At 70.7% G+C, this 56,316-nt stretch carries 48 protein-coding genes, 2 tRNA genes, 1 pseudogene and 1 riboswitch (1 of these 52 only partly in view); of the genes and pseudogenes, 29 read left to right on the top strand and 22 right to left on the bottom strand.

Features of this window, described 5'->3' with window-relative positions:
• Positions 1-914, bottom strand: the 5' portion of a protein-coding gene (locus tag J3P31_RS19300; RefSeq protein WP_210530158.1) for an extracellular solute-binding protein. 502 nt of this gene lie to the left of the window's left edge; 914 of the gene's 1,416 nt are visible here — the first part of the coding sequence; the start codon lies at positions 912-914; its stop codon lies beyond the left edge, outside the window.
• A gap of 230 nt (positions 915-1,144) precedes the next feature.
• Here J3P31_RS19300 and J3P31_RS19295 point away from each other — a divergent pair, with 230 nt between their 5' ends.
• Positions 1,145-2,110 (top strand): sugar-binding transcriptional regulator, encoded by a 966-nt coding sequence (locus J3P31_RS19295; RefSeq protein WP_210530157.1) that lies wholly within the window; start codon positions 1,145-1,147, stop codon positions 2,108-2,110.
• Entirely contained in the window at positions 2,107-2,838 is a 732-nt protein-coding gene (locus J3P31_RS19290) for an HAD family hydrolase (RefSeq protein WP_210530156.1), read from the top strand. Before J3P31_RS19295 ends, J3P31_RS19290 begins: the two co-directional genes overlap by 4 nt.
• A gap of 150 nt (positions 2,839-2,988) precedes the next feature.
• Here J3P31_RS19290 and J3P31_RS19285 read toward each other — a convergent pair whose 3' ends face one another.
• Genes J3P31_RS19285 through J3P31_RS19275 form a run of 3 tightly spaced genes read right to left on the bottom strand, consistent with a single transcriptional unit; the run spans position 2,989 to position 7,582 of the window.
• Positions 2,989-5,265, bottom strand: coding sequence for an FdhF/YdeP family oxidoreductase (locus J3P31_RS19285; RefSeq protein ID WP_210530155.1), 2,277 nt, complete (start codon positions 5,263-5,265; stop codon positions 2,989-2,991).
• A gap of 5 nt (positions 5,266-5,270) precedes the next feature.
• On the bottom strand, positions 5,271-6,479 hold the full coding sequence (locus tag J3P31_RS19280) for a PQQ-dependent sugar dehydrogenase (RefSeq protein ID WP_210530154.1): 1,209 nt from the start codon (positions 6,477-6,479) through the stop codon (positions 5,271-5,273).
• A 14-nt stretch (positions 6,480-6,493) separates the two neighbouring features.
• Positions 6,494-7,582 (bottom strand): catalase family protein, encoded by a 1,089-nt coding sequence (locus J3P31_RS19275; RefSeq protein ID WP_210530153.1) that lies wholly within the window; start codon positions 7,580-7,582, stop codon positions 6,494-6,496.
• A gap of 301 nt (positions 7,583-7,883) precedes the next feature.
• Here J3P31_RS19275 and J3P31_RS19270 point away from each other — a divergent pair, with 301 nt between their 5' ends.
• The 10 genes from J3P31_RS19270 (at position 7,884) to J3P31_RS19225 (ending at position 21,087) form a co-directional block, all read left to right on the top strand.
• Positions 7,884-8,945 carry a transporter substrate-binding protein gene (locus J3P31_RS19270; protein ID WP_210530152.1) on the top strand — a complete coding sequence of 354 codons (1,062 nt, stop codon included), beginning with the start codon at positions 7,884-7,886 and terminating at the stop codon, positions 8,943-8,945.
• Positions 8,942-9,535 (top strand): ANTAR domain-containing response regulator, encoded by a 594-nt coding sequence (locus tag J3P31_RS19265; protein ID WP_210530151.1) that lies wholly within the window; start codon positions 8,942-8,944, stop codon positions 9,533-9,535. The genes J3P31_RS19270 and J3P31_RS19265 overlap by 4 nt, the downstream gene beginning before the upstream one ends.
• Positions 9,513-10,394, top strand: a complete 882-nt coding sequence (locus J3P31_RS19260; protein WP_368373118.1) for an ABC transporter permease — start codon at positions 9,513-9,515, stop codon at positions 10,392-10,394. The genes J3P31_RS19265 and J3P31_RS19260 overlap by 23 nt, the downstream gene beginning before the upstream one ends.
• Positions 10,394-11,314, top strand: coding sequence for an ABC transporter permease (locus J3P31_RS19255; protein WP_210530149.1), 921 nt, complete (start codon positions 10,394-10,396; stop codon positions 11,312-11,314). Before J3P31_RS19260 ends, J3P31_RS19255 begins: the two co-directional genes overlap by 1 nt.
• Positions 11,315-11,335: 21 nt before the next feature.
• Entirely contained in the window at positions 11,336-12,967 is a 1,632-nt protein-coding gene (locus J3P31_RS19250; protein ID WP_210530148.1) for an ABC transporter substrate-binding protein, read from the top strand.
• Positions 12,968-12,972: 5 nt separating this feature from the next.
• Positions 12,973-13,917, top strand: coding sequence for an acetamidase/formamidase family protein (locus J3P31_RS19245; protein ID WP_210530147.1), 945 nt, complete (start codon positions 12,973-12,975; stop codon positions 13,915-13,917).
• Entirely contained in the window at positions 13,914-15,689 is a 1,776-nt protein-coding gene (locus J3P31_RS19240; RefSeq protein WP_210530146.1) for an ABC transporter ATP-binding protein, read from the top strand. The genes J3P31_RS19245 and J3P31_RS19240 overlap by 4 nt, the downstream gene beginning before the upstream one ends.
• A gap of 171 nt (positions 15,690-15,860) precedes the next feature.
• Positions 15,861-16,838 carry an NAD-dependent epimerase/dehydratase family protein gene (locus tag J3P31_RS19235; protein WP_210530145.1) on the top strand — a complete coding sequence of 326 codons (978 nt, stop codon included), beginning with the start codon at positions 15,861-15,863 and terminating at the stop codon, positions 16,836-16,838.
• A 116-nt stretch (positions 16,839-16,954) separates the two neighbouring features.
• Positions 16,955-19,396 (top strand): GcvT family protein, encoded by a 2,442-nt coding sequence (locus tag J3P31_RS19230; RefSeq protein WP_210530144.1) that lies wholly within the window; start codon positions 16,955-16,957, stop codon positions 19,394-19,396.
• A 128-nt stretch (positions 19,397-19,524) separates the two neighbouring features.
• On the top strand, positions 19,525-21,087 hold the full coding sequence (locus J3P31_RS19225; protein WP_210530143.1) for a trimethylamine methyltransferase family protein: 1,563 nt from the start codon (positions 19,525-19,527) through the stop codon (positions 21,085-21,087).
• A gap of 3 nt (positions 21,088-21,090) precedes the next feature.
• On the opposite strand, the gene J3P31_RS19220 is transcribed toward J3P31_RS19225, so the two are convergent.
• The 5 genes from J3P31_RS19220 to J3P31_RS19200 are packed head-to-tail and all read right to left on the bottom strand — an operon-like array spanning position 21,091 to position 27,462.
• The gene (locus J3P31_RS19220) at positions 21,091-21,876 is read right to left on the bottom strand and encodes a carnitinyl-CoA dehydratase (RefSeq protein ID WP_210530142.1); all 786 of its coding nucleotides are present in this window, start codon (positions 21,874-21,876) and stop codon (positions 21,091-21,093) included.
• A complete protein-coding gene (locus tag J3P31_RS19215) occupies positions 21,873-23,927 on the bottom strand; it encodes an acetate--CoA ligase family protein (RefSeq protein ID WP_210530141.1) in 2,055 nt (684 codons plus the stop codon). Before J3P31_RS19215 ends, J3P31_RS19220 begins: the two co-directional genes overlap by 4 nt.
• A gap of 1 nt (position 23,928) precedes the next feature.
• Positions 23,929-25,092 carry an acyl-CoA dehydrogenase family protein gene (locus J3P31_RS19210; protein WP_210530140.1) on the bottom strand — a complete coding sequence of 388 codons (1,164 nt, stop codon included), beginning with the start codon at positions 25,090-25,092 and terminating at the stop codon, positions 23,929-23,931.
• 4 nt (positions 25,093-25,096) lie between these two features.
• Complete coding sequence (locus J3P31_RS19205) at positions 25,097-26,554, bottom strand: carnitine 3-dehydrogenase (protein ID WP_210530139.1); 1,458 nt, start codon at positions 26,552-26,554, stop codon at positions 25,097-25,099.
• Complete coding sequence (locus tag J3P31_RS19200) at positions 26,554-27,462, bottom strand: beta-keto acid cleavage family enzyme (protein WP_210530138.1); 909 nt, start codon at positions 27,460-27,462, stop codon at positions 26,554-26,556. The genes J3P31_RS19205 and J3P31_RS19200 overlap by 1 nt, the downstream gene beginning before the upstream one ends.
• Before the next feature lie 85 nt (positions 27,463-27,547).
• Here J3P31_RS19200 and J3P31_RS19195 point away from each other — a divergent pair, with 85 nt between their 5' ends.
• Positions 27,548-28,567 carry a GlxA family transcriptional regulator gene (locus J3P31_RS19195; protein WP_210530137.1) on the top strand — a complete coding sequence of 340 codons (1,020 nt, stop codon included), beginning with the start codon at positions 27,548-27,550 and terminating at the stop codon, positions 28,565-28,567.
• On the opposite strand, the gene J3P31_RS19190 is transcribed toward J3P31_RS19195, so the two are convergent.
• Positions 28,536-29,450 carry an NAD-dependent epimerase/dehydratase family protein gene (locus J3P31_RS19190; RefSeq protein ID WP_210530136.1) on the bottom strand — a complete coding sequence of 305 codons (915 nt, stop codon included), beginning with the start codon at positions 29,448-29,450 and terminating at the stop codon, positions 28,536-28,538. The genes J3P31_RS19195 and J3P31_RS19190 overlap by 32 nt on opposite strands.
• Positions 29,451-29,682: 232 nt before the next feature.
• Here J3P31_RS19190 and J3P31_RS19185 point away from each other — a divergent pair, with 232 nt between their 5' ends.
• From J3P31_RS19185 to J3P31_RS19155, 7 genes are all read left to right on the top strand, one after another.
• The gene (locus tag J3P31_RS19185) at positions 29,683-32,571 is read left to right on the top strand and encodes a hybrid sensor histidine kinase/response regulator (protein ID WP_210530135.1); all 2,889 of its coding nucleotides are present in this window, start codon (positions 29,683-29,685) and stop codon (positions 32,569-32,571) included.
• A 130-nt stretch (positions 32,572-32,701) separates the two neighbouring features.
• The gene (locus tag J3P31_RS19180; RefSeq protein ID WP_210530134.1) at positions 32,702-33,967 is read left to right on the top strand and encodes an ABC transporter substrate-binding protein; all 1,266 of its coding nucleotides are present in this window, start codon (positions 32,702-32,704) and stop codon (positions 33,965-33,967) included.
• Between the two features lie 31 nt (positions 33,968-33,998).
• Complete coding sequence (locus tag J3P31_RS19175; RefSeq protein ID WP_210530133.1) at positions 33,999-34,889, top strand: carbohydrate ABC transporter permease; 891 nt, start codon at positions 33,999-34,001, stop codon at positions 34,887-34,889.
• Position 34,890: 1 nt separating this feature from the next.
• Positions 34,891-35,853, top strand: a complete 963-nt coding sequence (locus tag J3P31_RS19170) for a carbohydrate ABC transporter permease (protein ID WP_210530132.1) — start codon at positions 34,891-34,893, stop codon at positions 35,851-35,853.
• 2 nt (positions 35,854-35,855) lie between these two features.
• Positions 35,856-36,206, top strand: a complete 351-nt coding sequence (locus J3P31_RS19165) for a hypothetical protein (protein ID WP_210530131.1) — start codon at positions 35,856-35,858, stop codon at positions 36,204-36,206.
• Entirely contained in the window at positions 36,206-36,913 is a 708-nt protein-coding gene (locus J3P31_RS19160) for a polysaccharide deacetylase family protein (RefSeq protein WP_210530130.1), read from the top strand. The genes J3P31_RS19165 and J3P31_RS19160 overlap by 1 nt, the downstream gene beginning before the upstream one ends.
• Positions 36,913-37,611: a polysaccharide deacetylase family protein gene (locus J3P31_RS19155; protein ID WP_246849686.1), complete on the top strand. Its 699-nt coding sequence runs from the start codon at positions 36,913-36,915 to the stop codon at positions 37,609-37,611. The genes J3P31_RS19160 and J3P31_RS19155 overlap by 1 nt, the downstream gene beginning before the upstream one ends.
• Here J3P31_RS19155 and J3P31_RS19150 read toward each other — a convergent pair.
• The 6 genes from J3P31_RS19150 to J3P31_RS19125 all read right to left on the bottom strand — a co-directional run bounded on the left by J3P31_RS19150 (position 37,595) and on the right by J3P31_RS19125 (position 43,421).
• Positions 37,595-38,242, bottom strand: a complete 648-nt coding sequence (locus J3P31_RS19150; protein ID WP_210530128.1) for a 5-deoxy-glucuronate isomerase — start codon at positions 38,240-38,242, stop codon at positions 37,595-37,597. The two genes, J3P31_RS19155 and J3P31_RS19150, sit on opposite strands and share 17 nt — an antisense overlap.
• An 11-nt stretch (positions 38,243-38,253) precedes the next feature.
• Positions 38,254-39,630, bottom strand: coding sequence for a family 4 glycosyl hydrolase (locus tag J3P31_RS19145; protein WP_210530127.1), 1,377 nt, complete (start codon positions 39,628-39,630; stop codon positions 38,254-38,256).
• A gap of 55 nt (positions 39,631-39,685) precedes the next feature.
• Positions 39,686-40,678 (bottom strand): 2-hydroxyacid dehydrogenase, encoded by a 993-nt coding sequence (locus J3P31_RS19140; RefSeq protein ID WP_210530126.1) that lies wholly within the window; start codon positions 40,676-40,678, stop codon positions 39,686-39,688.
• 3 nt (positions 40,679-40,681) lie between these two features.
• Positions 40,682-41,743, bottom strand: a complete 1,062-nt coding sequence (locus J3P31_RS19135; RefSeq protein ID WP_210530125.1) for an ABC transporter ATP-binding protein — start codon at positions 41,741-41,743, stop codon at positions 40,682-40,684.
• Between the two features lie 93 nt (positions 41,744-41,836).
• Positions 41,837-42,430 carry an NAD(P)H-dependent oxidoreductase gene (locus tag J3P31_RS19130; protein WP_210530124.1) on the bottom strand — a complete coding sequence of 198 codons (594 nt, stop codon included), beginning with the start codon at positions 42,428-42,430 and terminating at the stop codon, positions 41,837-41,839.
• Position 42,431: 1 nt separating this feature from the next.
• On the bottom strand, positions 42,432-43,421 hold the full coding sequence (locus J3P31_RS19125; RefSeq protein ID WP_210530123.1) for a potassium channel beta subunit family protein: 990 nt from the start codon (positions 43,419-43,421) through the stop codon (positions 42,432-42,434).
• A gap of 94 nt (positions 43,422-43,515) precedes the next feature.
• A riboswitch (TPP riboswitch) is annotated at positions 43,516-43,619 on the top strand.
• Positions 43,620-43,651: 32 nt separating this feature from the next.
• Here J3P31_RS19125 and thiB point away from each other — a divergent pair.
• Genes thiB through J3P31_RS19110 form a run of 3 tightly spaced genes read left to right on the top strand, consistent with a single transcriptional unit; the run spans position 43,652 to position 46,863 of the window.
• Positions 43,652-44,635: a thiamine ABC transporter substrate binding subunit gene (thiB, locus tag J3P31_RS19120; protein ID WP_210530122.1), complete on the top strand. Its 984-nt coding sequence runs from the start codon at positions 43,652-43,654 to the stop codon at positions 44,633-44,635.
• 4 nt (positions 44,636-44,639) lie between these two features.
• Positions 44,640-46,169, top strand: a complete 1,530-nt coding sequence (locus tag J3P31_RS19115) for an ABC transporter permease family protein (RefSeq protein WP_210530121.1) — start codon at positions 44,640-44,642, stop codon at positions 46,167-46,169.
• Positions 46,156-46,863 carry a thiamine ABC transporter ATP-binding protein gene (locus J3P31_RS19110; RefSeq protein WP_210530120.1) on the top strand — a complete coding sequence of 236 codons (708 nt, stop codon included), beginning with the start codon at positions 46,156-46,158 and terminating at the stop codon, positions 46,861-46,863. Before J3P31_RS19115 ends, J3P31_RS19110 begins: the two co-directional genes overlap by 14 nt.
• Before the next feature lie 108 nt (positions 46,864-46,971).
• Here the strand turns inward: J3P31_RS19110 and J3P31_RS19105 are convergent, their stop codons facing one another.
• From J3P31_RS19105 to petA, 3 genes are read right to left on the bottom strand one after another with little or no spacing between them, the layout of a single operon-like run.
• Positions 46,972-47,844 (bottom strand): cytochrome c1, encoded by an 873-nt coding sequence (locus tag J3P31_RS19105; RefSeq protein WP_210530119.1) that lies wholly within the window; start codon positions 47,842-47,844, stop codon positions 46,972-46,974.
• A gap of 11 nt (positions 47,845-47,855) precedes the next feature.
• Positions 47,856-49,202: a cytochrome b gene (locus J3P31_RS19100; protein WP_210530118.1), complete on the bottom strand. Its 1,347-nt coding sequence runs from the start codon at positions 49,200-49,202 to the stop codon at positions 47,856-47,858.
• Positions 49,203-49,213: 11 nt separating this feature from the next.
• A complete protein-coding gene (gene petA / locus J3P31_RS19095) occupies positions 49,214-49,792 on the bottom strand; it encodes a ubiquinol-cytochrome c reductase iron-sulfur subunit (RefSeq protein ID WP_210530117.1) in 579 nt (192 codons plus the stop codon).
• Between the two features lie 484 nt (positions 49,793-50,276).
• On the opposite strand from petA, the gene J3P31_RS19090 reads away from it, so the two are divergent.
• Positions 50,277-50,927, top strand: coding sequence for an outer membrane beta-barrel protein (locus J3P31_RS19090; protein WP_210530116.1), 651 nt, complete (start codon positions 50,277-50,279; stop codon positions 50,925-50,927).
• A 4-nt stretch (positions 50,928-50,931) separates the two neighbouring features.
• Here J3P31_RS19090 and J3P31_RS19085 read toward each other — a convergent pair whose 3' ends face one another.
• The 3 genes from J3P31_RS19085 to dapF all read right to left on the bottom strand — a co-directional run bounded on the left by J3P31_RS19085 (position 50,932) and on the right by dapF (position 53,701).
• Complete coding sequence (locus tag J3P31_RS19085) at positions 50,932-51,537, bottom strand: glutathione S-transferase family protein (RefSeq protein WP_210530115.1); 606 nt, start codon at positions 51,535-51,537, stop codon at positions 50,932-50,934.
• Between the two features lie 62 nt (positions 51,538-51,599).
• Positions 51,600-52,868: a tRNA (N(6)-L-threonylcarbamoyladenosine(37)-C(2))-methylthiotransferase MtaB gene (mtaB, locus tag J3P31_RS19080; protein WP_210530114.1), complete on the bottom strand. Its 1,269-nt coding sequence runs from the start codon at positions 52,866-52,868 to the stop codon at positions 51,600-51,602.
• The gene (gene dapF / locus J3P31_RS19075) at positions 52,865-53,701 is read right to left on the bottom strand and encodes a diaminopimelate epimerase (RefSeq protein ID WP_210530113.1); all 837 of its coding nucleotides are present in this window, start codon (positions 53,699-53,701) and stop codon (positions 52,865-52,867) included. Before dapF ends, mtaB begins: the two co-directional genes overlap by 4 nt.
• 80 nt (positions 53,702-53,781) lie before the next feature.
• Here dapF and J3P31_RS19070 point away from each other — a divergent pair.
• The 5 genes and pseudogenes from J3P31_RS19070 to J3P31_RS19045 all read left to right on the top strand — a co-directional run bounded on the left by J3P31_RS19070 (position 53,782) and on the right by J3P31_RS19045 (position 56,131).
• Positions 53,782-53,857 (top strand) — tRNA-Lys (locus tag J3P31_RS19070).
• A gap of 67 nt (positions 53,858-53,924) precedes the next feature.
• A tRNA-Lys gene (locus J3P31_RS19065) sits at positions 53,925-54,000 on the top strand.
• Between the two features lie 397 nt (positions 54,001-54,397).
• Positions 54,398-55,010: pseudogene (locus tag J3P31_RS19060) on the top strand (aldehyde dehydrogenase family protein).
• Between the two features lie 12 nt (positions 55,011-55,022).
• A complete protein-coding gene (locus J3P31_RS19050; RefSeq protein WP_210530110.1) occupies positions 55,023-55,439 on the top strand; it encodes a cupin domain-containing protein in 417 nt (138 codons plus the stop codon).
• Between the two features lie 329 nt (positions 55,440-55,768).
• On the top strand, positions 55,769-56,131 hold the full coding sequence (locus tag J3P31_RS19045) for an AbrB family transcriptional regulator (RefSeq protein WP_210530175.1): 363 nt from the start codon (positions 55,769-55,771) through the stop codon (positions 56,129-56,131).
• Positions 56,132-56,316 lie beyond the last annotated feature (185 nt).

Below are 56,316 nucleotides of genomic sequence, written 5' to 3'. Positions count from 1 at the left end.
GCGTTCTCGCCGTAGACGAGGCCCTGCGCCGCGCGGCCGGCGGCGAAGGAGGACGCGACCTCGTCCCAGGTCGAGGCGGTCGCCTCGGGCGGGGCGTACTTGATGAGGTCGAGCCAGAAGGTCAGCGCCTCGACGGCCTCGGGCGAGTTCATCCGGCCGCCATGCTCCACCGAGGCGGTCCAGGTGTCCTGGTTGATGCCCCAGTTGTAGACGCCATAGAGCGGCGCGATCGATTCCCAGAACTCGTACCAGGATGCGGGGTGGCCCGAGGCGGCCTGGACGGTGGTGCCGTAAAGCTCCTCGCCGTTGTCGAGGCCGTACTGGGTGAAGAACTCGGCGATGTCGTGCCATTGCTGGAACGTCTTGGCCGGGGCGAGCTCGTAGCCGTACTTCTCCTGGAAGGAGGCCTTGATCTCGGGGTTCTCGAACAGGTCCTTGCGGTAAAGGTAGACCTTGATGAAGGCTTCCATCGGGACGCCGAACACGTCGCCGTCGGCGTTCTTGAAGTAGTCGATGAAGCTCGTGAAGTTGTCGAAGCTGAACTCCGGATTCACGAGGGCGGGGTTCTCCGCCATCATCTTGGTCATGTCGACCAGGAAGTCGCGCGACAGGTAGGAATAGATCGCGTCCTGCTCGATGTAGACGAAGTCATAGATGCCGGACCCGGCTTCCATGTCCTTGATCGCCTTGTCGTACATCTGATCCCAGGAGGTCGTCTCGAACTCCACCTGGATGCCGGTCGCCTCGGTGAACTTGGGCGCGAGCACGTCGCGGACGTAGTTGGACGGCGGGGTGCTTTCGGACACGCCGCGGATCGTGACGCCCTGATAGGCGGCTCCGGCGTCGGACCAGAAATCGGCCATCGCCGGCGAGGCGACGGCCAGGGCCACGAAGGACGTGGCGAGATGGCGCATGAACACGGTGCTTCCTCCCTGCCGATCGGCCCCCGTCCGGGAGGTTCGCCGGCATGTTGTTACTCTCCCCCCTGCCGATCCGTCTGCGGGATCCGGTCAGGACATCGCCAAGCTACTCAAGCGCGATAAGATGTAAAGAGATATTTACAGTTGTATCCCGAACAGGCCAGAAATGGGCAGGCGCACCGGGCGGGCACGAATCCGACCCGGCGCCGAAGGGAGGGGACCGGATGGCATCGGGGATCGTGTCCGAGGACAGCGAGGAATTCCTCGTGCAGCTCGCCTGGCTGTACTTCGTCGACGGCATGACCCAGTCCGAGATCGCGGACCGGCTGGGGGTGACGCGGCTGCGGGTGAACCGGGGGATCGGGCTCGCCCGGTCGCGGGGCCTCGTGCGCTTCGAGATGGCGAGCCCCTTCGCCGCGACGGTGGACCTCCAGGCCCGGCTGGCCGAACGGTTCGGGCTGAGGTTCGCGCGGGTGGGCCTGGCGAACCGGGCGGCCTATGACGCGCACCAGGCGGTCGGGACGGCCCTGGCCTACTTCCTGGAGGAGGGCCTGTCCCGCGGGCTCTGGGGCAGCATCGGCGTGTCCTGGGGCAACACCATCGAGAACGCGATCCGCGGCCTGCGGACCCGGAGCCTGCCGGAGCTGGAGGTCGTGTCGATGATCGGCGGCACGATGTCGGGGGTGAGCTTCAACAGCTTCGGCGTGGCGGCGAACCTCGCGCAGCGGCTGGGCGCGCGGCACTCCGTCCTGGCGGCCCCCATCTACTTCGAGACCCACGAGATGGCCGAGGCCGTGCTGGCCAGCCCCCCCTTCCGCGAGCAGCTCCGCAAGGCCGAATCGGTGGACGTCGCGATCCTCGTGACGGGGGACCTGTCGCGGCGGTCCTACCTCGTCCGGGATGGCCTGCCCTGCGACGTGACGCTCGAGGACCTGGCCCGGGGCGGGGCGGTGGGCGACGTGCTGGGCCAGTTCCTCGACCGGCAGGGCGCACCGATCGACCACCCCATCAACCGGCGGGTGGTGGGCGTGCCGGTGGACCGGCTGCCCGGGATGCGCGAGGTGGTCCTCGCCGCCGCCGGGCCGCACAAGGTTGCCATCATGGCGGCGCAGATGGAGGCGGGGCTGGTGCACGGGCTCATCACCGACGACGTCACGGCCGAGCTGCTGCTGGGGGAGGGCGGGCGATGAACGCGTCATCCGCGCCGGGACCCCGGCCCGACCTCGTGATCTTCGACTTCGACGGCTGCCTCGTGGACAGCGAGGCCATGGCGCTCGAGATCCTGGCGGAGCTTCTGGCGGAGCTGGGGGCGCCCGAGGATGTCGGGGCGCTCCGCCGCTTTCTGGGCGTGTCGCTGCACGTGGTGCTGGAGCACGTGGCCCGGGCCACGGGCCGGCCTTGCCCGCCGGACTTTGCCGCAGAATGGCACCGGAGGCTCTTTGCCGCCTACGAGCGCGAGCTTCGCGTCATGGCCGGCGCGGCGGAGTTCCTCGACCGGCTGGATGCGCTCGGGCTGCCCTGCTGCATCGCCTCGGGGGCCGCGACGCCGCGCCTCGAGGCCGCGCTGCGGCTGTCGGGGCTGGCGGGGCGCTTTGCCGGCCGGGCCTACAGCGCCGACCTGGTGGCGCATGGCAAGCCCGCGCCGGACCTGTTCCTGCTGGCGGCCGCGCGGCAGGGCACGCGGCCCGAGCGCTGCGTCGTCGTCGAGGACGCGACCTCGGGCGTGAAGGGTGCCGTGGCGGCGGGGATGCGCGTGCTGGGCTTTGTCGGGGGCTCCCATCTCGAGGGCGTGCGCGAGGCCCATGCCCTGCGCCTGCGCGAGGCCGGGGCGGCGGCGGTGTATGCGGACTACGAGCGTCTGGCCCACGATCTCCTGGGTGACGAGGTGGCGGGCGGACCCGCGGGCGCGGGGTCCTGAGGCAAGGGCGGTCATGGGCGGTCTCCTGGGTCATGGACCCCGGCGGCCGACGGCCCCGGGTCCTTGGCCGCAGGATCGGGGATCGCGGTTGACGATCCCTTGGGCCACCGGGCGTTGCGGTAACGCCCGGTTAACCCCTTGGCCCGGTCCTCAGGCTTCGATGCGGACGGGCGTGCCCTTGTAGGCGGGGGTCTTGGACAGCTCGTCGTGGAGCGACAGGGGAACGAGCGGGTTGGCCTCGGGGTAGTAGGCCGCCAGGCAGCGGTCGGGCAGGTCGTAGGCCGTGACCCTGAGCCCGCCGACCTCGCGCCGGTGGCCGTCCTCCTCGGCGCAGACGAGGCGCACCGCCTGTCCCTCGCGCAGGCCTGCGCGCGCGATCTCCTCGGGGTTCATGAGGACGATCATGCGGTCGGTGTCGAGGTTCCGGAGCCGGTCCGAGTAGCCGTAGATCGTGGTGTTGAACTGGTCGTTCGAGCGCAGCGTGACGAGCGTGTATTCGCCGTCCCGAAGCTCGCGCCCCAGCGACAGGAGCGAAGGAGGCACCGTGAACTCGGCCTTGCCGCTGTCGGTCTTCCACCGGCGGTCGCGGGCGGCGTTGCCGCGATAGAAGCCGCCCGGGGTGTAGAGCCGCCCGTTGAAGTCGGCGAACTGGTCGGGCCAGGTCCTTTCGATCAGGTCGCGGACCTTGCCGTAGTCGCCGACCCAGTCGTCCCAGGTCACCCGGGGGTTGGGGTCCAGCGTCGCCTTGGCGATCCCGGCGACGATGGCCGGCTCGGAGCGCAGGGCGTCCGAGGCCGGAGTGCGACGCCCCAGCGAGCCGTGGATGTGGCTCAGGCTGTCCTCCATCGACACGGCCTGCGGGCCGGTGGCCTGAAGGTCCTCCTCGGCCCGCACGAGGCAGGGCAGGAGCCACATGGCCGGGCAGGTCAGGAGGTGCGAGCGGTTGAGCTTGGTCGCGATCTGGACATTGAGCGCGAGGTCGCGCCAGGCGGGCTGCACCCGCGCCGTGTCCGAGATCGCATGGGCGAAGTTGCCGCCCAGCGACAGGAAGCCCCTGACCGTCCCGTCGAGCACGCCCTGCGCCGCCTCGATGGTGGTGTGGCCCTTGTCGCGGGGCGGCTCGAAGCCGAACATCTCCCGAAGCTGGTCGAGGGGGGCCAGCTCGGGTTTCTCGGTGATGCCGACGGTGCGCTGGCCCTGCACGTTGGAGTGGCCGCGCACGGGCGAGATGCCGGTGCCGGGCCGCCCGATGTTGCCGCGCAGCAGGAGCAGGTTCACCAGCATCGCGATGCTGTCGGAGCCGTGGACGTGCTGCGTGAGGCCCATGCCGTAGATGCCGATCGCGGCCTTGGCGCGGGCGTAGGTTTCGGCCACGGGGACCAGCTCGCCGCGCGTGAGGCCCGAGGCCGCCTCGATGGCGGTCCAGTCGGTGGCCCGGGCGAAGGCCCGCAGCTCCTCGTAGCCCCTGGTGTTCTCGGCCACGAAGGCGCGGTCCACGATCCCGCCCTCCTCGTCCTCGATCTCCAGCACCCGCTTCACCAGGCCCAGGATCGCCGCGATGTCGCCGCCCGGGCGGACCTGCAGGTAGGTCTCGGAGATGGGCGTGGCCGAGCCCAGGGTCATCTGCAGGGGGCTCTGGGGGTTCTTGAACTTGACGAGCCCGGCCTCGCGGACCGGGTTGAAGGTGACGATGTGGCAGCCGCGCTTGGCCGCCTGCTGGAGCGGGTGCAGGAAGCGCGGGCTGTTGGTGCCGGTGTTCTGCCCGAAGAACAGGAGCATGTCGCAATGGTCGAAGTCCTCGAGCACGCAGGTGCCGACGGGCGAGCCGATCACCTTCTTGAGCCCGACGCTGGTCGTCTCGTGGCACATGTTCGAGCTGTCGGGCATGTTGTTGTGCCCGTACATCCGCCCGAAGAGCTGCCACAGGTAGGAGGTCTCGAGGCTGGCGCGGCCCGAGGTGTAGAAGACCACCGACTTGGGATCGAGCTTGCGCAGCTCGGCCCCGATGCCGGCGAAGGCCTCCTCCCAGGTGGTTTCCCGGTACTTGTCCGTCGCGGGATCGTAGCGGAGCGGGTGGGTGAGCCGGCCCTGCCTCTCAAGGTCGTGGTCGGACCAGCCCAGGAGCTCGGTCACCGTGTGCCGCGCGAAGACGTCGGGGCCGCAGCGGGCCGAGGTCAGGTCCCAGATGGTGGCCTTGGCCCCGTTCTCGCAGAACTCGAAGGGGTGGGGGTCCTTGGGCTTTGTCCAGGCGCAGGAGGTGCACATGTGCCCGCCCGGCTTGTTCTGGACGCGGAGGGTGTCGAGCACGGCCGGCATGGGCTTCATCTCGGCCATGATCTTGGCCATGCCCTCGACCGAGCCCCAGCCGCCCGCGCCCTCGCGGTAGTAGGGGGTGTCCTCGCGCTGGCCTTCCGCGTCGTCCGCCATGGGGTTCAGCCCTCCGTCGCGCTGATCCGGTACATAATCCCCTGGGTGTCGTCGCCCAGGAGAAGATCCCCGTCCGCGGTCTGCGCAAGGCCCACGAGCCGGCCGAGGAAGCCGTAGCGCGGGCCGTCGTATTCGATCAGGAAGCCGGTCGCGAAGGGCTCCCAGGACAGGGGGCGGCCGTCCTCGAAGTCGATGCGCGCGATCTCGTAGCCCGAGGGCGGACGGCGGTTCCACGAGCCGCGCATGGCGATGAAGGCGTCGCCGCGATAGGCCTCGGGGAAGGCGTCCCCGGTGTAGAAGACCATCTGCATGGGCGCGGCGTGCGGGGTGTAGCCCTGGACGGGCTCCTCGCTGCGGGCGGCCCAGTCCTCCAGGGTGCCCTCGCCGGGGGGCGGGTTGTCCTGCGGGTTGATCTGGTCGTTCCCGTAGATGTAGGGCCAGCCGTATTGCTGGCCGTCCTCGATGAGGTTCAGCTCCTCGATCTGCTCCTCGTCGCCCAGCCAGTCGATGCCGTGGTCGGCGCCCCAGAGCGCGCCGGTCTCCGGGTGGAAGCCGAAGCCGATGGTGTTGCGGAGGCCGCTGGCGAAGATCGTGCGGCCCAAGCCGTCGGGCTGCATCCGGAGCATGGTCGCGCTTTCCTCCGAGGTCTCGGCGCAGGCGTTGCAGGTCGAGCCGACCGAGACGTAGAGCAGCCCGTCGGGCCCGATCGCGAGCGTGCGGTTCGGGTGCTGGCCGCCGTCGGGCAGGTCGTCCACCACCGGGGTCAGGTCGCCGAAGGAGCCGTCCGGCGCGATGGGCGCGGTGAAGACCTCCTTGACCGTGGCGAGGTAGGCGGTGTCGCCCTCGATCCAGATGCCGTGCATCTGGTCGGCGGTGGCGACCGTCTCGTGGTCCTCGAAGGCGCCGTCGCCGTCGGCGTCGATCAGGCGGATGACGTCGCCCTCCTCGCGGCGGGTCGCGTAGACGTGGTCGCCATGCACGGCGAGCATCCGGATCCCGCCCAGGTCCCGGCCCGCGACCGAAACCTCGAACCCGTCGGGCACGGTGATGAGCGCGGCCAGTTCCGCGTCGTCCGGCACGGCGACGGGTTCGGGCTCGAGGATGCTGCCGGTGACGGTGGCGTCGGAGTATTCGCCGACCTTGCCCTCGACCTGCGCGAGGGCGCCCTGGGCCAGCAGGAGGATGGGAAGGCTCGCGAGGGGGATGCGGGTCATGGGCGGGACGCTCCTCATGGGGACAGCTCGGCGCTGGTGGGCTCGTGGATGGGGCAGCCGTTGACCTCGGCGCGGAACCGGGCCGAGGCCTCGTAGGTCCGCTTCCGCACCCGGTTGATCGCGCCGAGCGGTTGGTGCGCCGCAAGGCCCGTCCAGGGGGAGAAGCGCAGGCGGTCGTCCACCTCGGCGTTGCGGGCGGGGCTCCAGGAGGGCTGCGGCTCGGCGCGAAGGCGCGCGACGGGAAGGAAGGGGCTCTCGTCCTCGTCCCAGCGGACGGTGGCATCCTCGATCGGCATGGTCTCCGGGTCGCGGCAGAGCTGGACCCGCAGCTCCCATTCCATGGGCGCGGCGCGGGTGTCGCGGTCCACCGTCTCGCGGATCGCGTCGGGCCGGCCCGCGACCGGGATCTCCTCGCCCGCGTGGCGGGTCAGGGACTCCGAGACGGGAACGAGGGCGTACTTGGCCACATGGTCGCCGTGCCGGAAGGCGGTCTGGGTGTAGTAGGTTTCGCCCAGGGGATGCACGCTCGGCGCGCCGCCCAGGGTCTTGAGCGTCGCGCTTTCCGTGCCCACCGCCTCCAGCGCCTTCTCGGCGGTGCGAAGGACGGCCGAGAGCGCCTTCTTGGCCCATTCGGCGCGGTCGGTGGTCTTGGCCAGGAGCTGCAGGTTCCCGAGGAACTGCCTGGCGGTCCTGGCCCCGAAGGCGGGGGCGTTGACCATCAGGAAGTCCTGCGTGCTGTCGCCCTCGGAGCCGTCCAGCCGGTCGCCCTTCACGTCCATCACCTTGAGCGACGCCCCGCGCGGCAGGGTCACGCTGTCGTCGAGGATGTCGCCCGGGTTGGTGGACAGGCGCAGCAGCGCCGGATGATCGCCGGGCGTGGCGAAGAGCCCCTGCGCCAGCTCGGGCGCAAGGCCCGGAAGCACCGTCAGCCGGGCCGTGACGAAGCCGTGCGCCTTGGCGTGGACCGAGCGGAGGGCATGGCCCTCGTCCCGGGCGGTCGTGGCCATGATCTCGTGCAGGGCCCCTTCGAGGCCGGCGATGGTCTCGTCCTCCTCCGGCTCGGGGCGTTCCATCTGCGGCGCATAGAGCAGGGGAGGCTTCATGGACGGCATCCTTGGTGGAGTCGCCGCCCAACGGGCAACGGCTCGGCCCGGTTCCGGCCGAACGCCGGGGCCCGCCGTCGCGGGCGGGGCGTCCCACGGCTGCCGCAGGCTTGCGCGCCGGTGCACGAATTCGTGCAGCCGCCGGCCCGGAGCCGGATTTCCCAGGGGCGCGGGCTTGACGCCTGCGGCGGCGGCCGTTCTTGTGGCGGGGACATACCGGGCCCGCCCCGGACGGCATCCGAGCCTCGCGCTGCGCGTTCCCCGAGAACCCGCGGCGCGGGGCTTTTGTTTTGGAGAGCGCATGCGGCGCGTCGAGATCGGCCTCCTGTATTCCCGCTCGGGGAGCTATCGGCTCCTGTCGGAGGCCTGCCGCGCGGGGGCGCTGCGGGCCATCGGGGAGGTCAACGCCGACCCGGACCTCGGCCTGCGCCTCGTGCCGGTGGAGCGCGACCCGGGCGGGGAGGCGGACGCCTATGCCCCGCTCTGCGCCGAGATCCTGGCCGCGGGCGCGCGGCATGTCGTGGGCTGCATCACCTCCCTGAGCCGCAAGGAGGTTATCCCCACGCTCGAGCGGATGGGGGGCATCCTGTGGTACGCCTGCCCCTACGAGGGCTTCGAGGCGTCGAGCCAGGTCGTCTACACCCACGCCTGCCCGAACCAGCATCTGGTGCCGCTGCTGCGCTGGGCCTTTCCGCGCTTTGGCCGGCGGGCGGTCCTCACGGGGTCCAACTACATCTGGGGCTGGGAGATGAACCGCGTGGCCCGCGGCCTGATCGGCGAAGCCGGGGGCGAGGTGCTGGCCGAGCGTTACCTGGCCATGGGCGACGTGGACGTGGGGCGCATGGTGGCCGAGATCCGGGCGACCCGGCCGGACTTCGTGCTGAACAACCTCGTGGGGGCCTCGTCCCACGCCTTCCTGGAGGCGATGGCGCGGCTCGGGCGCGAGGACCCGGCCTTCGGACCCGCGCATTGCCCCATCCTGAGCTGCAACCTGACCGAGTGCGAGCTGCCCGCGCTGGGCGCGGCGGCCGAGGGGCTGATCTCGGCAGGCCCCTATTTCCGCGACGGCGCCGGGGCGGGGTCCTCCTTCGAGGCGGCGGCCCATGCCTCGGTCCGATTCCTGGCCGAGCGGCTGTCGCGCCACCCGGAGGCGGGCCTCGACGACCTGCTGGCCCGGCCCGGCGGCGGGCTCGCCATAGATCCGGCCACCCACCACGCCACGCTGCCCGTCCTGATCGCGCAGGTCGAGGATGGCGTGTTCCGGGTGCGGGAGCGGTGGGAGGCCGTGCCGCCCGACCCTTATCTCGCGCGGCGCGACCGCCTTGCCCTGCCGCGTCCCCAGCTGTCCGTGGTGGCGCCATGAGGCGGCTGCGCGTGCCCGACCTGGGGGGCGCCCGGGCCGTCATCCTGCATCGCCCGCACCCGACCGTGCAGGCCCTGGTGCGCCAGCTGTCCGCCATCGGCCTGCAGGCCGAGGCGCATTGGCCGGACCTTCCGGCCTCGGCGCTGGGCGCGGATTTCGTCTTCTTCGACATGGATATGGGTCATGACGAGCAGTTCCCCTGGAAACCCGGGCAGGCGCCCATGCCCATGATCGCGCTGATCGGCTCGGAGGCGCCGGGGCGCGTGGAATGGGCGCTGGGCATGGGGGCGGACGCGCAGCTCCTCAAGCCCGTGGGCGACAGCGGGGTCTACAGCGCCCTGCTGATCGCGCGGGCGGGGTTCGAGGCGCGCCGGACGCTCGCGACCGAGATCGAGGGGCTGCGGGCCCGGCTGGCCGAGCGGCAGACGGTGGTGCGCGCGGTCACGATCCTGGCCGCCGGGCAGGACGACGAGGCCGCCTATGCGGAGTTGCGCCGCCTGGCCATGTCCTGGCGCGTCACCATCGAGGAGGCGGCCGCCCGCGTCGTCGCGAACGGGGAGGCCGGCCGTGTCCGACGCCGTCCTTCCTGAGCCGCGCCGCCGCACGGCGCTGGCCCGCCTCGCGCGGCGGCCGCTCGCCGTGCTGGGCCTGGTCATCATCGCCGTGACCGTGGCGGCGGCCCTGGCCGCGCCCTGGATCGCCCCCTTCGGCCGGGACGAGCAGCTCTTCGAGGGGCTGACGCTGGAGGGCGCGCCGATGCCGCCGGGCGGGGCCTTCCTGCTCGGGACGGACCTCCTGGGGCGGGACCTTCTCACCCGCATCCTTTACGGCGCGCGGACCTCGCTGGTGATCGGGGTGGTGGCGAACGGGATGGCGCTGCTGATCGGGACGCTGGTGGGCGTCACGGCGGGCTACTTCCGGGGCTGGGCCGGCAGCGTGCTGATGCGCTTCACCGACCTGATGATGGCCTTCCCGGCGCTGCTGCTGGCCATCTGCCTCGCCGCCATCTTCACGCCCTCGCTCTGGATCGTGGCGCTGGTCATCGCGCTGGTGAACTGGGTGCAGGTCGCGCGCGTCCTGTACACCGAGACGACCTCGCTGGCCGAGCGGGACTTCATCGCGGCCGAACGGGCCATCGGCGCCGGGAACGGCCGCATCCTTTGGCTCCACATCCTGCCGCACCTCGTCCCGACGATCATCGTCTGGGGCACGCTCGGCATCTCGACCACCGTGCTCCTCGAGGCGACGCTGAGCTTCCTCGGCATCGGCGTGCAGCCGCCCGAGCCGTCCTGGGGCAACATCATCTTCGAGAACCAGACCTATTTCCAGGCCGCGCCCTGGCTCGTGTTCTTTCCCGGCATGGCGATCCTGCTGCTGGCGCTGGCCTTCAACCTCGTGGGGGATGCGCTGCGCGACGTGCTCGACCCGACGCAGAGGGGACGCGGCTGATGGCGGGCTATCTCCTGCGGCGGCTGGTGCAGTCGGTGCTGATCCTCCTGGGCGTGACGCTGGTCACCTTCTTCCTGCTGTACGTCCTGCCCGCCGACCCTGTGAGGCAGATCGCCGGGCGGTCGGCCACCGCCGAGACGGTCGAAAGCATCCGCCGGCAGCTCGGGCTCGACCAGCCCTTCTGGGTCCAGTACGGCCGCTACCTCTGGAACCTCCTGCACCTCGACCTGGGGCGCAGCTACCTCCAGCGGTCCAACGTGTCCGAGCTGATCTGGGCGCGGCTGCCGCCCACGCTCCTGCTCATGGCCGGGGCCATCGTCTGCGAGCTGATCCTGGGCCTGACCATGGGCATCGTCGCGGCGCTGCGCCGGGGCACCGCCACCGACAACGGCCTGATGATCGCGAGCTTCGTCGGCGTCTCGGCCCCGCAGTTCGTGGTGGGCCTGCTGATGCTCTACCTGTTCGGGGTCAGGCTCCACTGGCTGCCCATCAGCGGCTACGGCACCTTCGCGCATCTCGTCCTGCCCTCGCTCACCCTGGGGATCCTGGGGGCGGGCTGGTATTCGCGGATGATGCGGTCGAGCATGGTCGAGGTGATGCGGCAGGACTTCATCCGCACCGCCCGCGCCAAGGGCCTCGCCCGCCGCCGCGTGATCCTGCGCCACGCGCTGCCCAACGCGATCCTGCCCATCATCGCCATGATCGGCATCGACATCGGCATCTTCATGGGCGGCATCGTCGTGGTGGAAAGCGTCTTCGGCTGGCCCGGCATCGGCCAGCTCGCCTGGCAGGCGATCCAGCGCGTCGACATCCCGATCATCATGGGCGTCACCCTCGTGTCCGCCGTCGCCATCGTCCTGGGGAACCTGCTGGCGGACCTCGTCACGCCGCTGATCGACCCCCGCATCCGCCTTCGCTGAACACCAACACGGGAGCCAAGAATGAAAAGACTGCTCGCCTCGACCGCGCTGATGGTGGCCCTGGCCGCCCCGGCCCTCGCGCAGGACCAGGACACCTACACGCCCGACCCGAACGCCACGCCCGGCGGGTCGATCACCATCACCTACAAGGACGACGTGGCGACGCTCGACCCGGCCATCGGCTACGACTGGCAGAACTGGTCGATGATCAAGTCGCTCTTCGACGGGCTGATGGACTACGTCCCCGGCACGACCGACCTGCGCCCCGGCCTGGCCGAAAGCTACGAGATCTCCGAGGACGGCCTCACCTACACCTTCCATCTCCGCCCCGGCGTGAAATTCCACAACGGGCGCGAGATGACGGCCGAGGACGTGGTCTATTCGCTCAGCCGCGTGACCAACCCGGCGACCCAGTCCCCCGGCGCAGGCTTCTTCGGCATGATCGAAGGCTTCGATGCCATGATGGACGGCTCGGCCACGACGCTGTCGGGCGTCACCGCGGTCGATCCCCAGACCGTGCAGATCAAGCTGAGCCGCCCGGACGCGACCTTCCTCCATGTCATGGCGCTCAACTTCGCGTCGGTGGTCCCGCGCGAGGCCGTCGAGGCGGCGGGCGAGGACTTCGGCCGGCAGCCGGTCGGGACCGGCGCGTTCCGGCTGGCCGAATGGACGCTGGGCCAGCGGCTCGTGTTCGAGAAGAACCCCGACTACTGGCGCGAGGGCGTGCCCTACCTGGACCAGATCACCTTCGAGGTCGGGCAGGAGCCGGTCGTGGCGCTGCTGCGGCTGCAGAACGGCGAGATCGACGTCCCCGGCGATGGCATCCCGCCCGCGAAGTTCCAGGAGGTGATGAACGACCCCGCACAGGCCGAGCACGTCGTGCAGGGCGGGCAGCTCCAGACCGGCTACATCACCATGAACGTCACCCAGCCGCCCTTCGACAACGTCGACGTGCGTCGCGCGGTCAACATGGCGATCAACAAGGACCGCATCGTCCAGATCATCAACGGCCGGGCGATCCCCGCGAACCAGCCGCTGCCCCCGTCGATGCCGGGCTACACCGAGGGCCAGGAGGGCTACGCCTACGATCCCGAGGGCGCCAAGGCGCTGCTGGCGCAGGCCGGATTCGCGGACGGGATCGACACCGAGCTTTATGTGATGAACACCGACCCGAACCCGCGCATCGCCCAGGCGATCCAGCAGGATCTCGCGGCGGTGGGCATCAACGCGTCGATCCAGAGCCTGGCGCAGGCCAACGTGATCGAGGCGGGCGGGGCAGGCACCGCGCCCATGATCTGGTCGGGCGGCATGGCCTGGATCGCCGACTTCCCGGACCCGGCGAATTTCTACTACCCGATCCTGGGCTGCGCCGGCGCCGTCGAGGGCGGCTGGAACTGGTCCAAGTACTGCAACGAGGAGCTGGACGCGATGGCGACCCAGGCGGACTCCATCTCGGACCCCGCCCGGTCCGAGGAGCGGCTCAAGCTCTGGTCGGACGTCTACGCCAAGGTCATGGAGGACGCCGTCTGGGCCCCGGTCTTCAACGAGGAACGCTACACCATGAAGTCCGCGCGCATGGGCGGGGATGACAGCCTGTACGTCGATCCGGTGTCGATCCCCGTCAACTACGACTACGTCTACGTGACCGAGTAAGCATCATGTGCAAGGCCTGCGATTACACGATCCACGGGCACCAGAGCCATTTCGGCTGGGACAACTCGCTTGTCCCGGCCGAACGGGTGGCCCCCGGATCGACCATCCTGTTCCACTGCCACGACAGCTCGGCGGGCCAGCTCGGGCCCGGATCCGTGCTGCAGGACGTGATCGACCTCGACTTCGGCAAGATCAACCCGGTGTCCGGGCCGATCTACGTCGAAGGGGCCGAGCCCGGCGACGCGCTCAAGATCACGCTGGACAGCTTCGCGCCCTCGGGCTGGGGCTGGACGGCGAACATCCCGGGCTTCGGGCTCCTTGCCGACCAGTTCAAGGACCCCGCGCTGATCGTCTGGGAGTATGACGCCCAGACGATGGCCCCGGCGATGTGGGGCTCGCAGGCGCGCGTGCCGCTCAAGCCCTTCACCGGGACCATCGGCAATGCGCTGGCCGAGCCGGGGCACCATTCGGTGGTGCCGCCCCGGCGGGTGGGCGGCAACCTCGACATCCGGGACATGGGGGTCGGGACGACGCTCTACCTGCCCATCGAGGTCGCGGGCGCGCTCTTCTCGGTGGGCGACACCCACGCCGCGCAGGGCGACGGCGAGGTCTGCGGCACGGCCATCGAAAGCCCCATGGACGTGGTGCTGACGCTGGACCTGGTGAAGGGCGCGAACCTGCGGACGCCGCGCTTCACCACGGCGGGGCCGGTCACGCGGCACCTGGACGCCAAGGGCTACGAGGTCACGACCGGCATCGGCCCGGACCTCATGGCCGGGGCGCGGGACGCGGTGGCGAACATGATCGACCTCCTTTGCGCCACGCGCGGCATGTCGGCGGTCGAGGCCTACATGCTCTGCTCGACCTGCGGCGACCTCCGCATCTCCGAGGTCGTGGACGCGCCGAGCTGGGTGGTGAGCTTCTACTTCCCCCGGTGCGTGTTCGAATGACGCTGGCCCATGCGCCAGGGGCAGGGGCTGCGCAGGCCCCCGCCGATCCCGTCCTCTCGGTCGAGGGGCTCACCGTCTCGGTCGCGACCGAGGCCGGGCTCCGGCCGCTCGTGCAGGGCATCTCCTTCGATCTCCGCCGGGGGGAGACGCTGGCCATCGCGGGCGAGTCGGGGTCGGGCAAGTCCATCACGTCGCTGGCCATCATGGGCCTGCTGCCCACGAACGTGCGGGCCACGGCGGGGGCGGTGCGGCTGGCGGGCACCGACCTCCTCCGGCTGCCCGAGGCGCGGATGCGGGCCATACGGGGCGACCGCGTCGCCATGATCTTCCAGGAGCCGATGACCTCGCTCAACCCGGTGATGACCGTGGGCGCGCAGCTCGTCGAGGCCATCGAGGCGCACGAGCCCATGGCCCGGGGCCAGGCGCAGGCGCGGGCGCTGGAGGCCCTGAAGGCCGTCCGCCTGTCCGAGCCCGAGCACCGGCTCCGGCAGTACCCCCACGAGCTGTCGGGCGGGATGCGCCAGCGGGTGGTGATCGCCATGGCCATCGCGCTCCGCCCCGACGTGCTGATCGCGGACGAGCCCACGACCGCGCTCGACGTGACGGTGCAGCGCGAGGTGCTGGACCTCCTGCGCGACCTGCGGCGCGAGTTGGGGACGGCCATCGTGCTCATCACCCACGACATGGGCGTCGTGGCCGAGATGGCCGACCGGGTCATCGTGATGAAGGACGGCGCGGTGGTCGAGGACGGGCCGGTGGTCCGGATCTTCGACGCGCCCGCCAAGGACTACACCCGCGCCCTCCTGGCCGCCGTGCCCCGGATGGGCGCCCGTCCGCTGGAGGACGCGGCGGCCCCGAAGGCCCCCGTCTGCTCGCTGCGGGACCTCACCGTGCGGTTCGACCTCAAGCGCGGGATGCTGGGGCGGACGACCCACCGCGTCCATGCGGTCGAGGGCGTGTCGTGCGACATCCGGGCGGGCGAGACCTTCGCGCTGGTGGGCGAATCCGGCTGCGGGAAGTCCACCATCGCCAAGACCATCGCGGGCCTCGTGCCCTTCGACGGGGAGATCACCCTGGCCGGGCACGCGCTCCGGCGGCAGTCCGACGTGACGCGGGCGGTGCGGCGGGACGCGCAGATCGTCTTCCAGGACCCGGCCGCCGCTCTCGATCCCCGGATGCGGGTCGGCGACCTCGTGGCCGAGCCGCTGGTGATCCACGGGATCGGCACGCGCGAGGAGCGCCGCGCCACGGTGGAGCAGCTGTTCGAGCGCGTGGGGCTGACCCGCGCCCAGATCGACCGCTACCCGCACGAGTTCTCGGGCGGGCAGCGGCAGCGCATCTGCATCGCCCGCGCGCTGGCGCTCCGCCCCAAGCTGATCGTCGCGGACGAGAGCGTCTCGGCTCTCGACGTGTCGGTGCAGGCGCGCGTGCTGCAGCTCCTGCGCGAGCTGAAGGAGGACATGGGGGTGTCCTTCCTCTTCATCTCGCACGACATGGCGGTGGTGGACTCGATCGCCGACCGCGTCGCCGTGATGTTCCTGGGGCAGATCATGGAGATGGGCACCCGCGCGCAGGTCTTCGGCGATCCGCGCCACCCCTATACGCGCCGCCTGATCGAGGCCGTGCCGGTGCCCGATCCCTCCCATGTGCATCCGGCCCGGGCCCGCATGGCGACCGAGGTGCCCAGCCCGGTGCGGCGGCGCGACGACCCGCCCCCGCGCCGCGTCCTGCGGGACGTGGGGGGAGGCCATCTGGTCGCAGCCGAAGGGTGAACCTCGGCTGGACCGCGCCCGAGCCTTGACGACCCGGGGGACCAAGGCGATGGGAGGGGAGCCCGCCGCCCTGGCGGACCACCTCGACCGCAGGAGTGCACCGATGCAAGCCCTCGAACGACACCTTGCCGGGGGCCCGGAGCCGACCTCGCCCGCGGAACGGGGCCGCTCGTGACCACGCTCGTCACCGGCGCGGCCGGGTTCATCGGCTTCCATGTCGCGCGCCGCCTCCTGGACCGGGGCGAGCGGGTGATCGGCCTCGACAGCCTGAACTCCTATTATGCGCCGCAGCTCAAGCGGGACCGCCTGGCCGAGCTGGCGCATCCGGCCTTCACCTTCCACGAGGTGAACCTCGCGGATGCGGCGGCGCTCCGGGCGGCGCTGGCGGGCGAACGGCCCCGGCGGATCATCCATCTCGCCGCGCAGGCGGGCGTGCGGCATTCGATGGACAACCCGCAGGCCTATGTGGAGTCGAACCTGGTCGGGCAGGTCAACCTGCTTGAATACGCCCGCCATCTCGGGGGGCTCGAATCCCTGGTCTATGCGTCCTCCAGCTCGGTCTACGGGGGCAACACCCGGCTGCCCTTCTCGGAGTCGGACCCGGTGGACAACCCGGTGTCGCTTTATGCCGCCACCAAGAAATCCGATGAGCTGATGGGGAACGTGTATGCCCATCTGTTCCGGATCCCGATGACGGGCCTGCGCTTCTTCACGGTCTACGGGCCCTGGGGACGGCCGGACATGGCGCTCTGGGTCTTCACCGAGGCGATCCTGGAAGGGCGTCCGTTGCCGGTCTTCAACCACGGCGACATGTCGCGCGACTTCACCTATGTCGACGACGTCGTGGCGGGCGTGCTTGCGGCGGCCGACACGCCGCCCCGGGACGACGGGCAGGCGCCGCCCCACCGCATCTACAACATCGGCAACAACCGGCCCGAGCCCCTGATGCGTCTGATCGACACTCTGGAGCAGGCGATCGGGCGCACGGCGCAGCGCGAGCTTCTCCCCATGCAGCCCGGCGACGTGGCCTCGACCTATGCCGACATCACGGCGATTCGCCGTGACCTGGGCTGGGAGCCCACGACGCCCATCGAAGTCGGCGTCCCCCGCTTCGTGGACTGGTTCCGGCGCTACCACGGCCTGGCCTGACCGCCCGCGCGTGATCCCCGGGCGGACGTCGGAAACGGACCTCGGCGTGGCGCGGATCGGTTGCGCCATGGCCGGAACCCGGCGCAGGATCAGCGCATGGGGCAGGGGGACGGGGCTTGGCGGAACTTCCGGAGAGGGCGCGGGTCGTCATCATCGGCGGGGGGGCCGTGGGAGTCTCGGCGCTGTACCACCTTGCCCGCGCGGGGTGGACGGACTGCGTGCTGCTGGAGCGGAACGAGCTGACGGCCGGGTCCACGTGGCACGCGGCGGGGAACGTGCCGACGTTCTCCTCCTCGTGGTCGATCATGAACATGCAGAGGTATTCGGCGCAGCTCTACCGGGGCCTCGCGGAGGCGGTCGGCTACCCGATGAACTACCACGTCACGGGGTCGCTGCGGCTCGCGCATACGCCCGAGCGGATGCAGGAGTTCGCGCGGGTCGTGGGGATGGGGCGGTACCAGGGGATGGACCTGGACCTGCTGGGGCCGGGGGAGATCCGGGACCGCTATCCGTTCCTGGAGGTGCATGACCTCCAGGGGGCGCTCTACGATCCGTATGACGGGGACATCGATCCGGCGCAGCTGACGCAGGCCTTGGCCAAGGGGGCGCGGGACCTCGGCGCGCAGATCGTGCGGTTTTGCAAGGTCACGGGCGCGCGGCGCGAGGGTGGTCGTTGGGTCGTCGAGACGGAAGCGGGGGAGATCCGCTGCGACAAGGTCGTGAACGCGGCGGGCTACCGGGCGCGGGAGGTGGGCGCGTGGTTCGGGCGCGACGTGCCGATGATGGTGATGAGCCACCAATATCTGGTCTTCGACACGATCCCGGAGCTGGAGGCGTGGTCCAAGGGCGCCGGGCGGAAGCTGCCCCTGCTGCGGGACGTGGACGTGTCCTACTACCTCCGGCAGGAGAAGATGGGCTTCAACCTCGGCCCCTATGAGCCGGACTGCCGGGCGCATTGGGCCACGCCGGACGACCCGATGCCCGAGGACTTCTCGTTCCAGCTCTTCCCCGACGACCTGGAGCGGATCGCGCCCATCGTGGAGGACGCGATGCGGCGGGTGCCGATCCTGGGGCAGGCGGGGCTCCAGCGGGTCATCAACGGGCCGATCCCCTATGCGCCGGACGGGAACCCCCTGATCGGGCCGATGCCGGGGGTGCCGGACGCCTATGAGGCCTGCGTGTTCACCTTCGGCATCTGCCAGGCGGGCGGCGCCGGAAAGGTGCTGGCGGAGTGGGTGACGGAGGGGCGGACGGAGTGGGACATGTGGTCCTGCGATCCGCGCCGGTTCACCGACTTCACGGACCCAGGCTATGTCGTCGCCAAGGGGATGGAGACCTACGGGCACGAATACGCGATCCACTTTCCGCGCCATGCCTGGCCCGCCGGGCGGCCCCGGAAGGTATCGGCGGTGCATGACCGGACGCAGGCGCTGGGCGCGCAGTTCGGGGCGTTCAACGGGTGGGAGCGGGCGCTGTGGTATGCGCGGCCGGGGGACGATGTGTCCGAGGGCTCGACGCAGACGTGGCGGCGGGACGGGCCCTGGCTGGCGCGGGTGCGGGAGGAGTGCCTTGCCGTGCGGGACGCGGCGGGGATCCTGGACCTGCCGGGGTTCTCGCGGTTCGTGCTCGAGGGGCCGGGGGCACGGAACTGGCTCGCGGAGCAGGTGACGGGGCGGGTGCCCAGGCCGGGGCAGATGGGCCTTGGCTACTTCGCGGACGAGGACGGGCGGATCGTCACCGAGATGTCGATCCTGACGCTCGGGGGGGACCAGTTCCTCCTCATCACCGCGGCGGCGGCGCAGTGGCATGACCGGGACTGGCTGCGGGGGCATATGCCGGACGGGCTGTCGTTGAGCGACGTGACGGCGGAGTGGTCGTGCCAGATCCTCACCGGGCCAAGGTCGCGGGAGATCCTGGCCGGGATCACGGATGCGGACCTGTCGCGGCCGTGGCTGTCGCATCAGGAGGCGAGGGTGGCAGGGCGGCCCGCCCTGTTGGCCCGCGTGTCGTTCGCGGGGGAGCTGGGCTGGGAGCTGCACACGCGGGTCGGGGACACGCCCGCCGTCTGGGATGCGGTGATGGCGGCGGGGGAGCCCTTGAGACTGCGGCCCTTCGGGATGTGGGCGCTGGACTCGCTTCGGATCGAGAAAGGGTATCGGGCGTGGAAGGGGGACCTTTCGACCGACTACTCGGTGCTGCAGGGCGGGCTGGAGCGCTTCGTGGACTGGAGCAAGCCCAGGTTCCGGGGCAAGGCGGCGCTGGAGCGCGAAAGGCAGCGGGGCGTCGCGAAGCGGTTCGTGACGCTGGTCGTCGAGGCCGGGGACCACGACCCGCCCTACATGAGCACGCTGTGGCACGACGGGACCGTGGTGGGCGAGACGACCTCGGCCGGATGGGGGTTCCGCACCGACCGCTGCATCGCCCTGGGGATGCTTCGCGCCGACCTGGCCGACCCCGGCGCACGCGTCGAGGTCGAGATCTTCGGAGAGCGCGTGCCCGCTATCGTGCAGCCGGACGGTCCCCTTTGGGACCCCGCGAACCAGCGCCTGAGGGCCTGAGCCATGGCCGATCACGCCGCCCGGCTGCAAGGTTTGGCGCGGTCTCCCTTGCGACGGGAAGGGCGTGACATGCGGGCCGAAGCGCGCCTGCGACCGATGCATGATTCCAGGTCCGAACGGGTGAGGCTTTGAGCGACGACGCGACCGATTTCGATCCTTCTCTCTGCGCCCCCCGGGCCCGCCGCCATGGTGGCCGCGCCGCCCGCGCCGCCGAACGGGCAGCGCCCCTGGCCGAGAACCTGCGCCCGGTTCGCGCGGGGCTGGAAGGCGGGCAGTACCGTCCCCTGACGGACGACGGGGTTCGCCGCATCCACCAGGCCGCCCTTGACGCGCTGGAGCAGGTGGGGCTGGCGAACGCCCCGGCATCGGGCCTCGAGATCCTGACCGGGGCCGGCGCCATCCTGGGCGAGGATGGCCGGGTCCGCTTTCCCCGCGCCCTTGTGGAGGACATGCTGGCCAAGGCCGCCCGGGGGATCACGCTGCACGGCCGCGAGCCCAGGCACGACCTCCATCTGCAGGGCGCGCGGGTTCATTTCGGCACGGCGGGCGCGGCGGTGCACGTCGTGGAGGTGGAGTCGGGAGAGTATCGCGATTCGACGTCCCACGACCTCCACGAGGCCGCAAGGCTCGTGCAGGGCCTGGACAACGTCCACTTCTTCCAGCGGCCCATGGTTTGCCGGGACATTCCCGACAACCTCGAGATGGACCTCAACACGCTCTACGCCTGCTGCGCCGGGACGACCAAGCATGTCGGCACCAGCTTCTCGGACCCGGCCCATGTGGAGCCCTGCCTCGAGATGCTGCACATGATCGCCGGGGGCGAGGACCGATGGCGCGAGCGGCCCTTCGTGTCGAACTCCAACTGCTTCGTCGTGCCGCCGATGACCTTTGCCGAGGAGTCCTGCCGGACCATGGAGGCCTGCGTCCGGGGTGGGATGCCGGTGCTGCTCCTGTCGGCGGGGCAGGCGGGGGCGACCGCGCCCGCCTCGATCGCCGCGGCCATCGTCCAGTCGGTGGCCGAATGCCTGGCCGGGGTGGTCTACATCAACGCCATGGCGCCGGGGTTCCCGGCGGTCTTCGGCACCTGGCCGTTCGTCAGCGATCTCAGGACCGGGGCGATGTCGGGCGGGTCTGGCGAGCAGGCGCTGCTGACGGCGGGCTGCGCGCAGATGCACCGCTTCTACGACCTCCCGGGCGGGGCGGCGGCGGGGATCGCGGACAGCAAGATGCCCGACATGCAGGCCGGCTGGGAGCAGGCCATCTCCAACGTCATGGCAGGGCTTTCGGGCCTCAACATGATCTACGAGGCGGTGGGCATGCACGCCTCGCTCCTCGGATTCTGCATGGAGTCGCTGGTGCTGGGCGACGACCTCCTGGGCCAGGTGCTCCGCTGCGTGCGCGGGATCGAGGTGACCGAGGACGCGGTGTCGGTGGAGGTCATCCGCCAGACCTGCCTTGGCGGTCCGGGGCACTACCTGGGCAGCGACCAGACGCTGCGGCTCATGCAGACGGACTACGTCTATCCCGTGGTGGCCGACCGCATGAGCCCGAAGGAGTGGAACGAGGTCGGACGCCCCGACCTGCTCGCCCGTGCCGCCAAGCGGCGGCGCAAGCTGCTGGAGGACTGGCGCCCCGTGATCGACCCGCTGACCGACCGCGCTGTGCGCGACCGGTTCCGCATTCCTTTCTGACGCTCAGCGCCCCTTCCACACCGGGTCGCGCTTCTCGGTGAAGGCGCGGAAGCCTTCCATCAGGTCCTCGCTGCCGTAGAGGGTGTCCACGGTGGGGAGCTGGCGCCGGGTGATGCGGTTGAGGGCGTCCTGGAACTTGGAGTCCTCGGCGTCGCGGACGACCTCCTTGATGGCGGCCATGACGAGGGGAGGACCGGAGGCGATCAGGCGGGCCATGTCCCAGGCCTGGGCCATGAGGTCCGGCGCGGGGACGATGCGGTTGACGAGGCCCCAGCGGTGCGCCTCCTCCGCGTCGATCCAGCGGCCGGTCAGGAGCATCTCCATGGCGATGTGGTAGGGGATGCGCTTGGGGAGCTTGATGGAGGCTGCGTCGGCGACGGTGCCCGACCTGATCTCGGGCAGGGCGAAGGTCGCGTGGATTGCCGCGAGGATGATGTCGCAGGAGAGCGCGATCTCCAGCCCGCCGCCGCAGCAGATGCCGTTGACGGCGCAGAGGACGGGCTTGTTGAGGCGGGGAAGCTCCTGGAGGCCGCCGAAGCCGCCCACGCCGTAGTCGCCGTCCACCGCGTCGCCGCCCGCCGCCGCCTTGAGGTCCCAGCCGGGGCAGAAGAACTTCTCGCCCGCGCCGGTGAGGATGGCGACGCGGAGGTCCGGGTCGTCGCGAAAGGCCCGGAAGGTCTCGCCCATGATGCGGGATGTGGCGAGGTCCACGGCGTTGGCCTTGGGGCGGTCGAGGGTGACCTCGAGGACGTGGCCCTCGCGGCGGGTCTTGATCGGGGAGTCGGTCATGGGGCTTCCAGTCGGATCAGGGCGTCCACGGCGACGGCCCCGCGTGGGCCGGCGATGAGGGGGTTCACGTCGAGTTCGAGGAGGCGGGGGGCTACGGCCTCGGCGTAGGCGGCGACGGCCTCGATGGCGTCGAGGAGCGCGTCGAGGTCGGCGGGGGGCTGGCCTCGGTAGCCGTGGAGAAGGGTCGCGAGCCGCAGGCGTTCGAGTGCGGCCCTGATTTCCTCGCGGGTGGCGGGAAGGACCAGGGTCGCGCTGTCGCGGAGGAGTTCCGTCAGGACGCCGCCCGCGCCGAGGGTCAGGGCAAGGAGGCCGGTCGGGTCGCGCGTGACGCCGACGAGGAGTTCGGGGCCGGGCTCCGCCATCTCCTCGGCGAGGAGGCCCTGGCTTGCGGGGGCGAGACGGTGGGCGGCGCCTCGGAGGGCTTCGGGGGTGGCGAGGTGGAGAGCAACGGCGCCGGACTCGGATTTGTGGGCGAGGCCGAGGGCTTTCAGGGCGAGGGGGAAGCGGAGAGTCCGGGCGGCCTGCACGATGCCGTCCGGGTCGGGGGCCGTGACGGCGGCGGGAATGCGGAGGCCGTGGCGGGCGAGGGCGGCTTTGGAGTCGGCCTCGGAGAGGGTGGTCGCGGTCCCGGGCTCGCCGGGGCGGGCGAGGAGGGCGGGAGTGTCGGAGGGCGTGAGGCGACCTGCGCGGATGGCCGCGTCGATGGCGGCGAGGCCGTCGGTCATGCCGTGGAGGACCGTGACGCCGTGGGCCTCGAAGCGGGCGGTGAGGGTTTCGTTGATGGCCTCGGGGAGGGAGGCGAGGACGGCAGTACGGGCTCCGGTGGCCTGCCGCGCCGCGAGGATGGCGTCCACGGCGCAGGCGTAGCCCTCCTGCGAGCAGCGGTCGGGGCGGGGGAGGTCGAGGACGAAGACGCCGAGGTCGAAGCCGCCGCGCAGGACCGCCGAGAAGGTGGCGGTCATCCGCTCCGTGTCGCCCCAGATGAAGGTGTGGTAGTCGAGCGGGTTGGCGACGGTGACGATGGGGCCGAGGATCGTGCGAAGTTCTTCGTGGGTCTTCTCGGGGAAGGGGGGCCACTGGACCGCGGTGCCCTCGGCGCCGTCGGCCATGAGGCTGGCCTCGCCGCCGGAGCAGGAGACGGAAACGACGCTGGGACCCGTGAGGGGGCCGCCGTGGTGAAGGAGCTTCAGGGTTTCGAGGAAGGCGCCGAGGGAGGTGACCTCGACGCAGCCGGTGCGGCGGAGGAAGGCGCTCGCGACCGTGGAGGCGCCGGCGAGGCTCGCCGTGTGGGTCAGGGTCGCGGCCTGGGCGGCGGCGGAGCGGCCGGCTTTCAGGACAACGACGGGCTTGTTCAGGCGGCGGGCCTCAAGGGCCATGGCTTCGAAGGCGCGCAAGCTCCCGAAGCCCTCGACGTGCATCCCGACGGCGGTGGTGCGCGGGTCGTGGAGGGCGGCGAGGGCGAGGTCGGCGAGGCCGGTCTGGGCCTGGTTCCCGGCCATCAGGACGTAGGCGATGGGCAGGCCGCGCCGCTGCATGGTCAGGTTGATGGCGACGTTGGACGACTGGCCGACGATGGCGACGCCGCTCTCGACCGGGACTAGGCCGTGCTGGTCGGGCCAGAGCGTCACCATGTCGAGGGCGTTCAGGAACCCGTAGCAGTTGGGGCCGAGGATCGGCATGGACCCCGCCGCCGCGACAAGACGGTCCTGGAGGTCGGCGCCCGCGCCCTCCTCGGTCTCCTTGAAGCCGGAGGCGAAGCAGACCGCGCCGCCCGCACCCATCTGCGCCAAGGCCCCGATGACATCGACGGACGCCTCGCGGTTCACGCCGACGAAGGCGGCGTCGGGGGCGGAGGGGAGGTCGGCGAGGCTCGCGAGGCAGGAAACTCCCGCGATCTCTTTCCGCTTCGGATGCACCGGCCAGATATCGCCCGAGAATCCGGCCTTTCGGAGCTGGACGATGACGTTCTCGGCCCAGCTGCCGCCGAAGAGGGCGACGGACCTGGGGCGGAGGAGGCGGTCGAGGCTGCGGGGCGGGTCGAGGTCGCGCATCTCAGGCACCGAAGGGGCGCAGGAGCGCCCGGCTGATGATGTGGCGCTGGATCTCGGAGGTGCCTTCCCAGATGCGTTCGACGCGGGCGTCGCGCCAGATGCGTTCGAGGGGAAGCTCCTCCATCAGGCCCATGCCGCCGTGGATCTGGATGGCCTCGTCGGCGACCATGGCCAGCATCTCGGTCGCCTTGAGCTTGGCCATGGCCATGTCGGCGTCCGTGGCGGTGCCCTGGTCGAACTTCCAGCCGGCCTCCAGGATCATCAGCTCGGCGGCCTTCATCTCGGTCGCCATGTCGGCGAGCTTGAAGCTGACGCCCTGGTTCTTGCCGATGGGCTGGCCGAACTGGCTGCGGGTCGCGGCCCATTCGGCGGCGTGGCCAAAGGCGCGCTCGGCCCGGCCCAGGCAGGTGGCACCGACCTGCAGCCGCGTGGCGCCGAGCCACTGGTTCGCCACCTCGAATCCCTTGTGGGGCTCGCCCAAGACCTGTTCGGCAGGGAGGCGGACGTCGTCGAACTCGATGACGGCGTTGGTGTAGCCCCGGTGCGATACGTTGCGGTAGCCGTCGCGGATCGTGAGGCCGGAGGTGTCGCGGTCCACGAAGAAGGCGGTGATGCGCTTCTTCGGGCCCCTCGGCGTGTCCTCCTCGCCCGAGGCCATGAAGGCGATCACGAAGCCCGCGATGTCGGCGTGGGAGATGAAGTGCTTGGTGCCGTTGAGGACCCAGTCCGGGCCGTCCTGTCGGGCGGCGGCCTTCATGCCGCGGAGGTCGGAGCCGGCGCCGGGCTCGGTCATGGCGAGGCAGTCCCAGGTCTCGCCGCGCACGCAGGGGGCGAGGTAGCGCTCGCGCTGCTCCTCGGTGCCGGCGCAGAGGATGTTGGAGGGGCGGGCCACGCAGGTCCAGTGCAGGGCGTAGTTCGCTTTCCCGAGCTCCTTCTCGTAGAGGAGCCAGGTCAGGGTATCGAGGCCCGCGCCGCCGAACGCCTCGGGGATGTTGGCGGCGTAGAGGCCGGCGTCGAGGGCCTTCTGCTTGACCTCCTCGATGACCTCGCGCCGGAGGATGCCGGTGCGCTCGACCTCGGCCTCGTGGGGGTAAAGCTCGTTCTCGACGAAGGCGCGGGTGGTGTCGACGATGAGGCGCTGCTCGTCGGTGAGGCCGAAATGCATGGCGTCACCTCCGCTGGCCGACGTGGCGGCCGAGGCCGTCGGGGGTGGGGAGGTTTGCATGGGCTGCCGCGACGTGGTCCAGTTTCGCGCGGACGGCGGGCGGGGGTTCGGCGCTGGCGCGGGCGTTGAGGTCCATGTGGATCAGGAGGTGCTCGGAGGTCGCGAGGAGGCGGGTGCCTTCGCGCATCTCGTGCCAGAGGTGGACCTTCTTGCCTTTGGCCTCGATCACCTGGGTCGTGACCGTGATGTCCTGGTCGCGGGCAACCTCGTCGAGGTGGCGGATGTGGGTCTCGGCGGTGAAGAGGCTGCGGCCCGCCGCGATGGCGTCGGCGTCGATGCCGACCATGCGCATGAAGCCGTCCGTGGCTAGGGCGAAGGCTTCGAGATACTTCGATTCCGTCATGTGGCCATTGTAGTCGAGCCAGTGGGCTGGGACGCGGACCCTGAAGGTGGGGAGGGGCTGGGTCCAGTCGGGCTCGGGCGCGTCGTTTGCCAGCGCCGTTTCGTGGCTCGCCAGCAGTTCGCCCGCGCCCCAGTTGGTGGCCTGCAGAGCCTTCTGGATGGCGATGAGGTTGTCGTCGCGGATGCGTTCGAGCTGGCGGATGGGGATATGGCCGGACTGCGCGTCGCTCTGCCCGGCGATGAGGTCCACAAGGGCGTCGTCGAACTCCGGCACGTCCATGAGCTTGGTCCAGGGCCAGCTCAGGCAGGGGCCGAACTGGGCCATGAAGTGGCGCATCCCGGCCTCGCCCCCGGCGACGCGGTAGGTGTCGAAGACGCCGAGCTGCGCCCAGCGCAGGCCGAAGCCGTAGCGGACGATGTCGTCGAGCTCCTGCGTGGTGCAGATGCCGTCCTTGATGAGCCAGAGCGCCTCGCGCCAGAGGGCTTCGAGGAGGCGGTCGGCGACGAAGGCCTCGATCTCCTTGGCGATGCGGACGGGCTTCATGCCGAGGGTGGGGTAGAAGGTCATCGCCTTTGCGACGGTCTCCTCGGAGGTCTGCTGGCCGCCGACGACCTCGACCACCGGCAGCAGATACACCGGGTTGAAGGGGTGGGCGACGAGGAGGCGTTCGGGGTGCCGGAGCGGGGCCTGGAGGTCGGTCGGCTTGATGCCGGAGGTGGAGGAGGCGATCAGGGCGTCCGGCTTCGCGGTGGTCTCGGCCTCGGCGTAGACGCGGTGCTTGATGTCGAGCCGCTCGGGGACGGCCTCGACGATCAGGTCGGCGTCGCGGCAGGCGTCCGCGACAGAGGCGGCCATGCGGACGGTGCCTTTGGGGCGCCGGGGGGCAGTCAGGAGCTTGGCGTAGGCGGCGTCGGCGTTGGCGAGGGCCTCGTGGAGCCGCCGTTCCGCGTCCGGGGCGGGGTCGAAGACGGCGACGTCGTGGCCGTTCTCGAGGAGGCGCGCGACCCAGCCCGCGCCGATGACGCCGCCGCCGAGGACGGCCGTGTTCCGAATGGTCATCAGGCCCACCGCTTCTGAAGCTTGAGTTTTTCCCGGACTTCGGCTGGAGAGAGGAGGCGGGCGCCGGTGCCCTCGATGGTCTGGCGGGCGCGGGCCACGAGGTCGCCGTTGGTGGCGAGCTGGCCGCGGCCCAGCCAGATGTTGTCCTCGAGCCCCACGCGGACATGGCAGCCGCCGGCGACGGCAAGGCCCACGTAGGGGAGCTGGTTGCGGCCGATGGAGAAGGCGGACACCGTCCAGTCGGACGGCACGGCCTGCCGCATGGCGAGGAAGGTCGCGAGGTCGTCGGGCGCCCCCCAGGGGATGCCCATGCAGAGCTGGATCATGATGGGGTCGTCGAGCACGCCCTGGGATTGCAGCCACTTGGCGAGAAGGATGTGGCCGGTGTCGAAGGCCTCGATCTCGGGCCGGACGCCCAGGTCGCGCATCCGGCGCGCCATGGCGAGGAGCATCGCGGGGCTGTTGACCATGATGTAGTCGCCCTCGCCGAAGTTCATCGTGCCGCAGTCGAGCGTGCAGATCTCGGGGAGGAGTCTCGCGACATGTTCGAGCCGCTCCTCGGCGCCGGCCATGTCGGTGCCCTTCTCGGCGGGGGGCAGCGGCGCGTCGGGGGAGCCGAGGGTGAGGTCGCCGCCCATGCCGGCGGTGAGGTTCAGGACCATGTCCTGGCCGGATTCGCGGATGTGCTGCACGACCTCGGCGTAGAGGTCGGGGTGGCGGGCGGCCTTGCCGGTCTGGGGGTCGCGGACGTGGATGTGGACGATCGCCGCGCCCTCGGCGTTCGCCTCCAGGCATGCGTCGGCGATCTGGCGCGGCGTGACGGGCACCTTGTCGGAGCGCCCGGTGGTGTCGCCCGCGCCGGTGACGGCGCAGGTAATGAAGACGTCCCGGCTGGGTGTGAGTGCCATGTCTGCTCCCTTGTTTGATGGCATCATGGCAACACGGGATTGAGGAATGCTTGACCCAACGCGCGGTGGTCTTAACGATTTGCGAATGACCCAGCCGTTTGCCCTGACCATTCTCGTCCTTCCCGGAAGCTCGCTCATGACCGTGGCCTCGGTGGCCGAACCGTGGCGGGCCCTGAACCGGGTGAGCCCCGGGATCCGGGCCGACTGGCGGATCGTGACGCCGGACGGCGCGCCGGCGCTCCTGTCGAACGGCCTTCCCATGCCCGCGCAGGGCGCCCTGGGCCCCGAGGCCGCGGGCGACCTGCTGATCGTCGTGGCGGGGTTCGATGCGCTCGACCATGCGTCGCGGCCGGTGCTGGCGTCGCTGCGTCGGGCCCTGCCCCGGTTCGCGGCGGTCGCGGGGATCGAGTCGGGGGCCTGGGTGCTGGGCGCGCTCGGGGCGCTGGACGGGCGGCAGGCGACGGCGCATTGGGAGGACCTCGAGGACTTTGCCGCGCGGCATCCCAACGCCGACGTGCGGGCGGACCGCTGGGTGACCTGCGGGCGGGTGATGACGGCAGGCGGCGCCTCGCCGGCCTTCGATCTCATGCTGCATCTGATCCGCACGCGCTGGGGCGAGGCGGTCGCCTTGGATGTGGCGAGCGTGTTCGTCTACGACGAGTCCCGTTCGGCCTCGGAGCCCCAGCCGCTGGTCAGCATGGGCCGCCTGGAGGCGCGGGAGCCCCGGCTGGCCGCGGCCGTGCGCGCCATGGAGCGGTCCATCGACCGGCCGCTGTCCACCCAGGCGCTGGCCCGGCGGGCGGGCGTGTCGGTCCGGCGGCTCGAGACGATGTTCCGGGCGGCGCTCGGCACCTCGCCGGGGGCGTATTACACGGGGCTGCGGCTGCTGGCGGCGCGGCGCCTGGTGGCCGATACGGCGCTGCCCCTGGGCGAGGTGGCGGTCCGGACGGGATTCGGGTCGCTCTCGGCCTTTTCGCGGGCGTTCCGGCGCGAGACGGGCATGACGGCGCGGGACGCCCGGGCCGCGGCGCGGCTGGCGCGCGCGGGCGGCCCGGCGGAGGACAGGGCCGGGGTCAGGCCAGCAGCCGCGCCAGCCCCTGGCTGATCGAGGTCCCGGCCCGAAGGCCCAGGAGCGCTTCCATCCGTTCGGTGGATCCGCGCGAATGACGGATGTCGCCGGCCCGGGCGGGCCCATGCTCGATCGGCGTGGGCGCTCCGCCGTTCAGATCGTCCAGGGTCGCCGCCAGGTCCAGCAGGCTGATCGAGCGCCCGGTGCAGACGTTCGATACGACGGCCTGCGGGGCCCGGGACAGGCGGTCCTGCGCCGCCAGAAGCGCCGCCACGACGTCGCCCACCTCGACGAAGTCGCGGGTCTGGAGTCCGTCGCCATGGATCAGGTGCGGCCGCCCGGCGCGGCGGTTGTCGAGGAAGCGCGCGACGACCCCGGCGTAGGGCGAGCGGGGGTCCTGCCCCGGCCCGTAGACGTTGAAGAGCCGCAGCGCGGCGGAGGGCAGGCCGTGGATGCCGTGGAGCGCGCGGGCGTGATGCTCGCAGGCGAGCTTGTCCACCCCGTAGGGCGAGATGGGGGCGGGGGCCATGTCCTCGGCGCAGGGGCGGTCGCCCTGGTCGCCGTAGACGGCCGCCGAGGAGGTCATGACCACCGGTCGGTTCCCGGCCTTCCGGGCCGCCTCCAGCACGGTCAGGGTGCCCGTCTGGTTGACCTGGTGCGTGGCCAGGGGGTCGCGCAGGCAGGCCTCGACCGACACGTTCGCGGCGAGGTGGAAGACGCCGCACGCACCCTCCAGGCAGTCCCGGACGAGAGAGGCGTCGAGCACGCTTCCGGTGACGAGCCGGGCCTCGGGCAGGGGGCCGGTGCGGTTGGCGGACAGGTCGTCGAGGATGACCACGTCGTCCCCGCGGGCGAGCAGGGCCTGCACGAGGTGGGCTCCGATGAAGCCCGCGCCGCCTGTCACGAGCCAATGGGTCATCGGCCTTGTCCTTCGCGCCCTTTCGACGTCGCTCCTGTTGGGGCCTGGGCCCGGCGGGGTCAAGCCCGCGCCGCGACGCCCCCGAGCCTCGGGGGACGATGGGTCACGGGGACCGTTGATCGTGCCGTGTCCCCACAATACATCCTCGGCGCTTGGCCGAACATCGGAAGACACGCCCCATGCCGCTTTGCCGACGCCCGGACGCCCCCCACCGCAGGGGCGCCGGGACCTGATGGACAGGATCCTGCCGGAGGTCCTGGGCTGGGACGAAGGTCCCGTGGCCCGCATGGTCCGCAGCCACGACTGGGCCGCCACGCCGCTGGGCCTGCCGCGGGGCTGGCCACAGCCGCTCCGCACGCTCCTGGGCGTCATGATGGGGGCCAGCCAGCCCATGTTCGTGGCCTGGGGGGCGGAGCGGACGCTCATCTACAACGAGGCCTATGCGCGGATCCTGGCGGACCGGCATCCGGCCGCCCTGGGGGGCTCCTTCCTCGAGGTGTGGCACGAGATCCGGCACGACCTCGCGCCCATCGTCGATCGGGTCTTCCGGGGCGAGCCCGTGCAGATGGACGACATCACGCTCCACATGGAGCGCTGGGGGTGTCCGGAGGAGGCGCACTTCGCCTTTTCCTACACGCCGGTGCGGGACGAGGAGGGCGCGGTCGCCGGCTTCTTCTGCGCCTGCCAGGAGATCACCGGACAGGTCATGGCCGAGCGGCGGATCCGGGACAGCGAGGCGCAGGCCCGGGCGGACGCGGAGCGCGTGCGGCTGGCGCTGGAGGCCGGGGCCATCGTGGGCACCTGGTCCTGGGACGTGGCGGCCGACGTGTTCCGGGCCGACGAACGGTTCGCGCGGTCCTTCGGGCTCGACCCCGAGGCGTGCCGGCGCGGGTTGGGCATCGCGGAGGTGGTGCAGGGCGTGCATCCCGAGGACCTGCCGGGCCTGGATGCCGCGATGGACGCGGCGCTGGCGCGCGGCGGACCCTACCGCCACCAGTACCGGGTGCGCCAGCAGGACGGGACGTTCCGCTGGATCGAGGCCAACGGCCGCGTCGACCTGGGGCCGGACGGACGCCCCTTGCGGTTCCCGGGCGTCCTCCTGGACGTCGAGGAGCGGCGGGCCGTCGAGGCCGAGCGCGACAGGGCCCGGCGGCTCCTGGAGGTCTTCGCCGAGGCGGTGCCCGGGGTGGTCTATGCCAAGGACCTCAATGGGCGGATGCTGGTGGCCAACCGCGGCACCACCGAGCTCATCGGCAAGCCGCCCCAGGACTACCTGGGCCGGACGGATGCCGAATTCCTGGAGGACAAGGCCCAGGCCCAGGCCGTGATGGCCAACGACCGGCGCATCATGGAAAGCGGCCAGGCCGAGCAGATCGAGGAGGAGGTCCAGCGGCCCGACGGCACGCCCGCCTGGTGGCTGTCCACCAAGGCCCCGCTCCGGGACGCCGGCGGCGAGGTCGTGGGCCTGATCGGGTCCTCCGTCGACATCACCGCCCGCAAGGAGGCCGAGATCGCCTTGGGCGAAAGCGAGGAGCGGTTCCGCAACATGGCCGACCACGCGCCGGTCATGATGTGGGTGACCGATCCCCACGGCTTCTGCACCTACCTGAACCGCGCCTGGTACGACTTCACCGGCCAGACCGAGGCCGAGGCGCTGGGCCTGGGCTGGCTGGAGGCGACCCACCCGGACGACAAGGCCGAGGCGGAGCGCGTCTTTCTCGAGGCCAACGCCACGCGCTCGACCTTCCGGATCGAGTACCGGCTGCGCCGGGCGGACGGAGCCGGGCGCTGGGCGATCGACGCCGCCGCCCCGCGCTTTGGTCCGGGCGGGGAGTTCCTGGGCTACATCGGATCGGTCATCGACATCACCGAGCGCAAGGAGGCCGAGGCCGCCCTGCAGGAGGTGAACGCGATCCTGGAGCGGCGCGTGGCCGAGGCCATCGCCGAGCGCGAGCAGGCCGAGGAGGCCCTGCGCCAGTCGCAGAAGATGGAGGCGGTGGGCCAGCTGACCGGCGGGATCGCGCACGACTTCAACAACATGCTGGCGGCGGTGGTGGGATCGCTCGACCTCCTGGGCCGCCGGATCGGAGCGGATGACGCGCGGTCCCGCCGCTACGTGGACGCGGCGATGGAGGGCGCGCGCCGGGCGGCGACCCTCACGCAGCGGCTCCTGGCCTTCTCGCGCCAGCAGCCGCTGCGGCCCGAGACGCTGGACGCGAACCGTCTCGTGCAGGGGATGTCGGACCTCCTGCGCGGGTCGCTGGGCGCGGGCGTCCGGCTGGAGACCGTGCTGGCCGGAGGGCTCTGGACCGCCAACGCCGATCCCAACCAGCTCGAGAACGTCATCCTGAACCTGGCCGTGAACGCGCGCGACGCGATGCCCGACGGGGGGCGGCTCACCATCGAGACGGCGAACGCCCATCTCGATTCGCATTACGTGGCGGCGCATCTGGGCATCCCGTCCGGGCAGTACGTCCTGATCGCCGTGAGCGACACGGGCACGGGGATGCCGCCCGAGGTGATCGCCCGCGCCTTCGATCCGTTCTTCACCACCAAGCCGGTCGGTCAGGGCACCGGGCTGGGGCTGAGCCAGGTCTACGGGTTCGTCCGGCAGTCCGGGGGCCATGTGAAGATCTATTCCGAGGTCGGGCAGGGCACCTGCGTCAAGATCTACCTGCCCCGCATGACGAGCGCCGAGGCCCCGGACAATGCGGCCGAGGCTCCGGTCGAGCTGCCCCGCGGCGAGGCCGAGGAAACGGTGCTGGTCGTCGAGGACGAGCCCATGGTGCGCCAGTTCACCGTGGATGCCCTGGCCGAGCTGGGCTACCGCGTCCTGGAGGCGGACGGCGCCGCCGTCGCCCTGCGGCTCCTGGACGCGCATCCCGAGGTGACGCTGCTGTTCACCGACATCGTCATGCCCGACACCAACGGCCGCAAGCTGGCCGACGAGGCGCTGCGGCGGCGGCCGGGGCTGAAGGTCCTGTTCACCACGGGCTACACGCGCAACGCCGTGGTCCATAACGGCGTGCTGGACCCCGGCGTGCATCTCCTGGGCAAGCCCTTCACGCTCGAGGAGCTGGCGGCCAAGATGCGCGAGGTCCTGGACGGCCTGGCGCTCTGACGCCGGGCCCGAGCCGAAGCGGGCCGTTGGACTTCGCACGGCCCACGCCTACGATTCCCCCCAGAGCACGATGGTCCGGCCGGCGTCCTGCGACCGGACCCGACATAACATGCCAACGGGAGAGAATCGGATGACGCGAGGGATGATCCGGGTCCTTGGGGCCTGCTCGGGGACGGCGCTCCTGGCGGGGGCCCTGTCCGCCCAGGAGGCCAGGACGATCCAGGTGGCCACCCATTACACCCAGGAGCAGGCGGCCCCGCTGCTCGCGTGCTTCGAGGCCTACGAGGCCGAGCATCCGGGCATCACCATCGAGCACCAGCAGACCGCCTATGGCGACTTCCTCCAGACGATCCTGACCAGCCGCGTGGGCGGGACCGCGCCCGACATCTACAATGTGTATTCCGTCTGGGTTCCGCAGCTGGCCAGCGCGGGCGTCCTGGAGCCGCCGCCCGCCGGGGTCGCGGACTTCATCACCCAGAACTATTCGCCGGCCACCGTGGGCGCGGCCACCATCGGCGGCCAGCTCTGGGGCATCCCGACCGAGCTGTCGATCTACGCCCTGGTCTACAACAGGAAGCTCCTGGAGCAGGCGGGCTACGGCGAACCCCCCAGGACCTGGGCCGAGCTGCGCGAGATCGCCCAGAAGATCACCACCACCAACGACCAGGGGAACATCGACGTGGGCGGCTACGCCTACGGGACTTCGGTGGCCGAGGGCGTGCATCCCTTCTACGCCCAGATGTTCGCCGAGGGCGTCGCCCCCTTTGCCGAGGACGGGCGATCCACCAACCTCACCTCGCCCGAGGCGGTGAAGGTCCTGAGCGAGCAGGCGGCGCTGTTCGCGGACGGCATCACCTCGAACGCGATCACGGTGGATAACTTCGCCTCGGGCGCCGTGGCTATGCAGATCTCGGCCAACTGGAACAAGTTCGGCTGGCAGGAGGCCTTCGGGGACCAGTTCGCCGACACCGTGGGCGTGGCCCCGATTCCCCATGACGGGGGCGAGGGCGGCACGATGCTGTATTCCTTCCTGTGGGCGGTCGACGCCACCTCGGACGCGAAGGAGGAGTCCTGGGACCTGCTGAGCTACCTGAACACCCCGCGCGCGGACGGGCTGTCCTGCACCGGCGAGATGCTCGCGGGGATGGGCGCCTTCAGCGGCAACACCGCCGACCTCGAGCGGATGACGGCGGGCGGAGACGCCTTCGACAAGGCCTATGTGGAGGAGGTGACCTCGGGCCGGGCGGTGACGCAGCCCAACATCTGGCAGGCGGCCGAAGCCGACCGCATCCTGCGCGGCTACATCGACCAGGCCTGGGCGGGCTCCCTGTCCGCCGAGGAGGCGCTGGCCTCCGCCGACGCGGAGATCCAGGCCATCCTCGACGAGCAGCCCTGACCCGGCGCGGACGGCTTCGGCGGAGGCGGCCATGCGAGCGTTCCTGTCCTCGAAGAAGGCCGCGCCCTGGCTCTTCCTGAGCCCGGTCATCCTGTTCGCGCTGGTCTTCTTCGTCCTGCCCGTGGTCTTCGCGGCCTATGTCAGCCTGACCACCTGGGATTCGCTGACGCCGCCCCGCTGGGTGGGCCTGCGCAACTACGAGTACCTCCTGACCCGCGACCCGGTCTTCCTCCGGACGCTTTGGCAGACGCTCTACTTCGCGATCGGCACGCTGGCGATCGGCGTGCCCCTGGCGCTGGTCCTGGCCTACGCCTTCAGCCGGTCGCGGCACCAGGGGCTGTGGCGGGTGCTCTACACGGTGCCCATGGTCACGAACATCGTGGCGATCGGCTTCATCTTCTGGTTCGTGTTCCGGCAGACGGACGGGCTGCTCAACCGGGTCCTGGGGCTGTTCGGACTGCCGGGGCCGGGATGGCTGACCGACCCCGGCCTGGCCATGACCTCGGCCATCCTGGTCTTCGTGTGGATGGAGCTGGGGCGGAACATGCTCCTGTTCGCGGCCGGGCTGGGGAGCATCGACGAAAGCTACTACGAGGCCGCGAAGCTGGACGGGGCGGGGCACTGGCAGCTCTTCCGCTTCGTCACCCTGCCGCTGCTGCGGCCGACGCTCCTGTTCGTCGTCATCACCGGCTTCATCTCGGGCATGAGCTACTTCACCCTGATGCTGGTGCTGTTCCCGGGCACGCAGGGCGGTCCCAGCCGGGCGGCCCTGACCACGGGGCAGTACATGTACCAGATGGCCTTCGAGGACCTGAGGATGGGGCGCGCCTCGGCGGTGTCCTACATCCTCTTCGCCCTGGTGTCGGTGGTGACCCTGATCCAGCTCCGCGTGATGCGGCGCGGCGGCGTGGACGCGCACTGAGATGGCGGACACCTCGCTTCCCGCCGCAGCGCCCGCGGTCGCCGCCCTGGCCGAGGCCGCCGCCGGCCCCCCTGTCCGGCCGGGCGGGCGCGGACGGCGGATCGCCTGGGCGGTGCTGACCTACACGCTCCTGACGCTGGGGGCGCTGGTCATGGTGCTGCCCTTCCTGGACATGCTGCTGGGGGCGCTGCGCACCCCGGCCGAGCGGCTGGCCCGGCCGCCGGTCTACTGGCCGCGTGACCCGCAATGGGGCAACTTCGTGCGCGTCTTCGACGAGCTGCCGCTCCTTCGGTGGCTGGCCAACAGCCTGGGGGTGACGGCCGCCATCACCGTCCTGCAGATCCTCACCTCGGCGATGGGCGGCTATGCGCTGGCCAAGTTCCACTTCCGCGGGCGGCTGGGGATGTTCCGCTTCGCCGTCGGGGCGCAGATGTTCCCCTTCTTCATCTTCCTGATCCCATGGTTTTTCATCCTGCGCTACTTCCCGCTGGTGGGGGGGAACAACCTCCTTGGGGTGGGCGGGATGGGGCTCCTGGGCTCCTATGCCGCGCTGGTCCTGCCCTTTGCCGTGTCGTGGTACGGCATCTTCCTCATGCGGCAGTTCTTCCTGGCGATCCCCGACGAGCTCCTGGACGCCGCGCGCATGGACGGGGCGGGGGAGTTCTACATCTTCTTCCGCATCGCGCTGCCGCTGGTGGGGTCCGGCCTCGCCACGCTGGCCATCTTCGTTTTCCTGTATCACTGGAACGAGGTGCTTTGGACCATGACGGTCACGCGCACCGCCCCGGACCTCCAGACCCTGCCGGTGGGCATCTACCTCCTGCGGGGCGCCTTCGAGCAGGAGGCCACAAAATCGCTCCAACAAGCGGCGATCTGCGTCTCAGTTTTGCCTGTGTTGATTGTTTTCCTCGCCCTGCAGCGTTACTACGTCGCTAGCGTGACCTCGGGAAGCGTCAAGGGCTGATCATGATAAACTTCTCTCTGCCTCCCCTCCCCGAGGAGGAGGTGGATGCACGCCTGGCCGACATGGATCGGCTGGGCTCCCGCGATTACGCGGAGATCGGCGTCCCCATGTTCCTGGTGGCCGAGGACCTGACCGGCCATGCGCCCCGCCGCATCGCCCATGACGGCACGGGGCGGATCCTCGCCCTGCTGCTGGCCGAGGGGGTCGAGGCGCTGCGGACCCGCCGGCCGGATCTCGATGCCGACGACATCGCCCGCCTGATCGAGGCCCTGGCCGACCGGCATTTCCTGTCGCTGGCCACGCCCGCCTTTTCCCGCGCGACGGACCTTCACCCCGCCGCCGAGGCCGGCTGATGGGCGAGCTGCTGCTGCCCGGCACCTTCGACGACACGCTGAACGCGCTGGTGCGCGGGCTGTCGGCGGGGCGGATGCTGCGCGTGGTGAACTTCCACGCCACCCCCAGCTACCGGCGCGAGGAGTATCGCCGCCAGTTCGCGACCTATGCGAAGCTGTTCGCGCCCATCACCTTCGAGAACTTCGATTCCGCCTTCGATGGCACCTGGACCGATCCGCGCCCGGGCCTCATGCCCGTGCTCTTCGAGGGATTCCGCGACAACGTCGACGTGATGCTCCCCATCCTGGAGGAGTTCGGGTTCAAGGGCTGGTTCTTCGTGCCCTCGGCCTTTCCGGCGGTCGTGCCCGACATCCAGCGCAGCTACGCCAAGGCCCACAAGCTGCACCTGCCCCGCAAGGACGAATACCCCGGCGAGCGTGTGGTGATGACCTGGGACGAGGCGCGGGACCTGGCGAACCGGGGCCACGGCTTCGCCTGCCATTCGCGCAGCCATTTCGAGCTCACGCCCGAGACGCCGGACCATGTCCTGTGGGACGAGATCCACACCGCCGCCAACGAGATGCGGGCGGGCCTGGGCTGGCCGGTGGAGATCTTCTGCTGGCTGCACGGGGCCGAGGCGGGGATCAACCCCCGCGCCGACGCCATGCTGCGCGAGGCCGGGTTCCGCTACCTGTTCTCCAACTTCAAGGTCCAGAGGCTCGCGTGATGGACGCGGGGGCCCTGGTCCGCGCCTTCGCGACCGGGGCGCCGGTCCATGCGGTGAACTTCCACAACACGCCCCGGCATCGGGCGGCCGAGTACGACCGGGAGCTGGCCGCCCTGGCCGAGCGGTTCGTCGCCGCGACCGAGGACGACCTGGCCACCTATCTCGCGACCGGGGATTGGCCCCGCCGACGCCCCGGCGTGGTGATCGCGCTCTACAACGGCTACCGGAACAACTTCGACGTGGTCCGGCCCCTGCTGGAGAAGCACGGCCTGCATGGCTGGTTCTTCGTGGCCAGCGGCTATGTCGACTGCCCGCCCGACGAGCAGCTGGCCTTCGGCGCGGCGCATGCGCTCAGGACCGTGAAGGACGAATACCCCGACGGACGCTATGCGCTCGGCTGGGACGAGATCCGGACGCTGGAGCGCGCAGGGCACGTGATCGCGAGCCATACGCGCAGCCACACCCGCGTCGCTCTGGACGACGCCGCCGCCCTCGAGGCCGAGATCGTGGGATCCCAGGCGGACTTCGTGCGCGAGCTGGGGCACCCGGTCCGTGCCTTCGCCTGGCTGTCCGGCGGGGCCTATGGCGAGAACCCTCTCGCGGATGCCGCCGTGGACCGCGCCGGCTACGAGTTCCTGTTCTCGAACTTCCGCATCCAGAGGCTGCCGGGCGCGCCCGACCTCAGGCCTGGGGCCTGAGCGCGGCCACCACCAGCACCTCGCCCTCGCCGGTCACGTGGGCGTTCTCGCCGGGCGGAAGGGCGAGCGTGTGGCCGGGCGGAAGCTCCTGCGTCCCGGCTCCGTGCGTCAGCGTGGCGGGGCCAGTCACGTGCACGAGCCGCTCGACCTCGCTGCCCAGGCCCGCCGAGGCGTCGGTCTCCCCCGCCAGGGACAGGAGCCGGAGGCGGAGCCGCTCGACCGGCTCCTCGATGGCGAGAAGGCCCTCGACGGGCCGGTAGGCGCGGGGGGCCGATCCGCCATGGGGCCGCGCGCGCGCGTAGGCGACGGTGGCCGGCACCAGCGGCACGAGCTCGTAATGGTGGCGCGGCGGCAGGTAGACGGCCCAGTCCCCGTCGGCGTCGAGCTGGAACGCGACCTCCTCGGGGCCGCCGGTGACCGCGATGGACACCGCGCCGGCCAGCAGGACCACGAGAACCTCGTCCTCCTCGGCCTCGCCCCGGACGGTGGTGCCGTCGGCGAAGTCGTAGATCCGGAGGCTCAGCAGGTCCGAGAACCCGGTGGCGGCGCGGTCGATGTCCACCGGGCGCGGAGTCGGGCCGACTCCGGGGAGGTCGACGGTCCGGTCGAAGTCGGGCTCGATGACCTTCATGGGCGTTCCTTTCAGGCGAACTGCGGCAGATGCGGGGCGTGGGCGGCCAGGAGGTCGTCGCGAAGCGCGCGGGCCGCCGCGGGGTCGGTGACGCCGCCATCGGCGAGCATCGCCTCCAGCATCGCCTCGCGGTCGCCCGCCACGGCGGCCTCCACGGTCAGCTCCACGGCGTGGATCTTGGCCCGGAGCTTTTCGACCAGGGGCTCGGACAGGTCGTCGGCCAGAAGCGGCACGAACCCGGCCCCGGTCGCGGCGGCGTTGCATTCGATGACGGCGTCGCGGGGCAGCCAGGGGGCCTGGCCCCGGTTCGGGATGTTCACGCTGAACACGCCCCGCCTGTCGTCCATCAGCGAATGCATGATCTGGAGGAGCTGCTCGCTTTCGCCGGGCAGGTTGTCCCAGCGGTCCTGCGGCAGCGGGTCGGGCGAACGGGCCAGGGCCAGCATGTCGGCATACCACTGGTCGCCCAGCTGGATCCGCTTGTCGATCGGGAAGGCCTCGCGGCCCAACCGGCGGCCATGGTAGGCTCCGCCGGGGAAAAGCTCGGGGAAGAACTCGACCGCGTGGCGGTCCATGGCGCAGGGAAAGACGCCGTGGGCTTCGAAGACCCCCCAGGAGAAGGGGTCGTCGGCGTAGCGCGGCGTCCGGCCCTCGGGCACGATGTTGGGCCATTCGTCCTTGCCCGCGATCTCGGCCTCGAGCGTGCGCTTCTGCTCCGAAAGCCGCTGCCGGAGGAGCGGCGCCGCGTCCTGGCCGCGGAGGAAGAGGCGCGTCAGGAAGGTGAGGTGGTTAAGGCCCACGCCGAGCGAGGTGACCGAGCCCGGCTCCGTCCCTAGGAAGCGGGCGATCTGGTGCTCCACATGCGTCACGCCGTGGCAGAGGCCCACCACCGGGACGCGCGTCTCGCGGCGGATGGCCCGGCAGATCGCCGTCATCGGGTTGGAGTAGTTGAAGAAGTGGGCCCGCGGGCAGAGCCGGTCAACGTCCCGCGCGATGTCCAGCATGGGCGGGATCATCCGCATCGCGCGGGAGATGCCGCCGGGCAGCATGGTGTCGCCCACCGGCTGCCAGATGCCGTGCCGGCGCGGGATTTCGATGTCCTGCTGCCAGCCGGGACGGCCGCCGACGGCGATGGTGGTCACGACGAAATGGGCGCCGGGCAGCACCTCGCGCCGGTCGGTCGTGGAGATCACCGGGATGCGCGCGCCCTTGGCGGCGAGCATCTTGGCCACGAGCCGGTCGACGGCCTCCAGGGTCACCGGATCGATGTCGACGAGGGCGATGTCCCAGGCGTCCTCCTCTTCGGCGAGGATGATGTCGGCGACGAGGCGCTGGGTGAAGACCGTGCTTCCCGCGCCGATCAGGACCACCTTCTTGCGTTCCGGCATGGCTTCCTCCGCAGGGGGGCCCTTGTCCGCATCGGACGGGGCCGGGTCGATCCGGTCACAGGGGGCGGAATGCCCCCGGGTTGATGGCGTCGGGCGGCAGGCGTCCCTCGAGCGCCGCCAGGGCGTTGTTCACCGCCCGCACGGCGGCGTTCACCTTGGCCGAGGCCGCGAGCCCTGCCTGGTGCGGCGTCAGGATCACGTTGTCGAGCTCGAAGAGCGGGCTGTCGTACAGGGGCTCGTGCTCGAAGACGTCCAGGGCCGCGCCGGCGATGCGGCGGTCGCGCAGGGCCTCGATCAGGGCGGGCTCGTCGATCAGCTCGCCCCGGGCGATGTTGACCAGATAGGCCGAGGACTTCATCAGCGCGATCTCCCGCGGGCCGATCATGCGGCGGGTGCCGTCGTTCAACGAGGCGTAAAGGCTGACCACGTCGGATTCGCGCAGCAGCGTGTCGAGGTCCACATGGGTCAGGCCAACCTGCGCGGCGAACTCCGGGTCCGGCGTGCGGGTGTGGCCCAGGAGGCGCATCCCGAAGGCCGCCGCGCGCCGGGCCGCCGCCCGCCCGATCGGGCCCAGCCCCACGATGCCCAGCGTGGCCCCGTAAAGGTCGAGGCTGGTCTGCGTGCGGCTGGCCCAGAGCCCCTGCCGGATGGCGATGTCGCCCGTCCGGATCTGGCGCGTGGCGGCAAGGATGAGCCCCAGCGAGAACTCGGCGCATTGCTCCGCGTTCACGCCCTTGACGTTGGTGACGACGATGCCGCGCCGCGTGGCCGCCTCCAGGTCCACGTTGTCGCTGCCCGAGGTGTGCAGCGCGATGATGCGTGCCCGGGGCGTCAGGTCCAGCGCCGCCCCGTCGAGGCCCATGAGCCGCCCCGTCACGATGGCGTCCGCGCGTGCGATGTCGGCCAGCCCGGCCGCCGCGATCTCCTGGAAGGGAACCAGCCCGTCCACATAGGTCACGTGATGGCCCGACCGGTCCAGCGCGGCGACCGCCGCCGGCAGGTCGCGCAGGGAATCCGAGACGACGACGATGTTGCGGGGCGGGCGCACGGATCAGGCCGCTCCGATCCGCTGGCCCTCGGGGGTGAACCAATGGGCCTGGCCGGGATCGGGCAGGAGCCGCACGAGGTCGCCGGGCCGGGCCTGCACCCGCTCCCGGGCCAGGACGGTCACCGGCCGGTCGCCCATCTGCGCCACCAGCATCGTCTCGGACCCGGTGGGCTCGATCACCCGCAGGCGCGCGGGCAGGCCCTCGGGGGCGTCCGGCGGCAGCAGCCTCAGGTGCTCGGGCCGCACGCCAAGGGTCAGGCGGCCCTGGCCCGGACGGGGGGCGAAGCCGAGGGGCGTTCCGTCCGAAAGCGCCAGCCCGTCCGGCCCCGGCACGCAATCGAGGAGGTTCATGGCCGGCGAGCCGATGAACCCGGCGACGAAGGTGTTCGCGGGCCGGTCGTAGAGGTCGAGCGGACGGCCCTGCTGCTCCAGGCGGCCGTCGCGCAGGACGATGATCCGGTCGGCCATGGTCATGGCCTCGATCTGGTCGTGCGTGACGTAGATCGACGTGACGCCGAGCCTTTGGTGCAGCTCGCGCAGCTCGCTCCGCATCTGGACGCGCAGCTTGGCGTCGAGGTTGGACAGCGGCTCGTCGAACAGGAACAGGCGGGGGTTGCGGACGATGGCCCGGCCCATGGCGACCCGCTGCCTTTGCCCGCCCGAGAGCTGCCGGGGATAGCGGTCCAGAAGGTGCGCCACCTCGAGCGAGGCCGCCGCCTGTGCGACCCGCTCCGCGATGGTCCGCTTGTCGGCGCCGCGCAGGCGCAGCGAGAACCCCATGTTCTCGGCCACGGTCATATGGGGGTAGAGCGCGTAGTTCTGGAACACCATGGCGATGTCCCGGTCCTTGCTGGCGACGTCGTTGACCACCGTGCCGTCGATGGCGACGGTGCCCGAGGTGATCTCCTCCAGCCCCGCGATCATCCGCAGGAGGGTGGATTTCCCGCAGCCCGAAGGGCCGACGAGAACCACGAACTCTCCGTCCGCGATCTCGGCGGAGATGCCCTTGACCACGTCATGGTCGCCAAAGGACTTGCGGACGTCCGAAAGAGTGACCCTGGCCATGCTCGTCCCCCGTTTCCAGTCGGAAAGATACGCCCGGCAGGGCGTGTGGCAACAGCGCGCCGCCACACCGGACATGGCCCGGGCCGAGGGCCGTCAGGCCGGCAGCCGGGCGATGCGCGCGCGGACCCGGGCCAGGAACCGGTCCCGCTGGGCCGTGGTCGAGCTGTCCATGTCATGGAGGGCCAGCCAGAAGGTCCGGGTCCGAAGCCCCGTGCAGCCCAGCAGGCCCCGCAGCAGGATCTTGCGTCCGGGCGCCCCCATCACCAGCGACCAGAGCCACCGCGAGGAGCCCAGCGTCGTGACCACCCCCATCACCCGGATCCGGGTCAGCGCGGGCTCGAGCCCCTTGGGGCCCAGCTGGAACGCGACGCCCGTCCGCCACACCCGGTCGAGCCATCCCTTGAGGATCGCGGGCTGGCCGTACCACCAGGTCGGGTAGACGAAGACGATCCCCTCGGCCCAGCGCAGATGCCGGATGTGCCGCAGGAGCACGGGGTCCCTGGGCGGCGCGCCTTCGTTGTAGCCCCGCCGCTCCTCGGCGCCCATGACCGGGTCGAAGCCTTCGGCGCACAGATCCAGGGCGCGGACCTCGTGGCCCGCCGCCTCCGCCGCCTCGACGACCGTTCGGAACAGGGCCGTCCCGAAGCTTTCCGGGACGGGATGGGCATGGACCACGAGAAGGCGCATGTCAGAACCGGCGCGGCGCGTCGGGCTTGTTCCTCACCACGCCCTCGATCGCGTCCATGACATCGGGGGTGAGCGTCCCGACCGCGTCCATGGCGGCAAGGTTGTCCTGCAGCTGCGACAGCCGCGACGCCCCCAGGATCACCGTGGACACGCGCGGGTTCCGGAGGCACCAGGCCAGCGCAAGATGCGTGAGGCTGATGCCGGCGCCGTCCGCGATCCCCTGCAGGTCCCGGATCTGGCGCAGGCGGTCCTGCCCCTTCTCGCCCTCGAACTGCTCGCGCAGCCATTCGTAGCCCGGGAGCGCGGCGCGGCTGTCCTGGGGGATGCCGTCGTTGTACTTGCCGGTCAGCAGGCCCGAGGCCAGCGGCGACCAGATGGTCGTGCCGAGGCCGTAGGTGTCGTAGAGCGGCAGGTAGTCGCCCTCGACCTTCTGGCGCTCGAAGAGGTTGTACTGCGGCTGCTCCATGGTGGGCGGGGTCATGCGCCATTCGCGGGCGACCTGATGCGCCTCGGTGATCTGCTGGGCGGACCATTCGGAGGTGCCCCAGTAGAGCACCTTGCCCTGCCGGACGAGGTTGTCCATCGCCCGCACCGTTTCCTCGATGGGGGTGTCCACGTCGGGGCGGTGGCAGAAGTAGAGATCGAGATGATCGACCTGGAGGCGCCGCAGGGCGGCGTGGCAGGCCTCGGTCACGTGCTTGGCCGAGAGGCCGCGCTGCGTGGGCTTGCTTCCGCCCCAGAACACCTTGGACGACACGATCCAGGTCTCGCGCGGCCAGCCGAGCTCCTTGAGGGCTTGGCCCATCACGACCTCGGACTGGCCCTGCTCGTAGCCTTCGGCGTTGTCGAAGAAGTTGACGCCGGCGTCGTAGGCTTCGGTCAGCAGCTCCTTGGCCAGCCGGGTGTCCACCTGCTTGGCGAAGGTCACCCAGGAGCCGAAGGACAGGGCGCTGACCTGCAGCCCCGATTTCCCGAGGCGACGATATTCCATGGCATCTCTCCCGTGGCGATGTGCCGGCGTGACCCTAAGCCGGGGCTCGCGACGCGGAAAGGCCCTTGCGCGGTGCGGGCGCGCGGCTATGTTCCGCCCCACCTCGGGGTGCCCGGCAACGGGCTGAGATGCGATCTCCGCGAACCCGTCGAACCTGAACCGGCTAATACCGGCGGAGGGAAGGTGGCTCATCGGGAGCCTCGTTCGTCCGCCATCAGAAGGACGAACCCATGAACCCGACTCGTGCCGCCATCTTCGCCCTCGCCGCCGCCCCGGCGCTCGCGCAGGCGCAGGACGCCCCCGTGCTGACGGTCCTGACCTACGACAGCTTCACCAGTGAATGGGGCCCGGGCCCGGCGGTCGAGAAGGCCTTCGAGGCCGAATGCGGCTGCGACATCCGGTTCGTGACCGCCGGGGATGGGGCGGCCCTCCTGGCCCGGCTCCAGCTCGAGGGGGCGACGTCGGAGGCCGATGTGGTGCTGGGCCTCGATTCGAACCTCGTGGCCGCGGCCCGCGCGACGGGGCTCTTTGCGGCGCACGGGACCGGCGCGGCGCTGGACCTGCCGGTCGAATGGGCGGACGACACCTTCGTGCCCTTCGACTGGGGCTGGTTCGCCATGGTCGGAAAGGCGGGCGGACCCGCTCCGAAAAGCTTCCGGGAGCTCACGGAGAGCGATGCCACGCTGGTGATCGAGGACCCGCGCTCGTCCACGCCGGGCCTGGGCCTCGTGCTTTGGCTCGACGCCGCCTATGGCGAGGAGGCCCCGGCCATCTGGGACGCGCTCAGGGACAACATCGTCACCGTCACCCCCGGCTGGTCCGAGGCCTACAACCTCTTCCTTGAAGGGGAGGCCGACCTCGTCCTCAGCTACACCACCTCGCCCGCCTATCACCTGATCGCCGAGGAGGACGCCGGCTATGTGGCTCTGCCCTTCGAGGAAGGTCACTACCTCCAGGTCGAGGTCGCGGCCAAGGTCGCCTCGACCGACCAGCCCGAGCTGGCCGACCGCTTTCTCGACTTCATGCTGGGCGAAGGGTTCCAGGGCGTGATCCCCACGACCAACTGGATGTATCCGGCGGTGACGCCCGCCGCCGGCCTGCCCGACGGCTTCGAGAGCATGCGCCCGGCCACGACGCTGTTCTTCCCGCCCGAGGAGGCCGAGGCCCGGCGGGGGCCGGCGGTCGAGGCCTGGCGCACCGCCCTGTCGCAGTAGCGCCATGGCCGTCGGATCCGGGCCGCCCCGGTTGCCCGGAGCGCTGGTCGCGCTCCTGATGGCGGGGCTGTGCCTGGGGACGCTGATCCCCCTTCTCCTCCGGACGGGGGAGGGGGGCCTTGTCGGAGCGGACTGGGCGGCGCTGCGGTTCACCCTGGTCCAGGCGGCCCTGTCGGCGGGGCTGTCGGTGGGGCTCGGCGTGCCGGTGGCGCGGGCCCTGGCCCGGCGGCGGTTCCCGGGCCGATCGGCGCTGGTGACGCTGCTGGGCGCGCCCTTCGTGCTGCCGGTCATCGTGGCGGTGCTGGGCCTCCTGGCGCTCTTCGGCCGGAGCGGGCTCGTCAACGAGGCGCTCGGCCTGATCGGAGGACCCAGGATGTCAGTCTATGGGCTTCACGGCGTCGTGCTGGCCCATGTGTTCCTGAACCTGCCTCTTGCGACCCGGCTGATCCTTCAGGGCTGGCTCGACATCCCGGCCGAACGGTTCCGACTGGCCGCGACGCTCGGGGCGCCGATCTGGCCGCTGCTGGAATGGCCCATGCTGCGGCGGATCCTGCCGGGCGCCTTCGCGGCGATCTTCGCGCTTTGCCTGACGAGCTTTTCGGTCGCGCTGATCCTGGGCGGCGGCCCCCGTGCCACGACGGTCGAGCTGGCGATCTACCAGGCCATCCGGTTCGAGGCCGACTTCGCCGGCGCCGCGCAGCTGGCGCTCCTGCAATATGCCATCTGCGGGGTGGCCGCGGGTTTCGCGCTCTGGCTTTCGCCGCCCGCGCTGGGCGGAGGGGGGCTGGGCCGTTCGGTCGAGCGGTGGGACGCCGCCGGAGCCGGCGCGCGTGTCATGGACGCGGCCTGGATCGGGGGCGCCGCCCTGTTCCTGCTTCTTCCGCTGGGGCTCGCGGTGCTGCGCGGGGTCGGCGGGCTGTCCGACCTGCCGGTGGAGACCATGGGGGCGGCGCTGCGGTCGGTGATGGTGGCGGTTTCGGCCAGCGTCCTGACGGTCGGGGCCGCGCTGGCGCTGGCGCTGCGGGCCGGCACGCTCGCCCAACTGGCGGGGGCGCTCCCGCTGGCCGCGTCGAGCCTCGTGCTCGGGACCGGGCTGCTGCTCGTGCTGCGCTCCGTCGTCGGGCTGTCCGCCGTGGCCTTGCCGGTGACGGCCCTGGTGGACGCCGTGGCCTCCCTGCCATTCGCGCTCCGCGCGCTTGCGCCCGCGGTGGCGGAGATCGAGGCGCGGCACGGGCGCCTGGCCGATTCGCTGGGGCTGGTCGGCGCCCGACGGCTCCGGGTCGTCATCCTGCCTCTGGCTCGCCCGGCCCTCGGCTTTGCCGGAGGACTTGCCGCGGCGCTCTCGATGGGAAATCTGGGCGTCATCGCCCTGTTCGCGGGGCCGGGACAGGAGACCCTTCCGCTTCTCATGGCGCAGCTGATGGGGGCGTACCGGATGGAGGCCGCAGCGGCGACGGGACTGCTGATCCTGGCGCTGGCGCTGCTCCTGTTCTGGATCTTCGATCGGGGAGGGCGGATCGATGCTTCGTCTTGAACAGCTCGAACTGGGGCAGGGCAGCTTTCGGCTCGTCGCCGACCTTGAGGTGCCCCGGGGCGCATCGGTGGCCCTGATGGGGCCGTCGGGCGGCGGGAAGTCCACCCTCCTGGCGGGCATCGCCGGCTTCCTTGCGCCCCGGAGCGGACGCGTGACCTGGGACGGGGTCGACCTCGGCCCCCTGCCGCCGCTGGCCCGCCCGATCAGCGTCCTGTTCCAGGACAACAACCTCTTTCCGCACCTGACCGCGCTGCAGAACGTGGCGCTGGGGCTCCGGCCGTCGTTGAGGCCCAGCCCGGAGGACCGGCAGCGGGCCGGTTCCGCTCTGGTCCGGGTGGGGCTGGCGGGACTCGAGGCGCGCCGCCCGGCCGAACTGTCCGGCGGGCAGCAGGCCCGGGCGGCGCTGGCGCGGGTTCTGGTGCAGGACCGGCCCCTGGTGCTGATGGACGAACCCTTCGGGGCGCTGGGCCCCGCGCTGCGGGCCGAGATGCTGGCGCTGACCCGCGAGGTGCTGGACGGGCGCGGCGCGACGCTGCTCATGGTCACCCACGACCCGGCGGACGCGCGGCGGCTGGCCGGCGCGATCTGTCTGGTCGCCGACGGGCGGGCCCATCCTCCACAGCCCGCGGAAGAATTGCTGGCCGATCCGCCTCCGGCCCTCAGGGCTTACCTCGGCCTGACCCAGGCCACCTGAGGACAAGCAGATCGGGCGCGTCGCCGGTTCGGCGAGATGCCCGTCACCCGGCATGGAAAAAGGGCGCCCGGTCTCCCGGACGCCCTTCCCATGCCTAGCAGCTTCGGCTCAGACGCCGTGCTGGTCGTGGCCGATCGGGCGGCCGCCGGCCTTGACCGGCGCCCAGACCCTCTTGTTCGTCAGGTAGAGCAGGGTGGCCAGAACGGCGAGGAAGATCACGCCCGTCAGGCCGGCCTGCTTGCGCGAGTTCAGGTGCGGCTCGGCGGTCCACATCAGGAAGGCCGCGGCGTCATGCGCCATGCCTTCGACGTCATTGCGCGAGCCGTCCGCGAATTCGACCTGGCCGTCCGAGAGCGGGGGCGGCATGGCGATCCACGAGCCCGGGAAGAGGTGATGCCCTTCCTCGTCCTTGCACTCCTCCGGGTAGCCGCCAGCGGCGAAGACCACGTTGTAGTAGCCTTCGAAGTCCTCGGGGGCGCAGGCCGGCGGCTCCTCGTAGCCGTGGAGCAGCGAGGTGATGTACTCCGGCCCGCCCATCCCGTTGAAGAGCTGCGACAGGCCGGTGCCGTAGGGGCCGTGGAAGCCCGCCCGGGCCTTGGCCATCAGGCTCAGGTCCGGGGCGTTCGACAGCGAGGAATGCGGAAAGCGGTCGGCGGGCGTGGCCGGGCGTTCCCCGCCCTCGCCGTCGTTCAGCGTTTCGTCGAAGACGGAGTGCTGCTCGGCATAGGCACGCATCTGATCCTCCGGCAGTTCGGGGCCGCCGGGCTGCGAGAGGGTGCGGAAGGCCACGAAGCTGAGGCCGTGGCAGCTCGAGCAGACCTCGGTGTAGACCTGCAGGCCGCGCTGGAGCTGGAGCTTGTCGAAGGACCCGAAGGGGCCCTCGAAGGAGAAGGCGTAGTCCGTGATGTGCCCCTCCCCCTCCGCAAAGGCGGGGAGGGCGGAGATCGCAAGGGCGGCGCCGAGGGCGAGCGTCTTGAACATGGAAGGTCCTCTCACTCGGCGGGGCTGCCGGCGAACTGCTTGGTGCCCCCGGTCTGGGGGTCGTAGTGGGCCGCAAAGTCGGCCGCGATCGAGGGCGGCGGGGTCAGCGGCTTCTCGATGACGCCCAGGACGGGCAGGATCACCAGGAAGTAGCCGAACCAGTAAGTCGCGCCGATCAGGGCGATGTAGGGATAGATCCCTTCGGCCGGCTGCGCGCCCACCCACATCAGGGTGATGAAGTCGACGACCAGCAGGGCGAACCACCACTTGAACATCGGCCGGTACCGGCCCGACCGCACCATCGAGGTGTCGAGCCAGGGGGCGAGCGCCATGACCACGATGGCCCCGAACATCGCCAGCACGCCGAAGAACTTGGCGTCGACGATGCCGAAGGTGATCCAGTCCACGAACATCACCACCCAGACGTCGCCGGTGAAGGCGCGCAGGATCGCGTAGAAGGGCAGGAAGTACCATTCCGGCACGATGTGCGACGGCGTGGCGAGCGGGTTGGCCGGGATGTAGTTGTCGGGGTGGCCCAGGTAGTTCGGCATGAAGCCGACGATCGCGAAGAACACGGCGAGCACGACGGCCAGCGCGTAGAAGTCCTTCAGGATGAAGTAGGGCCAGAACGGAACGGTGTCGGCCTTGGCCTCCTCGACCGAGGAGCGGCGCACCTCGACCCCGGTGGGGTTGTTGTTGCCGGTCGTGTGGAAGGCCCAGACGTGGACGATGGTCAGGCCCAGCAGGACGAACGGCAGGAGGAAGTGCAGCGAGAAGAAGCGGTTCAGCGCCGGCTGCCCCACGGCCGAGGCGCCCAGCAGCCAAGTCTGGATCGACTCCCCGATGAAGGGGATGGCGCCGAAGAGGCCGGTGATCACCGAGGTCCCGTGGAAGGACATCTGGCCCCAGGGCAGAACGTAGCCCATGAAGGCGATGCCCATCATCAGCACGAACATCAGGATGCCGATGATGTAGGTGATCTCCCGCGGGGTCTTGTAGTTCCCGTAGTACAGGTTGCGGAAGATGTGCGCGTACACGGCCACGAACATCAGCGAGGCGCCGTTGGCGTGGAAGTAGCGGAGCATGTAGCCGCCGTTCACGTCACGCATGATGTGCTCGACCGAGGCAAAGGCCATGTCGACATGCGGCGTGTAGTGCATCGCGAGGACGACGCCCGTCGCGATCTGGCCCACCAGCGCGAACATGAGGACGATGCCCCAGATCCACATCCAGTTCAGGTTGCGCGGCGTGCGGATCATCAGCGTCCCGTACAGGAGCGAGATGATCGGCAGGCGCCGCTCGACCCACTTCTCGCCGCGGGTCTTCGGTACGTAGTCGTCGTGCAGGACTCCGGACATGGGCAGACTCCTCAGCCGAGCTGGATGGTGGCCGCGTCCACGAAGGCCGCGACGGGGACGGGCAGGTTGCGCGGGGCAGGCCCGCGCCGGATGCGGCCGGCGGTGTCGTACTGCGACCCGTGGCAGGGGCAGAACCAGCCGCCGAAATCGCCCGATTCCCCCAGAGGCACGCAACCCAGGTGGGTGCAGACGCCCATCTGGACGAGCCAGGTGCCCGCGGGCAGCTCGCTGCCCTCGAAGGGGGCGAGCGAGCGGTTCTCGTCCGTGGCGGGCGCCTCGCCGAGGTTGGCGTTGTTGGCGTCGGGGTCGGGCAGCGTGGACACATCCACGTCGCGGGCGGCCGCGATCTCATCCTCGGTGCGGGCGCGGATGAAGACCGGCTTGCCCTGCCACAGGACGGTGAGCTGGGTGCCGGGGGCGACGCCGCTCACGTCCACGCGGATCGAGGCCAGGGCCTGGACGTCCGCCGTCGGGTTCATCTGGTTGACGAGGGGCCACACAGCCGCGCCGGTCACCACGGCGCCGGCGCCGGCCGTCGCGTAGTAGATGAAGTCGCGGCGGGTGCCCTGGGGTGCTTCGGTGTGCGACAAGGGGACCTCTCTCGGGATAGGGGCGGGACGGCCCGCCCATAGGCATGGGGACGTGCGCTGGCACGCCCGTCCCTTCAGCGCGGGTGTTTATCACCAAAATCCGTAGGGTCCAGCGGACACATGGGCGCAGGCGCCGGAGGCCGGGCACGATCGCTTGAGATAGATGCAGCCGGAGCGCAGGCCCAGGCCCCCGTGGGGGACAGTGGCCCCGCGCCTGACGACCGGACGGCCGCAGGAGCCGGGCTGTCGCCGAAACCCTGGCGAGCGCTTGCCTCAACTGCGGCGCGAGGCCGCACCCGGAGGCCGTCGCCGGGGTCGCAGACCAGGCGATCCTGTTGCGCCAGTGCCGCAGGGCTGGCGGAAAACACAATTCTACGTCCGTTTCGGGGGTCTTGGGAGGTGGATGCGATTCCTTTCCGGCCGACCCACGCTTGCCGTCGCCGTGCCGGCACCTTATCCTAAGGGTCTATCCTCGAGAGCATCGATGCGTCTTCTTGTTCTTCCCCTTGCCGCCATGATCGCCACCCCCGCCTTCGCGGAGGTGGAACTCAGCTTCTATGGCGGCTGGCAGACGGCGCCGCATTCGGGCGTCACCATCGACAATGGTCCGGCGGGGGTCGATCCCGACTTCACGGCCGGGTGGGAGGGACGGTCCTTCGAGGCCCCCATCCATGCCGGCGCCCGCGCGACCTGGTGGATGGGCAACAACTACGGCTTCGGCGTCGATATCAACCACACCAAGGTCTATGCCGACGACGAGACGCTCGAGGAGTCGGGCCTTGAGCACTTCGAGTTCAGCGACGGTCTGAACATCCTGACGGTCAACGGCTACCGCCGCTGGCCCGAAGCGTTCGGTCGCGTCACCCCCTATGTCGGCGCCGGCGTGGGCGTGGCCGTGCCGCATGTCGAGGTCATCGACGACGAGACGGGTTCCCGGACCTGGGAGTATCAGCTCAGCGGTCCCGCCGTGGCCCTGATCGCGGGCGCCTCGCTTCCCATCACCGACCGGTGGTCCGTGTTCGGGGAATACAAGGGCACCTATTCCCAGAACGAGGTCGACCTCGACGACGGCGGCACCCTGGAGACTGACGTCGTGACGAACGCCATCAACGTCGGCGTCAGCTTCAGCTTCTGATCCCTCAGGCAGGCTTCGTGGCCGACAGGCTGGGCCGTGCCGCCATGCGTTCGTCCCAGGCGGTGAGCTTGGGGCGGCCGTCGCGCCAGTTGCGCGGTCCATGCCGGAAATCGAGGTAGCCCAGCGCGCAGGCCAGCCCAAGGTGCCCCATGTCGATCGGGCCCGCCAGATGGGCCATCCAGCGATCCTCGATGGCATCGAGCCCCTGGGACACCTTGCCCCACTGTGCATCCATCCAGTCCGGAAAGCGCTTCTCCTCCGGCCTCAGCCGGGTTTCGTAAGCCATGGACAGGGCGGAATCGAGAAGGCCGTCCGCCAGCGCCTCCAGCGTCAGCACCTCCCAGATCCGCGCCTCGGGGTAGAGGTTCGATCCGAAGCGGGCGTCCAGGAACCGGCAGATCACGCGGCTGTCGATCACGGCCGGGCCGTCGTCGCGGATCAGGACGGGAATGCGGCCGGTCGGATTGTGCGGAAGGATCGACGCATCGGTGGCCAAGGCCGAGGTGCTGACCTGCACCTCCTCCACCTCGGCGGTCCGCCCCGCCTCGCGGATCAGGACGCGCGCCTTGCGGGCGAACGGGGACGCGGGAGAAACGAGCAGCTTGAGCATGGACCCTCCGGTCTTGGCCGAGATCCAGGCTAGCCCTGGCCCGGGGCGGGCGGCAAGGGAGGTCAGGCGGCGCGCAGCCGCTCGCCCTCCCGCCGCTCGATCCCGGCCTCGACGATGGCGCCGACCGGCTGGGCCGTCCCGAAGGTCACCTCGGCGAACTGCTCGGTCCGGCCCAGGGTGGCGCTTTCCATCAGCACGAGGTGCCGCCGCCCGACCTGCGCGTCGAGATGCCGGCGCGTCGCGTCCTCGCCCGCCGCGCGGAGGCGGGCGGCGCGCTCGCGGATCAGGGGACCGGCGACCTGGGGCATCTTGGCCGCGGGCGTGCCCTTGCGCGGGCTGAAGGGGAAGACGTGGAGCCAGGTCAGCCCGCAATCCTCGATCAGGTGCAACGAGCCCTCGAACATCTCCTCGGTCTCGGTCGGGAAGCCTGCGATCAGGTCGGCGCCGAAGGTCACCTCGGGGCGCAAGCGCCGCGCCTCCTCGCAGAAGCGCACGGCGTCGTCGCGCAGGTGGCGGCGCTTCATGCGCTTGAGCGTCATGTCGTGCCCGGCCTGAAGGCTCAGGTGCAGGTGCGGCATCAGGCGCGGCTCGGTCGCCAGCGCCTCCATGAGGCGGGGATCGGCCTCGATCGAGTCGATGGAGGAGATGCGGAGGCGGGCCAGCCCCGGGGCATGGCGCAGGATCTGGAGGACGAGATCCCCCAGGCGCGGGGTCCCCGGCAGGTCCGCGCCCCAGGAGGTCAGGTCCACGCCGGTCAGGACGACCTCGAGGAAGCCCTTGTCCACGAGGCGGGCGACCTGGTCCACGACGACCCCGGCGGGAACCGATCGGGAGTTCCCGCGGCCATAGGGGATGATGCAGAAGGTGCAGCGGTGGTCGCAGCCGTTCTGGACCTGGACATAGGCCCGCGCACGGGTGCCGAAGCCGTCGATCAGGTGGGACGCCGTCTCGCGCACCGACATGATGTCGTCCACGCGCACGCGTTCGGTGTCGCCCACGAAGTCGGGAGCGGCCGTTTCGCGCATCCGGGTCCAAGCGCCGGGATCCATCTTCTCGGCATTGCCGAGCACCAGGGACACTTCCGGCATCGCGGCAAAGGTCTCGGGCTCCACCTGGGCGGCGCAACCGGTGACGACCACCTGGGCGCCCGGATTTTCGCGGGCCAGCCGGCGGATCTCCTGCTTGGCCTTGCGCACGGCCTCCTGCGTCACGGCGCAGGTGTTCACGACGACGGCGTCCGACACCCCGGCCTTGGCCGCAAGCGTCTTCATGGCCTCGGTCTCCCAGGCGTTGAGGCGGCAGCCCAGGGTCGCGAAGATCGGGGTGCTCATCGGGCAGCCTCCAGGAAGGCGGGCGTCAGGACGCCCGAAAAGACGTGCGCGGTCGGGCCGGTCATCCAGACCCCGTCGTCGGCCCAACGGATCCGGAGGGTCCCGCCGTCCAGGACGACGGTCAGGTCGCGGTCCGCGAGGCCCCGCCGAACGGCCGCGACCGCGACGGCGCAGGAGGACGACCCCGAAGCCAGCGTATGGCCTGCGCCCCGCTCCCAGACCCGCATCCGCAACCGGTCGCGCGACAGGACCTGAACGACCTGGACGTTGGTGCGCTCGGGAAAGAGCGGATGATGCTCGTGGGCGGGGCCGAAGGTGGCGAGGTCCACGCTCTCGACGTTCTCCAGGAAGAAGGTGCAGTGGGGGTTGCCCATGGAGGTCGCCGTGGGCGTGCCCTCGATGGGCAGTTCCAGCGTCTCCATGGCGCGGGCCAGCGGGATCTCGTGCCAAAGCAGGCGCGGCGCCCCCATGTTCACCGAGGTGAGACCCCTCCCTGCGTCGCAGGCCGAGAGCAGCCCGCGCTCGGTCGCGATGGTCAGGGCGGTCCGGCCCGTCCGGTCCAGCTCGGCCCGCGCAATGCAGCGGGTCGCATTGCCGCAGGTGGATGATTCGGAGCCGTCCGTGTTCCAGAAGCGCAGCGCCAGGTCGGCCCGGTCCGAATCCTCGATCAGGGCGAGCTGGTCGAAGCCGACGCCGCGATGGCGGTCCCCCAGGGCGCGCGCCAGCTCCGGCGTCATCTCCACGCGGGTGGAGCGCCCATCAATCACCAGGAAGTCGTTGCCGAGCCCATGCATCTTGGCGAAGGGCAGGCCTGTGTCCGTCATGTCACGCATGACGCCCACTTACTCTCGATGCGCCATCCTTTCCAGAGGCCCTTGACCCCGCCGCCCAGGGACCATATGTCGCCGGGCGTGGGCCGTTAGCTCAGTTGGTAGAGCAACTGACTCTTAATCAGTTGGTCGTAGGTTCGAACCCTACACGGCTCACCACCCACACCACCTTAGGGAAATATCTGGTTGACGCCCCTCGCGGACCCGCCTAGTTGCGGGTCCGGGCGGGCCGTTAGCTCAGTTGGTAGAGCAACTGACTTTTAATCAGTTGGTCGCTGGTTCGAGTCCAGCACGGCTCACCATTCATTCCTGAAGACTCGCACGCTAATCGGGCGGAGCAGGGGGCTTCGCGTCGGTGCTGGGCTGGTGCCAGCAGGACATTTGGGCTGATTGGCTTCGGTCCTGACGAGTCCCAAGATGACTAGCCCAGGCCATGTGCTCGGCTGCACCAAAGATCAGGTCGGCACGAGGGCTTGATCCCATTCGACCTCGGCGTTGCCTCGTCCGGGTTCGCGCAATCGCGGCCCGGAGCGAGCCCCGGGGGGCTGATGGTTATGGGGGCCGGTCGTGTTGGATCGCGATGCGGCGCCACCCGAACTCGGCGGCTCGGACCCGTTCATCGTGCTGGCGGACGCGGACCCGGAGGCGGCAGCCGAGGTGGCGGTGAAGGGGCGCTAGATCAACCTGGGCCAGAGTTGCGTGAACGACAAGCGCTTCATTGTGGAGGCGGCGGCGGCTGACCGCTTCGCCGAGGCGTGCCAGGCCAACCTGGCCAAGGCGAAGATGGGCGATCCCATGGGGCGCGACACCAACATCGGCCCGATGGCGCGGGCCAGCCGGCGCGACGAGCTCCACGGTCGGGTGGAGCGGTCGGTGTCGGCCGGTGCCGTGGTGCTGATGTGCGGCAAGCCGGTGGACCGACCGGGCTTCTACGACCCGGCCACCATCCTCGACCATGTGCGTCCCGATCATGTCGCCTTCTGCGAGGAGACCTTCGGTCCCGTGGCGGCCATCATCCGCCTCCCCAACGCCGACGAAGTGATCGCGCTCGCCAACCGAACCGAGTTCGGGCTGGGCGCCGCGCTCTGGACCGCCGATGCAGCCCGCGCGCGTCCTGGCGTGCCGAATCGACACCGGCACGGTGTTCATCAACGGCATGGTGGTCTCGGACGCCCGCCTGCCGTTCGGCGGCATCGAGAAATCGGGCGACGGGCGTAAGCTGGGCTCGTACGGTGTCAAGGAGTTCACCAATATCAAGACCGTCTGGATCGGGCCTGCCAAGGCCTCGGCCCCGGTCAAGGCCGCCGACTAAAGGAGCCCCCTCATGAGCGACACCCGCCAAGCTGCCATCCTGCGCCCCTCCGAGCGTCCCACCAACGAGCGGGGCGGCGGCGCGCGCACCACGCCCCTCGTCACCCGGGCCTGCGGCTCCACAAGCCTCATCAACGGCATCACGGCCTTTGACCCCGGCGCAGCCATCGGGCTTCATTGGCACAACTGCGAAGAGTCGGTGATGGTGATCGAGGGCCAGGCCATCGCCGAGATCGACGGTGTGCGCCATCCGCTCGAGACCGGCGACACGACCTGGATTCCCGCGAACGTGCCGCACCGCTTCATCAACGCCTCCCAGGAGAAGCCCATGCGCATCTTCTGGACCTACGCCTCCATCGACGCGACCCGTACCATGGTGGCGAACGGCGACACGCGCACCATCGACGCCGAGCACGGGACGACGCCATGATCCTCGTGATTGCCGAATCGGGCGTCACCCCCAGCCCGAGGCCGCCCTGCGGGAGGCCGTGCCGCTGTTCCTGGGGTTCCGGCGCGGCCGGAGCGTGCGGCTCCACCGGCCGGTCGGAAGGTCCGGCCTCTGCCGCCCGCTGGCCGATTGCGAGCCGAGCGAGGACCGTGCCGCGCACTCCCATGGCCTAGAGGCCTTTGCTCCTTGGCGAGGAGAGGACTCGTTCCCCCGCACATGGCCGCGCCGCCTGCCGTGATGCACTCCGAGGAGGCACCGCCGTCTGAAGAAGGTTGAGGATGGAGGCTCGCTGACTTCGCCGTCTCCTCACGCTGGCCGCCGCGCGCTGGGGTCTACTCATCGCGGCCGTCGCGCAATTCCTGATCGGCCTCAACATCGGCTTCCACTACATCGGCGTCACCTGTCGCGAGCTGCGCCGCACCATCGGCGTCAAGGCGCTCATCATGCTGATCCTTGCAATGCTGGCGGACGCAGTCGCCGAAGTGCCGGTGAGCCTTGCGTCACCGGTCAAGGCCTTTCTCGCCTTTGCGCCAGGGGCGGAGGCCGAAGTGACGGTGCTCGCCATCGTGTCCGGGGCCAACCTTGCGTATGTCGTCGTTCATCATCTCGCCCCAATCCTTGTCGTGATCCTGGGAACTCCTTTGGTGATGCGATCCGTAAAGCCACGAGCCTGATCGGGCCGCATGACCGAACGCGCGCATCAAGGCTGGCCCGTTTGACGGCGATTGGGTGTCCGGAGGGGACGCGGGTGGCGGCGGAGTGAGGGCTGTGGCGTGTCGAGCCCTTGGCCCGGTTCGAGGAGTTCCGGACGTTGCTCGGGGCTGTCGTTGCCCGTTTGACGGCGATTGGGTGTCCGGAG

The sequence above is a fragment of the Rubellimicrobium arenae genome, assembly GCF_017916275.1.
In the GTDB taxonomy this organism is placed as follows: Bacteria; Pseudomonadota; Alphaproteobacteria; order Rhodobacterales; family Rhodobacteraceae; genus Rubellimicrobium; species Rubellimicrobium arenae.
The sequence above is the reverse complement of the archived record's forward strand: the minus strand, read 5'-3'. Positions and strand labels throughout refer to the sequence as shown.

Coding starts and splice junctions, on each gene's coding strand:
- J3P31_RS19295 (WP_210530157.1), top strand. CDS start 1,145: ATGGCATCGGGGATCGTGTCCGAGGACAGCGAGGAATTCCTCGTGCAG.
- J3P31_RS19290 (WP_210530156.1), top strand. CDS start 2,107: ATGAACGCGTCATCCGCGCCGGGACCCCGGCCCGACCTCGTGATCTTC.
- J3P31_RS19285 (WP_210530155.1), bottom strand. CDS start 5,265: ATGGCGGACGACGCGGAAGGCCAGCGCGAGGACACCCCCTACTACCGC.
- J3P31_RS19280 (WP_210530154.1), bottom strand. CDS start 6,479: ATGACCCGCATCCCCCTCGCGAGCCTTCCCATCCTCCTGCTGGCCCAG.
- J3P31_RS19275 (WP_210530153.1), bottom strand. CDS start 7,582: ATGAAGCCTCCCCTGCTCTATGCGCCGCAGATGGAACGCCCCGAGCCG.
- J3P31_RS19270 (WP_210530152.1), top strand. CDS start 7,884: ATGCGGCGCGTCGAGATCGGCCTCCTGTATTCCCGCTCGGGGAGCTAT.
- J3P31_RS19265 (WP_210530151.1), top strand. CDS start 8,942: ATGAGGCGGCTGCGCGTGCCCGACCTGGGGGGCGCCCGGGCCGTCATC.
- J3P31_RS19255 (WP_210530149.1), top strand. CDS start 10,394: ATGGCGGGCTATCTCCTGCGGCGGCTGGTGCAGTCGGTGCTGATCCTC.
- J3P31_RS19250 (WP_210530148.1), top strand. CDS start 11,336: ATGAAAAGACTGCTCGCCTCGACCGCGCTGATGGTGGCCCTGGCCGCC.
- J3P31_RS19245 (WP_210530147.1), top strand. CDS start 12,973: ATGTGCAAGGCCTGCGATTACACGATCCACGGGCACCAGAGCCATTTC.
- J3P31_RS19240 (WP_210530146.1), top strand. CDS start 13,914: ATGACGCTGGCCCATGCGCCAGGGGCAGGGGCTGCGCAGGCCCCCGCC.
- J3P31_RS19220 (WP_210530142.1), bottom strand. CDS start 21,876: ATGACCGACTCCCCGATCAAGACCCGCCGCGAGGGCCACGTCCTCGAG.
- J3P31_RS19215 (WP_210530141.1), bottom strand. CDS start 23,927: ATGCGCGACCTCGACCCGCCCCGCAGCCTCGACCGCCTCCTCCGCCCC.
- J3P31_RS19210 (WP_210530140.1), bottom strand. CDS start 25,092: ATGCATTTCGGCCTCACCGACGAGCAGCGCCTCATCGTCGACACCACC.
- J3P31_RS19205 (WP_210530139.1), bottom strand. CDS start 26,554: ATGACCATTCGGAACACGGCCGTCCTCGGCGGCGGCGTCATCGGCGCG.
- J3P31_RS19200 (WP_210530138.1), bottom strand. CDS start 27,462: ATGGCACTCACACCCAGCCGGGACGTCTTCATTACCTGCGCCGTCACC.
- J3P31_RS19195 (WP_210530137.1), top strand. CDS start 27,548: ATGACCCAGCCGTTTGCCCTGACCATTCTCGTCCTTCCCGGAAGCTCG.
- J3P31_RS19190 (WP_210530136.1), bottom strand. CDS start 29,450: ATGACCCATTGGCTCGTGACAGGCGGCGCGGGCTTCATCGGAGCCCAC.
- J3P31_RS19185 (WP_210530135.1), top strand. CDS start 29,683: ATGGACAGGATCCTGCCGGAGGTCCTGGGCTGGGACGAAGGTCCCGTG.
- J3P31_RS19180 (WP_210530134.1), top strand. CDS start 32,702: ATGACGCGAGGGATGATCCGGGTCCTTGGGGCCTGCTCGGGGACGGCG.
- J3P31_RS19175 (WP_210530133.1), top strand. CDS start 33,999: ATGCGAGCGTTCCTGTCCTCGAAGAAGGCCGCGCCCTGGCTCTTCCTG.
- J3P31_RS19170 (WP_210530132.1), top strand. CDS start 34,891: ATGGCGGACACCTCGCTTCCCGCCGCAGCGCCCGCGGTCGCCGCCCTG.
- J3P31_RS19165 (WP_210530131.1), top strand. CDS start 35,856: ATGATAAACTTCTCTCTGCCTCCCCTCCCCGAGGAGGAGGTGGATGCA.
- J3P31_RS19160 (WP_210530130.1), top strand. CDS start 36,206: ATGGGCGAGCTGCTGCTGCCCGGCACCTTCGACGACACGCTGAACGCG.
- J3P31_RS19155 (WP_246849686.1), top strand. CDS start 36,913: ATGGACGCGGGGGCCCTGGTCCGCGCCTTCGCGACCGGGGCGCCGGTC.
- J3P31_RS19150 (WP_210530128.1), bottom strand. CDS start 38,242: ATGAAGGTCATCGAGCCCGACTTCGACCGGACCGTCGACCTCCCCGGA.
- J3P31_RS19145 (WP_210530127.1), bottom strand. CDS start 39,630: ATGCCGGAACGCAAGAAGGTGGTCCTGATCGGCGCGGGAAGCACGGTC.
- J3P31_RS19135 (WP_210530125.1), bottom strand. CDS start 41,743: ATGGCCAGGGTCACTCTTTCGGACGTCCGCAAGTCCTTTGGCGACCAT.
- J3P31_RS19130 (WP_210530124.1), bottom strand. CDS start 42,430: ATGCGCCTTCTCGTGGTCCATGCCCATCCCGTCCCGGAAAGCTTCGGG.
- J3P31_RS19125 (WP_210530123.1), bottom strand. CDS start 43,421: ATGGAATATCGTCGCCTCGGGAAATCGGGGCTGCAGGTCAGCGCCCTG.
- thiB (WP_210530122.1), top strand. CDS start 43,652: ATGAACCCGACTCGTGCCGCCATCTTCGCCCTCGCCGCCGCCCCGGCG.
- J3P31_RS19115 (WP_210530121.1), top strand. CDS start 44,640: ATGGCCGTCGGATCCGGGCCGCCCCGGTTGCCCGGAGCGCTGGTCGCG.
- J3P31_RS19110 (WP_210530120.1), top strand. CDS start 46,156: ATGCTTCGTCTTGAACAGCTCGAACTGGGGCAGGGCAGCTTTCGGCTC.
- J3P31_RS19105 (WP_210530119.1), bottom strand. CDS start 47,844: ATGTTCAAGACGCTCGCCCTCGGCGCCGCCCTTGCGATCTCCGCCCTC.
- J3P31_RS19100 (WP_210530118.1), bottom strand. CDS start 49,202: ATGTCCGGAGTCCTGCACGACGACTACGTACCGAAGACCCGCGGCGAG.
- J3P31_RS19090 (WP_210530116.1), top strand. CDS start 50,277: ATGCGTCTTCTTGTTCTTCCCCTTGCCGCCATGATCGCCACCCCCGCC.
- J3P31_RS19085 (WP_210530115.1), bottom strand. CDS start 51,537: ATGCTCAAGCTGCTCGTTTCTCCCGCGTCCCCGTTCGCCCGCAAGGCG.
- mtaB (WP_210530114.1), bottom strand. CDS start 52,868: ATGAGCACCCCGATCTTCGCGACCCTGGGCTGCCGCCTCAACGCCTGG.
- dapF (WP_210530113.1), bottom strand. CDS start 53,701: ATGCGTGACATGACGGACACAGGCCTGCCCTTCGCCAAGATGCATGGG.
- J3P31_RS19050 (WP_210530110.1), top strand. CDS start 55,023: ATGAGCGACACCCGCCAAGCTGCCATCCTGCGCCCCTCCGAGCGTCCC.